Below are 50,058 nucleotides of genomic sequence, written 5' to 3' on the forward strand. Positions count from 1 at the left end.
CCCCGCCGATGGCGAAACCGGCCAATGGGTTAAGGAATAGCAGACCGACCAGGGTGCCGAATAGACTACCTGAAGCTAAGCCTGAGGAGGCCCCCATCGCCTTCAAGTTGATGCTCTGCTTGAGGTTGACCTTGCCATTCTCATCACGTACCACCACTACTGCATCTTCCAGGTCAATCAGGTATTCCTGTTTCAGGCTGACCAGTTTTTGCAGTACTTGATCTGCGGTGTCGGGTTTTTCAAAGCCAACTACTACTAAATCTGCCATAACGATCTCGCTTCTTCATAAGTTGATTTTTCTTAAATGCCCAGGCTGTCAATGCAGCCTGGCTCGGGCTATGTCATCAGGTATCGCCCATCATTAATGCAGGGTTTCCCGTTCATGTTTGCTCAAAATGCCTGGCTGTAGAACAGCGCATAGCTTTCGATGCCGTCGTTTGGCTGTTTTATTCCGGCGTTGGAGTAGTGGATGGCGCGCACGCCGAGGCGGCTGCCACTCGGCAGCACTACGCCAGCGCCCAGGCGATCCTCGAAGTGGAAGGCCGAGCCCATGTCACGCTCGCCCACATCGGTCGAGGAGAACAGGGATACACCGATACCGAACTCGACAAAGGGACGCACACGGTTGCCATTGAACTGGTAAACCAGCACTGGGCTGAACGACAGGGAGTGCGCGCCCGAGGCCTCGCTGCCCTCCCAGTAGGTGTAAGCGGTGTCCCAGTAGCCAGTAAGGTAGCCCCGGTCGCTTTGCCACCATTGCTTATCCCAGTCGTGGGACAGGCCGGCGCGCCAGGTCATTTCACCCTGGCTGGTAACACCGACGGAGGCGGAAATGTGATTGTCGCTGTCATCGGCATGTACCGGAGCCACGACCAGGGCAGTACTCGCCAGTGCTGCCAGGGTCAGGGCGGTCAGTTTATTGTGCTTGCTCATCAGGTCTCCTTGTTGGTTGTCTGTGGTGCCGGGGCCTCCGCGGACTGCCAGCCGCCGCCCAGGGCGCGATACAGGGCCACTTCGTTGGTCAGCTGCTGCAGACGGTAGGCGAGTTGCTGTTGCTGTGAGGCGAACAGCTCCCGCTGGGCATCGAGCACCACGAGGTAGTTGTCGACGCCCTCGTCATAACGTTGCTGGGCCAGCTCGTAATACTCGCTGGTGGTCACCACCAGATCGTTCTGCGCCTGCAGCTGTTCATCAAAGGTGCCTCGTGCGGCCAGTCCGTCACTCACTTCACGGAAGGCGGTCTGAATGCTCTGTTCATACTGGGCAACATTGATATCCCGCTGGATCTCGCTGTACTCCAGATTGGCCCTGAGCCGGCCCGCAGTGAAGATGGGAATATTGATCTGCGGAATAAAGCTCCAGGTGCCGGAGCCGCCGTCGAACAGGCCATCCAGGTCAGCGCTGGCGGTACCGGCGGAGGCGGTCAGGCTGATGCTGGGAAAGAACGCAGCGCGGGCTGCGCCGATATCGGCGTTGGCGGCGCGCAGCTGATGTTCAGCGGCGCGGATGTCCGGCCGTTGCTGCATTACATCCGCCGGCAGGCCTGCGGGCAGGTCGGCCAGCAACGGCGCATCCAGCTCGGTGCCGAGCAGCAACTCCGACGGGATGCGGGTGCCCATCAGCAACTGCAGGGCGTTGTGGTCTTCGGCCAGTTGGCGCGTATACAGCGCCAGTTGTACCCGGGCCTGTTCCACCAGACTGCGGGCCTGACGTACATCCAGTGCCGAGGCAATGCCACCGGCATGGCTGGCTTCGACCATCTCCAGGCTCTCGCGGTAGCTGTCCAGCGTGGCCTGGGTCAGCTCCAGCAGGGCGTGGTCGGTATTCCACGCCAGCCAGGCATTGGCCACGTCGCTGACCAGCGCAATCTGCACGCTGCGTTGGGCCTCTTCGGTAGCCAGATAACGTTCCAGAGCGGCGCCTTGAAGGCTGCGTATCCGCCCGAAGAAGTCCAGTTCCCAGGCACTGGTGCCGAGGCCGACGCCGTACTGGCTGTTGATGCCGGACTCGCCAGTGGGAGACAGGTCACTGGGTAGCCGTTGCCGGTTGCCGCTGCCATCCACGCCGATGCTGGGCAGCAGTTCGGAGCGCTGGATGCGATACAGTGCCCGGTAGGCCTCGACATTCAACGCGGCCTGGCGCAGGTCGCGGTTGTTTTCCAGCGCCAGGTCGATCAGTTGCTGCAACTGCGGGTTCTGGAAGAACGCTCGCCGATCCAGCGGCAGCGCACCAGCTGCGGTGGGCTCCGCTCCGGCATAGGCTGCGCCTTGCGGCCAGGCATCGGCTACCGGCGAGGCCGGTTGCTGGTACTCAGGGATCAGACTGCAGCCGGACAAACCGAGGGCGACAGCCAGAGTCAGATAGCGGATTTTCATGCGTTGTCTCCTGCTGCGCGCTCTTCTTCTGCGTTGGCATCTTCCACAGCAGCTTTGCCTTTCTTGCCTTCAAACAACTTGACCACCAGCACGAAGAACAGCGGTACGAAGAACACCACCAGCACCGTGGCGGTGATCATCCCGCCGACCACGCCAGTGGCGATCGAATGCTGACTGCCCTGGCCGGCACCGGAGGCCAATGCCATGGGCAATACCCCGCAAGTGAAGGCCAGTGAGGTCATCAGGATCGGACGCAGGCGCAGCCGAGAGGCTTCGATCGCGGCCTGAATCAAGCTGCGGCCCTGGTTTTCATACAAGTCCTTGGCGAACTCGACAATCAGGATGGCGTTCTTTGCGGTCAGGCCGATGGTGGTCATCAGGCCGATCTGGAAGTACACATCGGAGGTCAGGTCACGCATCAATGTGGCCGATACCGCGCCAATGATGCCCAGCGGCACGACCAGAATCACCGCGACCGGGACCGACCAGCTTTCATACAGCGCGGCCAGACACAGGAACACGATCAGCACGGTCAGCGCGTAGAGCATAGGTGCCTGGCCGCCGGTCTGGATTTCCTCATAGGACAGGCCGGTATAGGCAAGGCCGATACTCGGTGGCAGTTCCTGCATGATCCGCTCGATGGCCAGCATGGCATCGCCGGTGCTGTAGCCAGGTGCCGGTTGGCCGAGGATTTCCACCGAGGAAATGCCGTTGTAGCGTTCCATCTTCGGCGAGCCGTAGGTCCACTGGCCGGTGGCGAAGGAAGCAAACGGGATCATCTCGCCTTGTTGGTTACGCACGTACCATTTGTCGAAGTCCTCGGGGGCCAGGCGCGAGTCCATATTGCCTTGCAGATAGACCCGTTTTACCCGGCCCTGGTCGTTGAAGTCGTTGACGTACATCGACCCCCAGGCGGCGGACATGGTTTCGTTGATTGCGGCGATGCTCAGTGAGTGAGCGCGGGCCTTCTCGCGGTCGATATTGACGCGGAACTGCGGCTCGTCATCCTTGCCGTTGGGGCGTACTGCCATCAGCACCGGGTCCTGGTTGGCCAGCATCAGGAATTGATCCCGGGCGGCCATCAGTTGGTTGTGCCCCAGGCCACTGTTGTCCTGCAAAAAGAAGTTGAAGCCCATGGCGTTACCCATTTCCAGGATCGCCGGTGGTGGGAAGACCAATACCTGACCGTCCTTGATCTGGGCGAATCGTTCCTGGGTACGTTGGGTGAGGCTGAAGACGTCCTGACCGGGTTCGCTGCGTTCTGACCAATCCTTGAGCATAATGAAGCCGGCCCCGGAGTTCTGACCACGTCCGGCGAAGTTGAAGCCATTGACGGTCATTGCTGAATTGACGATATCAGCCTCTTCCTCCAGCAGATAGTCGCGCACTTCGGTCAACACTGCTTCGGTACGTTCGGCAGAGGTGTTGGCCGGCATGCGTACTTCCACCATCAGCAGGCTCTGGTCCTCGTCAGGCAGGAAGGCACCGGGTATCTGGGTGTATAGCCAGCCGGTGCCGCCGACGATCAGCAGAAACACCAGTAGGTAGCGACCGCGCCGATGCAGCATGCCGCCGACACCGCGCTCGAAGCGCTGGGTGCCCCGATCGAAGATACGGTTGAACCAGCCAAAGAAGCCTTTCTTCTCCTGATGCGCGCCGGGCTTGGGTGCTTTGAGGAAGGTGGCGCACAACGCTGGGGTGAAGATCAGCGCCGTCAGCACCGACAGACTCATGGCGATCACGATGGTGGCGGCAAACTGGCGATAGATGATGCCGGCGGAACCGCCAAAGAACGCCATCGGAATGAACACCGCCGACAGCACCATGCCGATACCGACCAGCGCCCCCTTGATCTGGTGCATGGATTTGCGCGTCGCTTCCAGCGGCGATAGCCCTTCCTCATGCATCAGGCGTTCAACGTTTTCCACCACCACGATGGCGTCATCCACTAGCAAACCGATGGCCAGTACCATGGCGTACATGGTCAGCACGTTGATATTCAGGCCGAACAGCGGCAGCAGGGCGAAGGTGCCGAGCAAGACCACCGGCACGGCCAGGGTCGGAATCAATGTGGCGCGGAAACTCTGCAGGAACAGGTACATCACCAGGAACACCAGCACGATGGCCTCGATGATGGTATGTACCACCGAGCTGATCGATGCCTCCACTACGGGTGTGGTGTCGTAGGGGTAGACGATCTTCACGCCATCGGGCAGAAAGGCTTCCTGCTGGTCCAGCACGGTGCGGACGTTGTCGACCGTTTCCAGCAGGTTGCCGCCGGGCGCCAGGCGTACGGCGAGGCCGGCCGTGGGCAGACCATTGTAGCTGGCAGAGATGGAGTAGTTATCAGAGCCCAGACCGACCTCGGCTACATCCTTGACGCGGACCTGGGAGCCATCCTGGTTGACCTTGATGAGAATCTCGCGGAACTCGTCAGCCGTGCTCAGGCGGGTACTGCCGATCACCGTGGCATTGAGCTGTACGTTGGAATGCGCGGGCAGGCCCCCGAGCTGGCCAGAAGAAACCTGCACGTTCTGTTCACGGATGGCCTGGGCCACATCGCCTGGCGTCAATTGATAACTGTTGAGCTTGGTCGGGTCCAGCCAGATGCGCATGGCATTCTGCGAGCCGAGCAGCATGAAGTCACCGACGCCTTCGATACGCGAGATCGGGTCCTGCAAGTTCGAGGCGATGTAGTTGCCCAGGTCGAAGTTATCCATGCGCCCGCTCTCATCAATCAGACTGATGATCTGCATGAAGTTGACCTGATACTTGACCACCCGGATGCCCTGACGCTGAACCTCCTCGGGTAGTTTAGGAGTGGCCAGTTGCAGCTTGTTCTGCACCTGCACCTGGGCAATGTCCGAGTCGGTGCCCTGTTCGAAGGTCACGATGATCTCGGCGCTGCCGTCGGAGTTGCTGCTGGAGGACATATAGCGGAAGCCATCCAGACCACTGAGCTGCTGCTCAATGACCTGCACCACGGTGTCCTGCACGGTTTCCGCTGAGGCGCCGGGGTAGGTGACGCTGATACTTACCGCCGGAGCGGCGATATTGGGGTACTGGCTGATCGGCAAGGTTTTCAACGACAGGGCACCGGCGATCATCAATACGATGGCCAAGACCCAGGCGAAGATCGGCCGGTCAATGAAAAAATGGGGCATGGGTTCTTCCTCAGTTGGCTTCGGCGATGACCGGCAGGCCAAACTCGGCAACCAGATTGACATTGCCGGCCGCAACCGGAGCGACTTCGACACCATTGCGCACCAACTGCAGGCCCTCGGTGATCACCCGCTCGCCATCACTGATGCCGTCGCCGATCAACCAGGCATTACCGACGGTGCGCAGGGTTTCCAGCTCACGCTGCTCGACAGTATTGTCGGGCTTGACCACCCAGGCGTTGGCCACACCGCGGGTATCGCGGAATACCGCCTGTTGCGGCACCAGAATGGCATTTTCCCGTATCCCTTCTTGTAGCTGGGCGCGCACGAACATGCCTGGCAACAGCTTGCGATCCGGGTTGGGAAACTCGGCACGCAATGTCACTGAACCGGTGCCCGGGTCCACCATGACCTCGGAGAATTTCAGCACACCGGGCAGGGGGTAGACGCTGCCGTCATCCAGTCTCAGGCTGACACTGGCCTGGTTTTCACCGCTGGATTGCAGGCGCCCGGACTCCAGTGCGCGCTGCAGTTCCAACAGGCTGGTGATGGGCTGACTGACGTCGACATGGATGGGGTCCAGCTGGGTCACGGTCGCCAGTTCCTGGGCCTGGCCGTTGGTTACCAGAGCACCTTCAGTGACCGCCGAGCGGCCGACCTGGCCGGAGATCGGTGACAACACCTTGGTGTATTGCACATCAATACGTGCCACTTCCACGGCAGTACGGGCCTGTTGCCAGCCGGCCATGGCGTCATCGTATTGCTGTTGGCTGACCGCATTGGTGCTGAGCAGGCGCTTGTAGCGCTGGGCCAGATTCTTTGCGGTCTTCAGGTCGGCTTCGGCACGTGCCAACTGCGCTTCATAGGTACGTGGATCAATCTGATACAGCTGTTGCCCCTTTTCCACCTCGGTGCCTTCGGTAAACAACCGCTCCTGCAGGATGCCGGTGACCTGTGGGCGGACTTCGGCGACGCGGTAGGCGCTGGTACGTCCGGGCAGGTCGGTGGTCAGTGTCAGTGCCTTGGCCTCAACGGTATATACCCCGACTTCCGGGGCGCGCTGGGCCTGTGACTGTCCGTCTGTCGGCTGGCCGCAGCCAGCCAGAAACAGCGTCAGCGCTGCCAAAGGGGATACCTTTGCAACGCACAATAATCGTGAGTACTTCACCGGCATTTCTCCATTCGATATAGGCGGTATGTGTTATAATTCGGTACAGTGTATCGGTATATGCTTTTTTGTGTAAGGCTTTTTTGCAAATCGATGTGTCTGCAAGCGGATTTGGTCGTAGCCAAAACACCAGAGCTCCGGTATATCAAGGGGAGCAGCGCGGTGTGCCAATCCAGACATGGTGGTTGGGTAAAATCGCCGCATTTATGGAGAAACAAAATTGAGTCAACAACATGAAGCGGACCACACCAGGAAGGGAGGTATCCAGGTTATTGCCCGGGCGGCGCAGATCATGCGTGCCCTGGGCCAGGCCCCGCAGGGCCTGAGCCTGGCAGCTATCGCCCAGCAAGTGGATCTGCCGCGGTCCACGGTGCAGCGCATCATCAATGCGCTGGCGGAGGAAAGGCTGGTGGAACATGCTGGTCCGGGAGGGGGGGTGCGGCTTGGGCCGGCCCTGGGGCAACTGATCCATCAGACCCAGACGGACATCATTTCCCTGACCCGCTCCTATCTGCAGTGCCTGTCCGAGCAGTTACAGGAGTCGGTGTGCCTGAGTTCATTGTCCGGCGACAAGGTCTACATCATCGATCGTATTGTTGCCGAGCGGGAGTTGCGGGTGGTATTCCCCATCGGCATCGATGCGCCGGCCTATGCCACGTCCGCCGGCAAGGTGCTGCTCGCCGAAATGCCCGAAGCCAGTGTCCGCAGTCTGCTATCCGGGCCATTGCCGGCGTTGACCGCAAAAACGCTCAATCTGTCCCAGTTGCTCGAGCAACTGAAGCGTGTTCATATTGATAAGGTGAGCAGTGATATGGACGAGTGTGTCGACGGGGTCGGTTCCTGTGCGGTTGCACTGGATACCTACCTGGGGTTGTTTGCCTTGGCGGTGGTGGCACCGACTGCGCGGATTCAACCCAAGACTGAGGTCATTCGTGAGGCGTTGCTGAATTGTAAGCAGGAAATTGAGCGCGCTATCGGCCTCGTGCTGGTAAATAACTCGAGTAACAATAAGCATGGCTAGGAGAAGCAGTGAAGACGCAGCGCGCACGCGGCTGGAGATCATCAGTGCCGCAGCCAAGGTCTTCTGCCGTGAAGGTATCACTGGTGCCACGCTGGAGGAGATAGCACTGGAAGCCGGAATCACCCGAGGTGCGATTTACTGGCACTTCAAGGGCAAGCAGGGTCTGCTGCAAGCCCTGCTGAATGAGCATCCACTACCTTTAGAACGACCCATGCCGCCGGGAATCAGTTTTGCACCCGGCTGGGAGCGGCTGGGGCAGGCATTGGAAGAAACCATGAGCGACGATATAGCGCGCCGTCTATCCAGGATCATGTTGCATAAAAGTGAGCGGGTAGCCGGTGATGACCCTGTGGAATCGCGTTTGCAACGGATCCGCAGCAGCTTTATTGAGCAGCTACGTACACTGCTGATCAACGCCATGGCCAACGATGAGCTGGCTGACAGTCTCGATATCGATCTCATCGGTGATGTATTCCAGAGCTGCATTTCCGGATTGCTGTTTGACGTTCTGCGAGAGGGCGAATCGAACCAACAGAAGATACCCGCCATGCTCGATACATTGCGCCACTTGCTGTTTAACCCGCCGGCACATTGGCTGCGTCCGGAGGCGAATGGATGCACTTGATTGTAAGCAAACAGATGTTTCTGGTCCGACAATTACTCCCTCCGCTCGGTTTGCTTTTCTTTACCTGACCGCTTCGGGTGACTCATAAGGTGGAAGCTGGAGCGCTGACTCAACGGGCTTGGCCGGTTTCTTCAGTGTAGGTTCTTGGCTTAGGCGCTCGGCCATGAAGTTAATGAATGCGCTGAGCTTCGGAAGTAGATGTCGGGTCGGCGGGTAAAGCACCCAGGCTTCACCGCAGTAGCTGGTGTCGAGGTAGTATCTGCACGACCTGCCCCTGTTGTAATGCATGCCTGGCGGTGAAGTATGGAAGGCTGCCAATGCCAAGGTGATGCAGAACAGCATCCAATCCGGCACCAGTGTGGTTGATCGCATAGCGACTAGGCACGTTGACGCTCACGTTCTTGCTGCCCTGATGAAACTTCCAGCGTGAATCTCCTGGTACTTCGCCCAAATGAATGCAGTTGTGCGCCTTCAAATCGTGCGGGTGCTCTGGCGTGCCATTCTTCGCCAGATACTCGGGAGTCGCGCACACCATGTGATCAATGTTGATTAGCCGCCGCCCCATTAAACCTGGGGACGGACGGTCTGTGATGCGAATCACCAAATCCACCTGATCGTCGATCAAATCCACGTAACGGTCGTTCAGTTGCAGTTGGACATCGACTTTGGGATAGCAGGCCAGGAATTCCGCAATATGTGGGTGGATGACAAATCTGCCGACAGCCTTGGGGACGCTCACGCGCACGCGACCCTGTGGCTCGGGACTGAACCGCGCAGATACCATCATGACAGCCTGCGCGGCGCTCACCATGTCGACGCATCGTTCATAGACCTCATGGCCGCTCTCACTCAATCGTAGCTTTCGGGTTGTTCGTTGCAACAGCCGCGTGCCCAACGCTTTCTCCAACCGTGCCACAGATCGACTGGTGGCCGAGGGGGGGGTGCACCTGGATGCACGATGGTTCTCTCGTTCGACTCTGGCAGTTCCTGCGTTCGTTGTTGTCGGCTCGCTGCTTGGCGCGATGGTTGCTTCATGGATAACGGGCGAAAGCCTTAAAACGTCCTTTGCCCTTTCCAGCGGCTTTGGATGGTTCACGCTTTCCAGCGTGCTTATTGGCGACACCCTGGGACAAACCTACGGCACGATGGCCCTGATGACGGATTTGTTCCGAGAGTTGCTGGCCATCGTGCTCCTCTACGCCATTGGGCGACATGACCCCCAGGTCAGCATAGGCAGTGCAGGTGCGACGGCACTGGATTCCACATTGCCGATCATTAAGCAGGCGTGCTCACCTGATGCGGTTCCGATGGCGTTAGTGAGTGGCTTTCTTCTGACCATTTTGGCACCGGTTTTCATTACCTTCTTTCTTACTTGAATTTGAAGCGGCGAACGCGAACGACTTCAGAGTATGCACGACAACTGGACGCTGGTGCCGTACCGTGGCAAGACTGCGGCCGACACGCCGCGCTACAAGGTGATCGGTAATTCTATGGCGGTGCCGTGCTTGGCTGGGTCATCGCCTGGCACAGTGCATTCACAAGGCAGAGTCACCCGCTTTGGATTGATGCACAGAGCGGAAAACTCCAATCGATTAGCCTCTGAGCCGAATCCATTTCACCATTTCGCCTCCGCCATGCCGGGGGATTTTTTATGCGCGCGATAAATCCGGTTCAACCGGATGCTCATTTCCAACTGACGCCGCCTGGGGCCTGGGCAAAGCTGCCGGTATGTGTTGCTGACGTTGTCAGCGCCATGCCAGCAGCAGGGGTCTTTCGGCTGCGCAGGGACTCATCCCTCTGAGACTCACCAGTCCGCCACGCATCAGTCTGCGGATGAACGCCGACCAGGCGTCGATGCAGCTTTCTTCAACACTGGCGGGATTTGCCATCCCCACAGGGGCTGGCCCGTCTCGCAACCCATCATCAAGGAGCATGTCATGAACAAGGTTCTCTCCTCAGAAACCGTTGATCTGTTAGTGCGCGAAGAGCAGCATTTTGCCTGTGCTTCGGACGCATTCTTCCAGGCCTGGAAGCGTGGTGCCGAGATTGCCGGAGCGCAGTGGTTCGGCGACGGCACTCGCGAAGGCTTGAACCGCGCTGCTGATATCTGGGATCTGCGTCCCGGGATGCACGAACTCAATGACGCGCTCGGCGTTATGAGCAGCGGCCAACGCATGTTTCTTGCCGCAATGGTCAGCTTCTACAACGCAGGTGAAGGTACTGCGATGCTACGTCGCTGTGGCTTTGAAGGGTTGGCCGACCTTGGCTGCCTGGATCTGCAGCGGCGTCAGGTTATTTCCGATCTCGTGCTGAACTACACCGGTTGGTAAGTCCGTACAGGGGCATTGCGCTACATTCATATTTCGCCCCAAAGTGCTCCACCCAGGAGTCTTGCATTCCTTCATTTATATCATTGCCACTTTTTTCATCCGCTGGAGCTAACCTCCAGCAGGGGGTTGGCTTTTGCCCATCCCTTGTAGGAAAAATCTCATGTCTCAACTCAACAACCCTTTTATCCGCAGGTATCAGAATCTGCGTGTCGTTCGTCAGTTGCTCATCACCCACGAAGATGATTGCCCACCCGTCTGGCGGTCAGTGCATCCTACCCAAGCACACCTGTCCGAAGATCAGGTTAATCAGTTTCCTTGTGTGTTTGACGACTACTTCGCCCTCATTACGGAAGGCCAGAAGGTACCGCATACTCTGGAAGACCAATGCAAGTCCGAGGGCATCGTGCGCTCTGTGGTCTACGCCATTAGCGGCCAGGAATTTGATGGCACGCCTGTGCATGTAGGAGACTTTTACTCTGAGGGTGCTGCACGCCGGGTGGTGAACCGACTGAGTTTCGAGACCGGTTTTTTCAGCCGGGCCTGGAAAATCAGCACAGGTCACATTATCGAGGAGTCGATGCGGTACTTGTGCGAATGGGTGGATATTGACACGCCACCCGGACTTCTGTTCGTTGCATTCCGAGTGCCGTACAGCCCGGTCGTCGGCGTCAAGCTGATCGCCACACCCTGGACAGACGAGAACCTGCAGCAGGTAGAAGGCATCACTGCCGATCAACTGCAGCAGGAACATCTGTCCAAAGGTATACCGGGAGATTTGGCACATATTCTTCAATTAGCAGCCAATGCCGATGTGCGTATCCTGATGTTCGATGCGGACGCGCCAGTGCTGGATGGATTGCCGGTTTACGCAACGTAGACTTGCTCATTCGCCCCTATCAAGGGGTTTCTTTTGGTTTGCGGTGACCAGAACGGATAAGTGCCACATCTGTTTCATGGCAGACGACATCGCGTCACGGCGACATCCTCGAAGCATGTTCGCTGGCGTAGCCGGCAGCATCCCAGGCAGTCAAGGCCATCAAGACTGCGGCGTACCCCAGGTTCGCTGGCTGACCTCCTATCCGGACGTTCAACGTCCATTCTACCTCAAGGGATCTTTCATCCCTGTGGGGGGTGAAGGGTTCCGTTTTCTCGGAGTTCATCATGGATCATCAAGCCATTCGTCAACAAATGCCCACCCTGGTTGCCGGTCATGTACCGAGTAACGCACGGTCCTTCCAGTTCAACATCTACGACGGGAGACCGCTAGAGACCACTCTGGGCTTTCACCTCGACCCTCAGCCTTTTGAGGGTAAAGTCATTGCCATCACCGATGACGCCATCGTAATCAAAACCTGCCGTACGAGGTTTGCGGTATTGGATCGTACGCTCGTAAATGAAGTTCCTCTGGAGGGTGCTAGGGTCGAAGTGTCGCCGTATGCACGCCGGCGCTTCGACGGTCTGCGTGCCGATACACCTGAAGATGTCATCGAACACAGGGCCGACGGCACTCAATACACCCTACAGCGCGTGATCCTTGGCGCTGCACCGGCCAAACTGCCGGTTGTTCAACCGCGATGTCTGGAGTTGCAGCAGCTCATCGAGCAATTGGAGGAAATGCCAGCCCCTGATGGGCATCGGCGGATTACTCATATGCTGGTCGATGCACAGGCACGAGACGTCACCCTTGTTGATCCCAAACCCAGTGACATTATTCGGACGCCGCCATCAGTGAGTTTCACGGTTGAAACGGCCAAATTCACTGGCCGTATCAGCGTGATCTATATGCGCGGGGACGACACCTATTCCGTGGAGTGGCAACACAACGGTGAACGGGTAGAGCGCCGAGATGATGTTTATTTCGACATGCTTGGGGAAACCCTGGCTGAGCTGATCGATGACGGCTCATGGCGCTGCATCCAGATCCGCACGGTACACAAGACTGCTCGCGGCCAGAAAGTAGCCTGATCGCATTCCAGACGCTCAAGTAGCGAACATGTTCATACCCCACGACCCCATGGTCGGCGGCTCATCGCCGGCTGCGGGGGCACTTCCTTTCATAATGGAGAAAGCTCATGTCTTTACGTTTCAAAGGCTCTGACCGAGGCTGTTGCCAATCAATGCCGCATCACCCTGGTGAAAGATCATGGTGTGTACTGGTTGGCAGAGCAGGGCGGGTGCCTGCCCAGCGGTCGTCAGGCAGTGATGGCCTATGCCGTCGGCTGCAACCCCGATACCGATGCATTTGATGATTGGTGGGAGCTGGCTCGTGAAGAGCTGGGTGGCGATGATTTTGGTGAATACTTCGACCCTACCGAGAGTGTGTTTGCACACATCATGAATAAGTCTGGATGACCTGGAACTGTCAGCCACGTTGACACATCTGTCGTTGAAAGCGATTTCCCCTACGCCCTGATCAACCGGTTTGTTCTCCCAGCCCTTACCCCCTCCACGCCAGTCCGCCCCCGTCAGGGAGATGGGCTGGTTCACTTTCAAAAAAGGAGCAATGCATGTTCCAGAATCTCATTACTCCCGACCAGGACTTCAAGGATCAACTCGGGGCCTGTGTCAATGCCATGTGCTAGGATGATGCCACCGGCCAGACCCTGGTGTTCGAGCGCGACAGGGGCAAGCTACACATGCGCTACATCGTCACACATGACGCGATGCTTACCCTGATGGACACCGACATCGACCGCTATGAAATGCTGTTTTTCGACGGCGGGAACACCAGCGGCGACAGCTGGAAACACGTTTTCTTTCCAGGACAGCGCACACATTGTTTTGTCTACGAAGCCTGATCCTCAGCCCCTCAACCGAGGGGCTTTTTCATGCCAGCAGGAAAGGGAAAGGGGAGCGCCCGGATGCCGATTACTTGCTGCCTCACGCACAAACCCCGGCCATGATGACCTCATGCCCAGCTGACAGCCGTCAGCAGCATCCCAGGTAGCCACGATCTTCAAGGCTACGGCGCGGTTCCATCACGTTGATCACCCAGCTCGCACCGCATCCATCTGCGAGCGACCACCGGCCTGTTCGGTGGCGGATGCTTTAGCTTTTTCAACCCATCGCGGGGTTACGCACTTTCCCCGCAGCATGGGGCTGGTGTGTCTCCGCTTCTATTCCAAATGGAGATTCACCATGAAAACCTCGTCCAACGAGAAGTCCTATTTCGATATTCACACCTCGGGCATCGGCTACCTGCAACGTGTCCGGGAAGTTCCTGTACGAGGTGGCCGCCGTGCTGAGCCATTCCTTGCATGCACCATCGCTGCGCTCGTAGGCTCTGTCCAGAACCCTCAAAAGCGCTATTTTGACCTGAAGGTCTCCGGTGCCGAAGCCAAAAAAATCGTCGCCGGCTATGTTGGCGTTGATGATCAACACCAACGCCCATTGGTTCGCTTTCGTATTGGCGATCTGTGGGGCGATGCCTATATCCGTCCCAATGGCGAACGCAAAGGTGAAGCGGCAGCCTCACTCAAAGGTCGCCTACTGAAGGTCGAACTGATCGATCACGCTGAGCTTGCGCAGATCGAGCAGCATGAGCTGGTTACCCGGGGCATTGGCTATTTGAACCGGCCCAAAGAAGTAAAGCCCAACACCAGCGATGCGTTCCTGTCTTGCTCCATCGGTGCATTGGCGGGGCCAGTCGATGAACCCGAATATCGCTACTTCGACACTATCGTTGCGGCGACGGATGCTCAAGTTCTGGTGCGTCAATGCGTACAGGCAATCGAGGCTGAAAGCAAAGTATTGATCAGCTTCCGTCTCAACGACATGAAGATTGATCCGTACATCCGCAATAAGGGCGAGCGCGCCGGTGAACCTGCCGCAAGCCTTAAATCCACGCTGATCCACATCGGTCTGATCAAGGTTGATGGTCAGCAGGTCTTTCCTGATATTCCCCAGAACGCTGAGCCAGCAATGGCAGACTCGTTCTGACCCTACCCGCAAGACCTCGCCTCAGGGGCTTGTTCTTTCTCGCACTACAGCCCGCAACTACCGCGTGTGGTTGTGGGCAATTCGCACATTCACTCCTAGCAGTCGGCTTCTCGCGTAGGCGAGATGCACTGCGATTCTGATTCTGGAGAATCACCATGTCCCTCGCATCTCGCTTCTCATCCAGAGCACCGGTATTGCGTTCTGATCACCCTTTATCGAATGATCAAATCCGTGCCGTTGTCCCATCCATCTTTGCGGAATCTCCGCATGCAAGTCGCTCCGAGCGCTACAGCTACATCCCGACCGCCATCGTGCTGTCGGAACTTCGTAAGGAGGGTTTTGAGCCCTTTATGGTGTGCCAAACGCGGGTCCGCAATGAAGACCGTCGCGACCATACCAAACATCTCATACGCCTTCGCCATGCCAGCCAGATCAACGGTTCGGAGGCAAATGAAATTATTCTCCTCAACTCACATGATGGCTCCAGCAGCTATCAAATGCTTGCCGGCATGTTCCGCTTCGTTTGCCATAACGGTCTGGTTTGCGGCGATACCTTTGCCGATGTCCGCGTACCACACAAGGGCGATATCACAGACCAGGTCATCGAAGGTGCCTATGAGGTTCTCAAAGGTTTTGAGCAGGTGCATGCATCGCGCGAGGCCATGCGCGCAATCAAGCTGGAGGAGGGCGAGCAAGAACTCTTTGCCCGTTCTGCCTTGGCACTCAAATATGACAATCCGGGCAAGCCAGCACCTGTCACGGAAAGTCAGCTACTCATGCCCAGGCGCTATGAAGAGCGCAAGGCCGACCTCTGGTCGACCTTTAATCGGGTGCAGGAAAACTTCATCAAAGGTGGACTCTCTGGGCGCGCCGCCAACGGACGCCAGCAGCGTACTCGGGCAGTGCAGGGGATCGATCAGAATCTGAAGTTGAATCGGGCGCTCTGGATGCTTGCCGAAGGCATGCAGCAGTTGAAGGCATGAGCCACACCGAACTGGTTTATTTCTCACTACCTCAGCCGCGTTGAGTAAACGCGGTTGTTCTCATCACAAGGAGCTACTCATGGTCAGTACTGCAGCACATTCAAATAATGCCCGTTCGCTTGATGAACAAGCGTGGCGGGCTATCTGCGAGACAGCAGCCGCACAAGCAATTAAGGGTTGCGGTCTGTCTCATGGCTATTACGTGGATCTCTTCAGTTCAGGAGTTGATGCGCAAACTTGTAAATTGCCGGAATACCAGCGCGCACAAGCACTGCAAATAGCACAGGAGTGGGATTACGCGACGCCTGAAGAAAGGCAGGAAGCCCAGGACTGGAATGCTGAACACGGCTATTGCACGCACAGTATCGAACTGGGCTATTGCCCGGCCGGTTGCGGTTCGGACTACTAGGGTCTGGTATTCCACTTTATTGCCGTTTATACGGCTTTCACCACCCGCCGGGGCCACCCCGATGGGGGAGGTTCCCGGCTATTTCAATCCAGGAGCTTCACCATGAGTCGGCACTTCTTCGACACATTTCACGAGGGATTTCCCATCACCGTCCTGCTTGGCTGGGATCGGCCGGCGAGCTATTTCTTCCTGGTCATCGAGAAGCCAACCGAACTTGGCGAAAACACCATGACGTTCGATTTCTTGTACAGCAACCTTCAAGAGATCTATCCGTTCATCCATGACCTGAATTACTACAGGGAGGTCTTGCGCCATTTTAATATCGACGTGCCGGAGAGCATGTTCATTGAGGTGCAGCACGACTGCGTAAGAAATGTCGGTAACCGCATAGTCACGCATCAGGCAGACGGCTCGTTCACTGAACGGGTGTTCTGAACTCCCATGTTGATCGAACACTCGTGCTGGTTTGGTGATCCCACCATTCATTTCATCAAACTCAGTACGGGTCCATTACACATATTGATTTGCAATGGCCACCAGCCTTGAAAGGGCTGGCGGCTAACCACTTAGCCCAGATGCTTGAATATATTACTGACGGCTGATTCAGTAATGGCGGGGCTACGCTCTGCCAGCGCGGGAATATTTTTATTCTGGTTGCCTTGCAAGTATTCTTGAGTAACCGGCCCCTTCAGGTATCCATCAACACGATCAAGTGCAATGAAGAGAGCGGCTTGCTGCGCGGCTGGATCGTTTGATGCGGGCCAGTCCAGAAGTTTTTTATCTTCAGATGTCAGTACCTGATCAAGATCAACCCTGCGCCATTCTCGTTCGTCTGGGCCCGTAGCATGAGAGATGTCCGCAGAGAGACAAGCTATCGGTTCAGATGGCCTTGAGTGGAAGGAACAGTCGACGTCCCTCCGAGCTGAGCTGTGAAAAGCCGAATTGCTCATAAAAGCCTTGAGCTCTTTCGTCGATGGCATCAACTACCATGGCATAAATGGCGATTTCATCGCTCACTGCCAGGGTTCGTTTGATGGCATCGGCCAATAATATACTGCCCACCCCGTGCCCTTGGGCAATCCGATCTATCGCCAATCTGCCAAGCAATACGGCTGGGATCGGATGCCGAGGAAGTTTGCGGGCGACAGTGCTGGGCAACTGGCTGAGCTCAATCGATAGCGTTGATAGCGTGTAGTAACCCACCAGCACCTCAGGATGCTCTGCTGTAGTCGCCACAAATACCCGGCTGATGCGGCGCTTCACATCCTGGCTGGCCTGCTTTTGAATGTAATCATCCAATGAGGGCACTCCGCAACGGAACCTTGCCCTGTCGTGATGAGTGTCGAGAGGCTTTACAACCAGTTGTGAATAATCAGTCATTGGCTGGTGACGCGCTTGTCATGATCCTTGAAAGCGGCTAGCAGCTTTTTGTTGAAGAGAACCGGCTTGGCCAGCGCCTCGAAAAAAGCCTCTGAATGTTGTTCATTCAAGCTCACGACCTCGTGCTCATGAATAGTTTTTTCAGCATGGGCGAGCGCACTGGCCAGAATAAAATTACTCACGGTTTTGCCTTCGAGGCTTGCAGCATGTTCCAGCGCTTTTTTTGCACTGCATTTTAATCGCAGATTGATACGCTCCTGCTTGGTGTCTGTAGCTGCACTCATGATGGATACCCTTCGTATGATGGGATTAATAATACGAGGTAAATGTACGTCAAAATGGTGCCTTTATCAATTTTTCATATGCGCTCATCTTTCCAAGATCTATCAAACATGGATTGATAGCTGACCCTCGCTCCAGCAACAAATGGGCTCTACCCAGTTCGCATTCCTTGCTGACTCATGCTCGTCACTTCACCAACGTATCGGTTTATCAGAAATGAGAGCCGAGCCATGTCATCCTGCTTCCCCTACCGATATCTGGCTGTTAGCAGCCTGCTGATCACAGCCGTGCTGGCAAGCGGATGTGCGATAACCGCTGTACCGACAGAAACCTCCCACCCTGAAGACGCAGTCTCCGTACCCTGGCCTGCGGAGTCTGAGCTGATTCCCATTGCACGCTATGGCCGCTACACCCTGGTGGAGCTGGCACCAACCGCTGCGCAGCGCGACCTGCTGCTGCAGATCGTCGATATCACTCTGCCTGACGATACCAGTGCGTCGGTGGGCGACGGTTTGCGTCAGGTTCTCAAGGGCAGCGGCTATCGACTGTGTCAGACCACACCTACCAACACAGAGCTCTTTGCGCTGCCATTGCCGGCGGCGCACCGGCGCCTGGGGCCCATGACCTTGCGCGATGCGTTGCTGACGCTGGCCGGCACCGCCTGGGAGTTGCAGGCCTATGAAACAACACGGGTGATCTGTTTCAACCAGCCACGTCCCGGAGACCCGATATGAAGCGTGGGATATTGTGCGCTCTGTTGATACTCATGGCACTGCCTGCATGGGCGCAGCCGCCGACCAGGCAAGTCTCTGCCAACCAGCCATCGAAAACCAGCCAGATCCAGATTGAACAAAGCCGCGACCAGCGCCTGGCACAAGAGTGGGGACTGAATAACGAGGAGTGGGCTCGCTACCGTGAATTGATGGACGGCCCGCTGGGTGTCTATTCGCCCAACATTGATCCGCTTACAGCCCTGGGTATTGAAGCGCCCTCAGAGCAGGAACAACGTCGCTACGCAGAACTGCAAGTGCAAGCCGAAGCCCTGCGAGTCGAAAAATTGCTGGCGTACCAGCGCGCCTACGATGACGCCTGGCAGCGCCTGTACCCCGGGGTGCAGCGGGTAAGTCTGCCCGATGCCACGCCGGGCGGCATGTCGATTATGGGCAGTGGGCGCGCCGCCGTTTTCGTGAAGGGTGATTGCGCCCGTTGCGGTTTGCTCGTGCAGCGTTTGCAGACGGCAGGGACTGAGTTTGACCTGTACATGGTCGGCAGTGATGAGGATGATGCCCGCATCCGTGATCTTGCCAAACGCATGCAGGTCGATCCGGCCAGGGTACGCAGCGGTTCCATTACGCTCAATCATGACGGTGGCCGCTGGCTTTCACTCGGGCTGCCGGGTGACCTGCCTGCTGTCGTGCATAGGGTAAATGGGCAATGGCAGCGTCAACAGTGAACGCGATACTGCGGATGCTATTGCTGCTGGCTTCGGGCTGGGCGATCAACAGCCACGCTCAGGAAGTCCCGCCGCCGGCCTATCAGTTGGCAGCCCAGCAAGCGGGCATCCCATCGACGGTACTGTTTGCTGTGGCTTTGCAAGAAAGCGGTATCCATCGCGATGGCCGCATTATTCCCTGGCCCTGGTCACTGAATATCGCTGGCCAGTCGCGCCAATACGCCACGCAGTCACAGGCCTGCGCCGGGTTACATCAAGCGTTGCGTGATGTGCCGTCTAAACGCATCGATGCAGGACTCGCGCAGATCAATCTGGGTTACCAAAAACACCGCTATCGCCGGCCTTGCGATCTGCTGGACCCCTACACCAACCTGCAAGTCGCCGCCGCCATTTTGCGTGAGCAATATACACCTGGCGAAAACTGGCTGTTGGCGATGGGCCGCTATCACCGCCCGGCAGGCGGGGAGCCCGCAGCGCGATATCGACACAGTGTTTCCCGACATCTGAATCGTGTCCAAGGTTCGTCCGTTGTACCACGCACGACGCATCCGGAGACTTCGCCATGAAAGTGGTCATCCTGATCGTGAGCAGCCTGGTTTGTTGTATCACGGTTATCCCCCGATCAGCGCTGCAAGCAGCAGAACCTACAAATCCGCTGATTGTGGTGGAAGATCTCGGTGGCGCATCGGCCTTGCCGTATTACGAGGCGCTCAACCTGTTGCCGCGCACCGGTAGCATCCAGCACCCACCACTTCCCATCCCTGAAGCGCCGCCGACGATATCCAGCGAAGCCCAGATGCTGCCGGTGCGCAGTTCACAGCTGACCCCGGGCAAGGTCACTCGACGGGTTATTGAAGCACCGGGGCTACAACCGTTCTTTCTGGTTGGAGATGACGAGGCTTCTCATGCCTGGCTACGCCAACATGCAGCCAGCCTGCTTGAACGGCAAGCCAGTGGCCTGGTGGTCAACGTCGAGACGATGGCAGGATTGACGCAGCTGCGGGCGTTGGTGCCCGATCTGCAGCTCTGGCCTGTATCAGGGGACGACCTGGCCGACCGGCTGGGGCTTCGGCACTACCCGGTGCTGATCACCGCTACCGGCATCGAGCAATGATGTCATGGCACAGGCTCAACCGGTTGAGGTGCTGCTGCGTCCTGCGGTGGAGCTGTACACCGTGGCGGTGTGCATTGGCGCCGCGATTTTATGCCTGGTGGCGCCCTGGTCCCTCGCGCTAAACCCCAGTGTGGGTATGGGTGGTGCCGTGGCTTTTGCCGTCTTTGGCGCAATCCGGTTCCGGCAAGCCCAGGCGATCCTGCGCTATCGTCGTAATATTCGCCGCCTGCCGCGGTATGTAATGACCAGCCGCGCCGTACCGGTCAGTCAGCAGCGGCTGTTCATCGGCAAGGGTTTTCTGTGGGAACAGAAGCATACCCATCGGCTGACGCAAACCTACCGTCCTGATTTCCGCCGCTACGTGGAGCCCACAACGGCTTATCGGCTGGCGCGGCGTCTGGAAGAACGTCTTGAGTTCGCGCCGCTTCCCTTGTCTGCTTTGGTGAAGTTCACGGCATGGGATGTACCACTCAATCCAGTGCGCCCCTTACCACCGGTTGGTGGCTTGCCGCGGCTGCATGGCATTGAACCGCACGAGGTCGATGTCAGCCTGCCACTGGGTGAGCGGGTCGGCCATTCACTGGTACTGGGCACCACTCGGGTCGGCAAGACCCGGCTGGCGGAGCTGTTCATCACCCAGGATATCCGTCGCAGGAATGCATCTGGTGAGCATGAGGTGGTGATCGTCTTTGACCCCAAGGGCGATGCGGATCTGCTCAAACGCATGTACGTCGAGGCCAAACGCGCTGGACGAGAAGGCGAGTTTTATATCTTCCATCTGGGCTGGCCGGAAATCAGCGCCCGCTATAACGCCGTGGGCCGGTTTGGGCGTATTTCCGAAGTCGCCACACGCATTGCCGGTCAGCTTTCAGGAGAGGGCAACAGCGCCGCTTTTCGGGAGTTCGCCTGGCGTTTCGTCAACATTGTTGCTCGCGCCCTGATCGAGCTGGGGCAGCGCCCGGACTATATGCTGATCCAGCGTCATGTGGTCAATATCGATGCACTGTTCATCGAATACGCCCAGCACTATTTCGCCAGAACCGACCCAAAAGCCTGGGACGTTATTGTCCAGCTGGAAGGGCGACTCAACGACAGAAACATTCCGCGCAACATGATCGGGCGTGAGAAGCGGGTGGTCGCGCTGGAACAATACCTGAGCCAGGTGCGCAACTACGACCCGGTGCTGGATGGTCTGCGCAGTGCCGTCCGCTACGACAAGACCTATTTCGACAAGATCGTTGCGTCGCTGTTGCCGCTATTGGAAAAGCTCACCAGCGGCAAGATTGCTCAGTTACTTGCGCCCGATTATGCGGATCTGAACGACCCCAGGCCCATCTTCGACTGGATGCAGATCATCCGCAAGCGGGCGGTAGTTTATGTCGGACTGGATGCGCTGTCCGATACGGAAGTAGCCGCTGCGGTGGGCAACTCCATGTTCTCCGACATGGTGTCGGTCGCAGGCCATATCTATAAACACGGGATCGACGATGGCTTACCGGGCGCCTCTGCAGACTCCCGGGTGCCGATCAACGTCCACGCGGATGAGTTCAATGAACTCATGGGCGACGAATTCATACCGATGATCAACAAGGGCGGGGGAGCCGGCATCCAGGTCACCGCCTATACACAGACCCTGTCGGACATCGAAGCGCGCATCGGCAACCGTGCAAAAGCGGGGCAGGTGATCGGCAACTTCAATAACCTGTTTATGCTCAGGGTCAGAGAGACGGCCACCGCGGAGCTACTGACCAAGCAACTGCCCAAGGTCGAGGTCTACACCACCACAGTGGTCAGCGGTGCAACGGACAGTTCGGACATCCATGGCAGTACCGACTTTACCAGCAACACCCAGGATCGGATCAGTCTGTCCAGCGTGCCGATGATTGAACCCTCGCATGTGGTCCAGCTACCCAAAGGCCAATGTTTTGCGCTGATGCAGGGGGGGAATCTATGGAAGATCCGCATGCCGCTGCCAGCTGCTGACCCGGATGAAGTCATGCCGGCTGATCTGCGGCAGTTGGCAGACTATATGCGCCAGAGCTACACCGAATCGGGGCAATGGTGGCAGAACCTCGGTACGCCTTTACAGCAGCAGGACATGCTTCCGGAGGCATTGCTCGACGATGCTCTTATGCAGGATAGAGAGCACGGTGGGGTGCCGCCATGAGCGATGCGCCCGCGGCAGCACAAAAACAGCAAGCCCAAAGGCACAGTCTTGTTGTGCGGATCATCACCTTGCCGCTGCGGTTATTGGGTGTGCTGATCGGAGCCTTGTTGATGTCGATAGTGATCGAATGTGTGGGTATGCACCTGCTCTGGAAGGAGGAGGGCTGGCGGCACTCGCAATCGATGCTGCAGTATGAACTGGGCCATCTTTCGAGCCAGTTCACCCGTAGCGCGATTATCCAGGAGCCGGGGCGTACCGCACACCAGCTGGTCGACACCGGCTATCATTGGATCTTCGTCAAGACCGGCCTGGTTGATCAGATGGGCCGTCATGCGCAACGTGTCCGGGCACCGAGCCAGGGCGAGAAGCGGGACTTTCGATACGTCATCAGCCAGGCCTACGTGTGGATAGAAAACTACCTGATCGCGGCCGCCTTTACGACGCTGACCTTCATGGTACGGCTACTGATTCTGGTGTTGACCTTACCGTTGATCCTGATGGCCGCCTTTGTCGGTCTGGTTGATGGTCTGGTGCGCCGTGATGTCCGTAAATTCGGTGCGGGACGCGAGTCCGGCTTCATCTACCACCGGGCGAAAGCTTCGCTACTACCACTGGCGCTACTGCCTTGGGTAGCCTACCTGGCGATGCCAGTCTCGGTGCATCCACTGATAATTCTGCTGCCTAGCGCAGCGCTGCTTGGCTTGGCGGTAGCTGTGACTGCGAGCAGCTTCAAAAAGTACTTGTGAGTGAGACATATTGACTTATATATAAATTAATAGGACTTGAATGAGTCTTGTAGTAAAACTCATGGCACTGATAATGAACTATGCTATAACAGCGGTTTTATATAACCTACAGGGTTTGCAATGGCAGTAACTTACTACGGGCCGGGTGAGCATTCGGCTGGTTTTATTGGGTTTCATGTGACAACTGGATTCAATGGTGACGTTTATCAGCGTCACTTCAACACCTTGCCAGCACAGGAACAATCGGATGAGGATGTGTATTTCCTGTATCGCCGTCTGGAGGCTGAATTACAGGATTTAGAGTGGCAACGCCAGGGTCTGCAGAACCGGTATGAGCGTTTCGTTACTGAGAACCATGCCAATACCCTACCTGGGCGTGGAGTAGGTGTGCATGGGATTACCGCGGCGTTTACTCGGCAAGGCAGGAGTAGCTGGCGGGCTTGTTTCATGGTGGCCAGGTATCAGGTAACGGGCACTCCTCGTCAGCCAGCAAAAATATATACTTTTTCCATGCCTTACTCCGAGGCTTGGAATGCGGCAGTAACGTTCTGGGCAGAAGAGCATGGGATACGTTCTACTGATATGGAGCGGGTGCTCAAGAGTCCGCCAGACCCTGAGCAATTTAAACGGCTGCGCCGGCAAATGAATGATGAGGAAGGACGTGATGTTCCAGTGGAGGCGTTGTCATCTGTCTTTGCTGAGCAACGCAGCATGCTTGCTAAGCAGCGAGCAGTGCTGAAAGCGAAGAGAATGAAGCTACATGTCGGGGTGCCGTCTCCACTGAAGACAGACATTCAAGCAGAAATGGCGGCGTGGTTTGAAAGTGTCACTCGCACCGATCAGAAATAGCGAGATCCCTGCTTGAAATCCCGTTTGCTGTCCCTTACCAACCGTGAATTCTTGATCTTTGCTGCGCATCGCATGTTCCTGTTCAGGATGAGCTCGCCGTGCTTGCAACGAGCTGTCCGATGAACTGGCTGAAGGGAACTAGATCGCCGTCGACACTTGCCGCCTCCAGTGCCGCCATATAATCACTCCTGCCTTCTACGGGAACCACTGTCCACGGATACCCTCCCGCCGCCAGCATGGCGTTCATCATGAAACGCCCCATACGGCCATTGCCATCGAAATAGGGATGGATGTAGACAAAAACGAAATGCCCCAGCACCACGCGGACAGCCGGGTCACTTTCCTCCTGGAGGAGCCGGAAAAACGCAGGCATAAGTTCGCGAACGGCCTCATGTCGCGGCGGAACATGCTTCGAACGACGGATGTATACCGGGCCGTTGCGATAGCCTGCCAGGTCACCCGGTCGCAAAATGCCTGCCGTGACGCTGGGAGCAAACAGTTCTCGGTACCAGCTACCCTGGTCCTGCTGCACGACTATGCCTGGGTTCTTGCCATCGAGGATAGATCCGAGACTTTGCTTGACGCGCTGGAATGCCAGCCAATAGCCACGCGCGGCAAGCGCATCGCGATGATTCCGGTCTGCAGCATGATTGTCAGGATTCCAGGATCCGGAGCGCACACGCTCAATCAGTTCAGTACTGACCCGGTACCCTTCGATGGACAATGAATGATAGGCATCGGTGACATAGACGTCATCGACTCGTTCCAGATAGGTATCCTTGTCAACCGGGGCCTGAGACGGACGAGGAAAGTGATCAATGACCTGTTCTCGCATACGTTGCCAAGTCATACCGAGTCGGTTCACGTAGGGTGTTGGTTCATGGAGTCGGATGGAAACCTGCTGCGCATCCGTGAACGGGTTGGTCTCGTTGATGACATACCCAGCCGCACGCATAGTGCCGACGATGTCGTTGGCGATCTGTTCACTGCCAATGCTGCGGAAGGCTGCGGCCAGCCGTCCGGCGATGCTGCTGTGGCCGCCGTCGAGCAGACGCCCGAGTACATCCGAGGCATCACGGACCATAGCCAGTGCCGTACGTAGCGTTATCGGATTCGTCTGGAAGGCAGCAGGGCCAACGGTGACCAGGGCGCTCGCCAGGCCATAGAGACGAATGCCGTCCCGTACCTCCAGATCGGAGGCTGAGGGCACATCCATGCGGATATCGAAAATCGAGGTCTGGTGTGGAAGCTGCAAGGGTTTATTTCCTCCCCTGGGCGAGCGAACCATGAGCTGCCGCGGCACCGTCCAGTCTCCGGTGAGCAGATTCAAGGACTGCTCAGGACTCAAACACCATTCAGCCCCGAATCGTTCGGTCAAGTAGCTGCTGCTGAACGCCCAGAAGGAAGCGTACCAAGCCGTGCTTTCACCCTGCGTCTCATCCGGGCGTGCCGGGATGTACCAGCCCTTCATCACTTCGACGAGAAAGCCGCTGTTCAGCAAGCGCTCTCTGTGGGTGCGGCTGAGCTGGCCGCTACGGATGGCCACGAGCCCCTCATCCTGTAGTTGCTTGAGGACTGATAGCGAGGTGGCAAGCTTGTCTGAAGGTGTGGCCATAGCGTTATCCAACTAGGTTATTGTGTTGCGCAATCATTAGGTTATTAAGCTTATCTATTGCTAGACAATCGAGCAACACAATAATTAGGTTATTGTGTCTTGTGGCGTTTTATCAAACGGGTAAGTTTAGCCAAGCATGCAGTCCCCACCAGGTGATCGTGCGCCCATTTTCTCTATTTCCCGCCTCCTCTGTGATATCTGAACGCTCCCTCCATCAATCCGGTCATCTCCAATTCCCGTTGTTTACAGCTTGAACACGCCAACCTTGCCACGATCACGCCATTGCTGATCTGAAAGGGAAGGGTGTGATGGTGCTTATATCTCGGCGAGGCGTTGCGATCCGCAGCGGTACTGCGTTGTTCATGACCACCTTGATCGCTGGCGCGCCGCTGCTGGCTCGTGGCGAGACACCAACACACCGCAGTGAACTGGCCGCAGCGGTTCGCCAACTCAACGCACTGGAACGCTTCGTTGCACAGAGCGCCGCCGCGTCGCAGGCTGCACCCGGCGAGCGCTACCACTTCGATTACCCACGCCTTCTCGCTGACCTGGAACGTGTACGCAGCGGTATCCAGGGCTACCTCACTCCTGCCCGTGCCCAACCACGCGATCCCGTTGAGCTGCTGGGCGAATACCTTGCTGACAACACACCGTCAGTGGAGCCCCAGCCATGACCGCCGCGCAGCTGAGCGCCTTTCAGGCCAACAGCGGCATGCCGCCTGCCGTGATGGCGGCCGTACTGGTCGGCGCCGTATTCACGGTGCTGTTGCTATGGGGCGTCTGGGCTATCCGCACTGCCTATGTGGGCTGGTCGGAAAACCGTGTCAATCAACGTCAGTTCCTCGGTGTCGTCGTGCGCTTTCTGGCGATGTACCTGGTGCTGACTTTTTTCCTCCTGTCATAACCACACGGGGTCAACATAATGAAAACGCGCTTCCCCTCAAAACGCCACATTCATCGTTACGCATCCACCTTGGGCATTGCCTTTTTACCGGTGCTGTCCTTTGCACAAGGCCTGCCACAGATGGAAGATCCCTCTCGCGGAACCGGTGGCGGCATCATGGAAACCATCCGCAATTATGGCTACGACATAGTGCTGTTGGTCGCGCTGCTGGTGGTGGCTTCCATGTTTGTGGGTGTGTGTTATCACGCCTATGGCACCTACGCGGAAATCCACACGGGAAGGAAGACCTGGGGCCAGTTCGGGCTGACGGTCGCTGTGGGCGCGGTGATGCTGGTGATCGGCATCTGGCTGCTCACCGAAGCCACCGGCATCCTGTAAGGGGAGCGTCATGTCCGAGCATCAGCACCTGCTGGCCGATGGCACCGTGCCGTTTCTTCCGCACCGGCTCAACCGCCATCCGGTTGTGGTGCGGGGGTTGACCGCCGATGAGCTGTGGATCTGCTGCGGCCTGTCTGGTGTGCTCGGGCTGTTGATCGGTACACCGGCGTCCTTGCTGTTCTCGACTTTCGCCCTGGCGCCGACCTTCGCAGTCGTCAGTATTGGCCTTGGCATTATCATCGGTGGTGGCTTCCTGCGCCGCCGCAAGCGGGGCAGGCCGGACACCTGGTTGTACCGGCAACTGCAATGGCGCATAGCGACCACTTATCCGGTGTTGAACGCCTGGGTGGGCGGTCATGGCCTGATTACACGTTCCGGCCACTGGACGACCCGGCGGGACGTGCCATGAGCCGGTTCAAGAATGAGGTCGCCCATCTGCAGGCGCATATCAGAACCCTGCGTATCGGCGGCGGTGCGCTGGTATTGGTCGCTCTGGTCATGGGTGGCGGCTGGTGGAGCGCGCCGCGTGACCTGACCATTCACGTACCGCCTGATCTGCGCTCCGGCAGCACCCGGTCATGGTGGGAGGTGCCGCCGGAGTCCGTTTACGCTTTCACCTTCTATGTCTTCCAGCAACTCAACCGCTGGCCGAGCAACGGTGATGAGGACTATGCCCGCAACCTGCACAGCCTCTCGGCTTATTTCACACCGGCTTGTCGAGCGTTCCTGCAAGCGGATTACGACTACCGGCGCAGCACAGGCGAACTGCGCCAAAGAGTGCGTGGCATCTATGAGATTCCGGGGCGTGGCTATGGTGACAACCCCACTGACCGGGTGCGTGTGCTGTCTGCCCGGGACTGGGTGGTCACGCTCGATCTGACTGCCGAGGAATACCACGGCTCGGAACAGGTCAAACGGGCCTTCGTGCGTTATCCGATCAAGGTCGTTCGGGTGGATGTAGACCCGGCGAGCAACCCCTTCGGCCTGATTCTCGACTGCTACGACGGCGCGCCGCAGCGCATCACAGTGCCGGCACCAGATACCCCGGCCCATAGTGGTCTGGGGTTGCAAGGAGATCTCCCATGACATTGAAATACTCGGTTCTGGCCGCGTTGGGCGTGCTGGCCTGCGTGTTGGCCAACGCGGCACAGGCGGTGGACATTCTGCGCTGGGAGCGCCTGCCGCTGGCGGTACCGCTGGTCGTGGATCAGGAGCGCATCATGTTTATCGATCGCAATGTGCGCGTAGGGGTTCCCGCCAGTATCGGCGACCGCCTGCGTGTGCAAAGTGCTGGTGGTGCAGTCTATCTGCGGGCCAGCGAGCCGATTAAGCCTACCCGTTTGCAGCTGCAGGATACCGATACCGGAGCGCTGATCCTGCTCGACATCGCTGCCCGCCCAGTCGTTGAGGGTGAGCCTGAGCTGGAGCCGGTGCGAATTGTTGAGAGGGCTGTAGCGCAGGAGCAAGCGGACGAGTCACTCAAGCAGCCACCATCACCACGCGAAACCCCCATACCCGTGGTGCTGACCCGTCACGCCGCCCAGCAGCTCTATGCGCCACTACGCACCGTTGAAGCCGTGCCGGGCATCGTGCGCGTCAACCTGCGCGGCGACCTGAACCTCGACACGCTGCTCCCCACCCTGGCAGTGCAGGGCGTGGCGTTGGCGGCCTGGCGGTTGGAGGATCTGTGGCTCACGGCGGTTCGGCTGACCAACAACAGCAGCGATTGGCTGGAACTCGACCCGCGTGCCTTGCAGGGCGACTTTGTCAGCGCCACCTTCCAGCACCCGAACCTCGGTCCACGTGGGCTGCCGGAGGACACCACCGTGGTATATCTGGTGACCCGTGGTCATGGGCTGGCGCAATCACTGCTGCCAGCCATTCAGCGTTTCGACCCGGCGGTGCATCTGCCGCTTCCTCTACAATCAGAGTTGCAGGGAGACGGTCATGCGCAGTAACGGCTTGCTGAAATGGCTGATGATTCCGGTTGCGCTGCTGGTGCTGTTTGCCGTTATCCGCCTGTTTTCTGGTGGTAGCACATCCGATTCAGAGACAAGTGGATCCGGCAATCGACTCACGCCTGAAGAAATGCAGGCGCTGGGCATTGAAGGCGACACCCCGCACGACACCGTGGCAACACTGGTAGCTCAGGTCAAACAGATGCGTACCGAACTGCGCAGCGCACAGACCGAGAACCAGTCCCAGCGCAGCGAGAATGAGCGCCTGCGCCAACGCGAAAGCGCCATCGACCAGCGCATCAACACCGCGCTGGAATCGGAGCGCGATAAGCTGCGACGTGACCAGACCCAGCTGGCCAACGAACGCCAGCAGACGGAGGGCTTGTTGCAGGACGTGCAGCGCCGTCTGGAAAGCCTGGGTAATGCTGACCTGCCTGTAGGACTGGGCCTGCGAGAAGGTGATGCCGATGGCCTTGGCACAGACGGTCAGGTCCGATGGATCGATCCCGATGATACCCAGCAGACCGATAGCGGCAGCCGCAACAGTAGCTTGCGTGTTCCAACCGGTTTCGGCCCCGCGCAGCAGCCGCTGGAAACCACCTTGAACAAGGTGGCGGACGCTGGCGCCAGGGCCGCCGGTGTCAGCAACACCAGAGCGGTCTATACGGTACCGAGCAACTCAACGCTCATGGGCTCGGTGGCGATGACCGCACTCATTGGTCGTGTCCCCATCGATGGCACTGTCAACGATCCATACCCGTTCAAGGTCGTGGTCGGCCCGGACAACCTGACCGCCAACGGCATCGACATGCCCGATGTAGCCGGCGCCGTGATCAGCGGAACCGCCTCGGGTGACTGGACGCTGTCGTGCGTACGCGGCGAAGTGCGCTCGATCACCTTTGTTTTTCAGGATGGCACGATCCGCACCATCCCTGAAGACAGCGAGGGCAACAGGCAGCGCAACAACCAGCAGGACGGCCTGGGCTGGATCAGCGATCCCTACGGTATTCCCTGTGTGTCCGGCGTGCGCCGCAGCAATGCCCAGCAGTACCTCGGCACGCAGGCGTTGATCACCGCAGCAGGTGCCGGGGCAGCGTCACTGATTGACTCGGACAATGGTCAGATGTCCTACGTCGGCGCAGATGGCTCCATTGGCACCGTAGGGATCGGCGCCAATGAAGCCATGGGTCGTGTACTGGGTGGTGGTGTGCGCGATATGGCTGATTGGGTCAACAAGCTCTATGGCCAGGCCTTCGCCGCCGTCTATGTGCAGCCGGGCGCACAGGTTGCAGTTCATCTGGAGAAACCGCTAGCCATCGATTACGACCCCGAAGGCCGCCGCGTCGATCACCGCGCAGGAGAAAGTCATGCACTCGAACTGGATTAAACCGCTGTTGCTGGTTGCAGCCTTGGCGGTGCTGGCCGGCTGCGCCACCAGCAAGGAAGAACTGATGCCGCACGGCAGCCGCACCATGCAGGACATCTGGCAGCACGAAGCGGGTGAGGGCGGTAGCGGTCTGCAGAGTCGCCGTTACTTGCTCGACGCACGGCAAAGCCTGCGCCGCCCGCTGACCGACGCCGACATGCAAATTTCCTCAGAACAGCAGGCCCGCTACACCCGCACCGCTGCCAACGAAATCCACCGCCAGTTCCACCGGTTACCCAATCCTGATCTGGTCATGTACGTATTTCCCCACCTGGCAGGTACCGACCCGGTGCCGGTACCCGGTTACAGCACGGTATTCCCGCTGTATCAGCGAGTGCAGTACGCGATGCCGGGTGAGCGCGTGGAGGACTACTGATGGTGTTCGCGCTTCCCTGGCGCAAGTGTACCAAAGCGCCGGCAGAGGGCGCCGCACCGCCAGACGCCTGGCAGCGCCATGTGCAGGCGCTGAACGAGGCGGGTATCCCTGAACCTGGCGCAGCAGTGCAGGGTGGCAAACCAGCCACACAGGCCGATGAACAGGTCTTGTACCGCAGGGCCCCCTCGTTTGTCAGCCTGCTGCCATGGGTGGAATACCTGCCCGACAGCCGCTGCATGCTGCTTGAAGACGGCCAATCGGTGGCGGCCTTCTTCGAGCTGACCCCGCTGGGCACCGAAGGCCGCGAGGCACTCTGGCTGGCCCAAGCGCGCGACTCGCTGGAGAACGCGCTACAGGACAGTTTTGACGAACTGGAGGGCAACCCCTGGGTCGTGCAGTTGTATGCCCAGGACGAAACCAACGTCGACCACTACATGCAGACGCTGAGAGCGTATATCCAGCCGCGAGCGCAAGGCACACAATTCACCGAATTCTACCTGCGTTTCTTTGAGCATCACCTGGACGCCATTGCCAAACCCGGCGGACTCTTCGAGGACACCGTCGTATCGCGACTGCGTTGGCGCGGACAAAGCCGGCGGGTGCGTATGGTGGTGTACCGCCACGTCACTGCAGGCACTTCACGGCGCGGCCAATCGCCCGAGCAGGAACTGAATATCATCTGCGACCGGCTGCTGGGTGGCCTGTCCAATGCCGGCATCACAGCGCAGCGGCTGGATGCATCGCAGATCCATGACTGGTTGTTGCGCTGGTTCAATCCGCGTCCCACCATGCTCGGGCCAACCCAGGCGGATCGCGAGCGCTTTTACCGCCTCGCCGCCTACCAGCAGACCAGCGACCCTGACGAGATCGAGCTGGCTTCGGGTCGCGACTTCAGCCAGCGGCTGTTCTTCGGCCAGCCGCGCTCGGATGTGGGCAAGGGGCTGTGGTACTTCGACGCCATGCCGCACAGGGTCATGGTCACCGACCGCCTGCGCACGCCACCGTTGACCGGTCACCTGACCGGCGAGATCCGCAAGGGTGACGCGATCAATACGGTGTTCGATCAGATGCCGGAAGACAGCGTCATGTGCTTGACGCTGGTGGCGACGCCGCAGGACATCCTTGAGGGGCAGCTCAATCAGCTGGCCAAAAAAGCGGTGGGGGAGACCCTGGATTCCGAACAGACGCTCCAGGCCGTACAACAAGCCCGTTCCCTGATTGGCAGTGCGCACAAACTCTACCGTGCCAGCCTGGTGTTTTATCTGCGTGGTCAGGATGAAGCCGAACTGGATAACAGAGGGCTGCAGCTGGCGAACGTCATGCTCAATGCCGGCCTGCAGCCAGTGCGTGAAGACGATGAAGTCGCGCCTCTCAACAGCTACGTGCGCTGGCTGCCTTGCGCCTATAACTCGAGTCAGGATCGCAAGCAGTGGTATACGCAGCTGATGTTCGCCCAGCACGCAGCCAACCTCGCTCCTGTATGGGGCCGCAGCCAAGGCACTGGCCATCCCGGTATCACCTTTTTCAACCGTGGCGGCGCACCGATCACCTTCGATCCCTTGAACCGCCTCGACCGGCAAATGAACGCGCACCTGTTCCTGTTTGGTCCGTCCGGTTCAGGTAAGTCGGCCACGCTGAACAACCTGCTTATCCAGGTCACTGCGATCTACCGGCCAAGGCTGTTTATTGTGGAGGCGGGTAACTCGTTTGGCCTGTTCAGCGACTTTGCCAAACGCCTCGGGCTGACAGTCAATCGCGTCAAGCTCGCGCCGGGTGCCGGTGTCAGTCTGGCACCGTTCGCCGATGCCAGCCGACTGATCGAAACTCCGAGCGATGTAAGAACACTCGATGCTGACGACCTGGACGATGACCAGGCGGACGAACAACGCGACGTACTGGGTGAGCTGGAGATCATCGCCCGTCTCATGATCACCGGCGGCGAGGACAAGGAAGAGGCCCGCATGACGCGCGCTGACCGCTCACTGATCCGCCAGTGCATTCTCGATGCGGCACGACGCTGCGTTGCTGAGCAGCGCACAGCGCTGACCCACGATGTACGCGACGCCCTGCGCGAACGCGGCCAGGATGCCACGCTGCCAGAGTCTCGGCGCACCCGGCTGATGGAAATGGCCGATGCCATGGACATGTTCTGCCAGGGTGCCGAGGGCGAGATGTTCGACCGACCGGGCACACCCTGGCCGGAGGCCGATATCACCCTGGTCGATATGGCCACCTATGCCCGGGAAGGTTATAGCGCCCAGCTCTCGATCGCCTACATATCGCTGATCAATACCGTTAACAACATCGCAGAGCGTGATCAGTACCTCGGCCGGCCCATCATCAATGTCACCGACGAGGGGCACGTCATTACCAGGAATCCGCTGTTGTCGCCCTATGTGGTGAAGATCACCAAGATGTGGCGAAAACTGGGCGCCTGGTTCTGGCTGGCCACGCAGAATATCGACGACCTGCCCAAGGCAGCCGAGCCCATGCTCAACATGATCGAATGGTGGCTCTGTCTGTCGATGCCCCCAGACGAGGTAGAAAAAATCGCCACATTCCGCGAGCTATCACCAGCGCAGAAGGCACTCATGCTGTCGGCCAGGAAGGAAGCAGGCAAATACACCGAAGGGGTGATCCTATCCAAGAGCATGGAAGTGTTGTTCCGTGCCGTACCCCCTAGCCTGTACCTGGCCCTGGCCCAAACGGAGCCTGAAGAGAAAGCAGAGCGCTTCCAGCTCATGCAACAGCATGGCATCAGCGAGCTGGACGCGGCGATCAAGATGGCAGAAAGGATTGACCAGGCCCGCGGAATTACACCGCTACTGTACGAAGACGTGCTGCCTTAATCGATGGAGAGTGCGCTACACTGGATACTGAAGCTGGCATTGCAAAACGCTTGGACTGTGTTTTTTCATGCGACTGCTCTGATCACAGGGTTTCGCCTTGATGCCCGATCACTTTCCTCTATACAGTAAGCGGTAGGTTTCTTGAGGGTGGACTCATGCTGGATATCCAAGACTTAACGCGCACTGCAACCGTCAACCACGTTGTCGCCACAAACAACCTGGAAGGTGCCCGCACTAGCGCTTTCGTGGCGAAAAAGATGGCCGAGTACCGTGACGGCAAGATCTCATCTGCAGAGCTCCTCGCAGCGACCAAAGCCCGTTACAGCTCCAAATGACCAGCGATATCACCCATGATCATGATGAAGGTGATGATCACTATTACGCCGCAGGCTATTCCGTCGAAGTCGATCCTTACGTTTATCCCAACGGCGTTCTGATCAACCTTTTGAACATTCAGGACACTGCCTCCCTGGGTGAAGCTGAAACTGACTTTGCGTCGGTTCGCATCATCCAGCTCCAGGAAGTGCCCATCGAAGGAGACTTGTCACTCACGCACCTGAAGGCTATTCATCGGTTCATTTTTCAGGATATTTACCCTTGGGCAGGTGAGTGCCGAAAAGTCGATATCGCCAAGAACGACACGATATTTCTAGCGCATCAGGAAATTGAAGCTGCGTTTCATGACATGTGGCTTCGCCTCAAACAAACTGACTTTCTGGCTTTGTTGAAAGGGGATCTGAAAAGTTTTGCTGCCGAGGCGGGGGTTGCGTTTGGTTGCATCAACCATATCCACCCATTTCGTGAAGGGAATGGACGGACACAGCGCGAGTACCTGGACTGTTTAGCACGGCGTGCTGGTTTTGTGCTGGAGTGGGGCGGTGTATCCAAGCTGGCCATGAAGGATGCTTGTGTCAGCGCGGTGACAGATCCAGAGTGCAAGGCTCTGGCGAAATTGATTCAGCTGAGTGCAAAAAAACGCTGACTTCTTGCTGACTGCCACCACAATCTCACTGGTAGGCTGGGAGTACTTGACCCCTCCCAAGCCTGTACCTGGCCCTGGCCCAAAAGCAGAGTGCTACCAGCTCATGCAGCATCATGGCATCAGCGAGCTGGATGCAGCGATCAAAGTGGTGGAAGGGATCAATCAATCGTGGAGTATTCAGCTGCTGGATCTGGGTAGCACCGCAGCAGAGAGTACGGGCGGGCAGGGGAGATACGATGAGATGCGATGGATCCATGTTTCAGTACCGCAGATACGAAAAACCCGGCACGGAGCCGGGCTATCGACGGGTGCTAATCCTTTAGCAGAGGGCATCCTATATCTTGAATATGAAAAAATCATGACAATATTGCTAGTGGCATGTAGGGCAGTCTTCAATAAAACGGGATAGATATTCCTGCGTGCCGCAAAGCGGTGGCCAAGAGTCTACCGGCTCTTCTTCTCTTTCGTAGTGGCTGGGTTTTCCTTCGACGTGCGTGGTTTCACCTTCACCTTCTCCTTCGGCAGCAACTCGGCCAGCTCGCTCAACGCTACCTCGGCCTCTTTTAGCTCTTGCTTTGAGGCCTCTTCCCATTGCAACGCCAATGGCTGCAGATCGCTCTCACGCCGGGCTGCAAGCCCCCATTGAAAGTGGTCATGCCATGCGCCGAGTGCAGCCTGAGCCTTCTTCAGCGATTTGGTTGCGGCAGTTGGTAGAGGGGATAGCTGTGGGAAGGCATCAGTGAGATAACGGGTTCGTTTGACCAGAATACGCAGTTGATGTCGGTCGAACTCGACGTCTTTCAAGGCTGCATGCAGCTTGTCTATTTGTCTGGTTAGCGCCTTACCGATGATGCGCTTGAGCGCTTGCGAATCTTCGCCCAGTTTCGATTTTCTGAACGCAACAGGCCACTGCTGCAGTGCTGCAAAAAGCCGTTGCAGCTCCGGCGCGGCCACGATCAGCTGATAGTCCGTTTGCAAACGCCGGCGGCGGACGTCAGCCAAGGTGTCATGGCCACGTTGCTGTAGTTCGATGATCAGCACCTCCAGATCCCGTGTCGGGGTGGTCAGCCGGCCGACTTCGGCGGCAGCCTCGCGCAGTGTCTGGCTCTCAGGCTGGGAGCGGAGTGGGGCCGTCAGGCTGCGAATGCGTCTGACCGCGATGCGTAAGTCATGCAACGCCTCCACATCCGCCTCCACATCCGCCGCCTCATCCAAACGTCTATATGCCTCAAGCAGAGCCTCTTCAAGGCTGCGAATCTCTGCCACATAGTTATCAGAGAACACTGCGGTATACCCGTCTACGAAGTGGACCTGAATCAGGTTAGCAGAAATTAAGCAAAGCGGTAGGTGGGAGAGGTATGGTAGTGGTCTAATATAACCGCAGATGAATTAGAGCAGAAGGAACCAAGGGATGCTCAATGCAGTACTCTCCGGCAAAAAGCGCGGCACTGGCTTACAGAACATGCAAACCACATTGGAGCAGGCAGAAGGTGCTGAGGATGCCTTGACAGCCAGCGTCTTTGAACGTCTTGCCTACCTGCCGGATAACCTGTTCACAAACGTGTTTACAGAGCTGCTGGGGCAAAGTTTTGGGCCACTGCAGTCGATTGAATACTGGCCGTCCTGGTTTCTTAAAGACGGCAAGCGGGTTGAACCTGACGTACTGTTGCAAGACGCTCAGCATTCTTTGCTGGTCGAGGCCAAGCGACATGATGTTGTGCGTCAGCAGAATGTATTTCAACTGGCCCAGGAGCTGGAGTCTGGCTGGGAGCAGGATGCGCTGTCAGATAACTGCATCCTGCTCACATTGGGTGGCTTGAAGGATTACAGTGAAAAAGGGCAAGACGATTTGCTGAAGGAATTGCTTCCTCTTTTGCCTACTGGCAGTGCAGAACGTTTCACATTGGTTTGCCGCAGCTGGCAACAGCTTTATCAGGCGCTGGAAGCGAACCTGCCGCCCGACTCACCGCCAGGGTGTCTACGCCTGCTAGATGATGTCGCCAGCTGCTATGCTTGGCATCGCCTGCGTGCTCACCCAATGCGCTGGCTCAATAATCTACAGCCCGTTGAACTCAAAACCGCCCCCGGCGCATTTACCCACTGGAGGATAAAATGACGGGAACGTTGTACGACGCTCTGCTTGATGTGCGTAAGGCATATCGACTGCTGGCGGATTACCAGCAGCGCATGTTCGAATTGTTGGCCTACATTCGCGATCAGCTTGGGGCTGACGCATATCATCATCAATATGCGTACCCATTACCGAAGAGCTTGGACGGTCTAGAGGTGCGTGACAACAGTGGTTGGCGCTACCTGCCATTTTATGATCTATCAGCAATCTGGCTCAGGCCAGCAGGCCAACAAAAAGCCCCGTGGGATCATCACCAAGCTGGGGATCTGATGTATGGTGCCTGGGTTCGCAGTGATACCGGCTTCGACATATACAGTGGGCAATTCAACTCCATGCCAGTCGAGCAGGCCCGCAGCGAACTGGTGTTATCAGTCGTGGTGTGTGATGAGCCTGCTGCCGCGCCCTATAACTGGTACGCCAAGGTCTGGCAGGGGATGGACTACCCGGAAGATGGAGAGATTAACTCGACAGACCTACCGGGTTATCGGTGCTTTTCCAAAACGATACCGCTGGAGCGACTGGAGGATGAATCAGCCATCAAGGCAGTACTTGAAGAGTGGCGCTGCCTGGCTGGGCAGAAACTAAGTTTACCCGTCCCAACCTTCCATCCGGCGATCCCTCATTAGTAATAGTTACCCTAGGTATGAAGCTGCATCAGGGCAGGCAGCGGCCCAACTTCACGCTAAGAATGCTGGATAGCAAAACTTGTCACGCGCTTCCTTTATTGTATGGATATCGTAATGGTTGTTGACTCAACTGTACGCCCACCTTGTTTTTTTGAGTTTGGCTCCAGTACTTCCTCTGCAGTATGGACAGTGTTATTGGCGGACAAGGTGGTTCTTTGTGGTGTGAGTTTTTCAAACCCCATCAGATTGGAGACTGTGAATCCGCGCAAAAAATTAAGCTCGTATGATAGGAAATAACGCCCATCACCAATGGGAGCTATTTCAAGCCATGATCTACAGTTAACCTTTAGGGCTTTATAGGTGGGAATTGGCGATGAGTTGTTGCTTGTCGATGTCACTTTCTTAAGATCTTGGTACACACCGGTTTCTTTGCACAAATCAAATTCAGTAGAATACGGTAGTGCACCTATATCTACTGTGACTTCTCGTGTCAAATCGTTTTTTCTAAGCATGCTGAATTTAACAGATTTCTCGGTGGGCTTGCGGTATCGAGCCAGGCAGCGTCCAGATGCAACATCTGGTAGCTCCATGCCGTATCGGGCTCCGGATTGCAGGCGTGAACACGGGATGCCGGAACGAACACGATGGTTCCGACGTGCAATGTGACAGGCCCGCCGATTGCACCGGTAAAGCGGCTGATGCCCTGATCCACCGCGCCTATGGAAAAGGTCGGATGGCTATGCGGCTTATAGCAGGCCCGGCTATGGCAGGCGCGTCGACTCTCGGCATAGGGCATGGCCGGATCGCGCCAGAACTCAGAAATGGTGTCCATAGATCAATTGTATTAGTTCGAGCATGTTAGCGCTCCATCTTGTTTGATGAAAAACGCCTAGCAGTGAAAGGCAGGGGCTACCTACCAAATGCCGCGTGATGCGGTGGTTGCCAGCACGATTGACTTCACCCTTATTCCGCTGTTGCAGGCCGTTCAAGCCGAGTATCAAGCACGTCTCGGAGATGAAGACTGGCGGCAGAGTCATATAACGCTGGCTAGGCTGGCGGCGGATAAGGGCTGACAAGGAGCAATGTAAAGGCGTTTCTGTTGAAACTGTGTGGCCCCACCGTGCTTTCCTTATAAAGGATAAACATGTCCGTAACATGGCAAATGTTCCAGAACATGGGGTGCTGGGTGGCGCATTGTTGGCTTTATCTCGCTGCCAACCGTGTTCAACTGACTTCGTTTGTTAGCCGTCCTTGACGGCAACATACCCAGGTAGCCAGCGATCGTCGAGGCTACGGCGTGGCTATTGCTGCGTTTGATTGCGTACCCCGTCCGCCCGCATCCCGTGCGCGGATGACCACCTGGCTTCAATTGGGTGGTGGATGCATTATTATTCAACTACCTCGGAGAGCCTATCCTCCGGGGTTAGCGTCTCCGTTCATATGATGGAGACTAATCATGTCGACACTCGTTGCGGTTCAAGACAGTGCCAATCAGTTCACTATGCTGGAGGCACAGCATGACGATTGGATCATCGCCCGTGCCATGGAAATCCTGGAGCATCGGGTCTTTTGTGACGGTACGCCTTTGCTGACTGCGTGCGCCGTCAAAAACTTCCTACGCGCAAAATTGGTTGATAAGCCAAATGAGGTTTTTGCGGCTTTGTTTCTGAACAGCCAGCATCGGGTTATTGCATACGAAGAGCTGTTCAGGGGAACCATCGATACAACAGCGGTATACCCCAGGGTCGTCCTCAGCGAGACACTTAAACACAATGCCGCCGCCGTCATATTTGTTCACAACCACCCTTCGGGAGAAAGTGATCCAAGTCATGCTGACAGGCAATTAACAACCAGATTGAAAGCAGCCTTGGAGCTGGTTGATGTCCGCGTTCTCGATCATTTCATCATAGGCAAGGGGGAGCCTTACTCGTTTGCAGAACAAGGGCTGCTCTGATCAGCCTCTTATATCAGGCCTGCACATCATGATGTGAAGGCCTGATTTCTCGGGAGCAGTATGAATTTATGGTTACAAAGGTTCGGTCTCTGCCTCTCCCAAACGTCTATTAAGTATTGATGTGAGATAAATTCCGGATTCGACATGCACTGCTGAACAGGTGTGGCAGCTCCGGTTCATGGGGGCAAAGCTCTGCATGCACTTGTACACGCATCACTCCCCAAAAAAGGACGCTCATGAATGTCCTGGTTTCGCTGCCGCCTGGCAATGGTCCTGATCTGGATCATGCTACTTCATACTTATTAAGGGGAATCGAGACATGAGGGGCAAGGAGCGGCCTATTAGCTGGTATTCAGAGCGGCCCGAGGGACGTGGTCGAATGGGACTACTTGTGATCGCTGCGTGTTGTCTTGGTGCCGTAGGGGCAGCATTGGTATCGCAATACGCCTTCGATATGCAACCTTGCCCTTGGTGCATTCTGCAACGGGTGCAGTTCCTGGCCATCGCTCTGGTCTGCGGGGTGGCGCTCATGACACAGCGTGTAGTGCCGCGCTTGCTGTTCTGCGTTCTGGCTTTACTGCTCTCGCTAGCGGGAATGGCGACAGCTCTGTGGCAGCACTTTGTAGCGAATAATGCATTTTCTTGCAGTCTCAGCTTGGCTGACCGGATCATTTCCGGTTTGGCTCTGGATCAACTCATGCCCGCAGTGCTCGCCCCACGTGCAGGCTGCACTGACGGCCGAGTCGAGCTGTGGGGTGTTTCCTATGAGCTCTGGAGTCTGACGCTGTTTGGCATCATTGCAGGCGTGCTTGGGACGATTGTCTTGACGCTGTGCCGCTCCGTGGGTCGTGGTTTACGATGAATGCTCATGGTCTTTGCTGGACGGCATATCAACGGTTACCCCTGAAGCCCCAAGTCTGAGCGGCGGGCTACCAACTTAAGAGACAACCGCTGCGGATAACAAGATGCTGCGGCCACGTCATTCTATATCCCGTGTTGCATCGCTCATCTGCCGCGCGCCCGAAGGCTAAAGTTCATGCCTTCTTTTTCAGTGTGATCAAAGCGGCTGCACGGATACCGTTTTGTTTATCGCCCGACGAGCTGCTCTGGTGTCGACTACGACATAAGTGACTCCACGGCGTTTCAACATGACCATATTCTCTGCTTCATGCCTGCTGGTTATCAGCCTGCTTACAATGCTCCCCACTTCGCATGTCCATGCAGTGGGTTTGATCGTGGTGACTGATAGCCTGCATCCCATAGAGGCTCCCCTTGATGCGCGGGTCATCATGTTGGATGCGCCTGCACGGATCGAGGCGGGGCTGACTGCTGGTCTTTCGGACGATGCTTCACGCAGCGCCGCTACCGTGCGGCGACGCCTGGAGGAGGGAGGTAATGCACTCCAGCACCGTATCGCAATGGCGTATCAGGATGTCGTGGATGCCTGGAGCCTGGGTATCACCACTATTCCGGCTGTCGTCGTCGACCAACGCTATGTGATGTACGGCGAGGCCAATGTAAGCCGGGCCATTGCACGCATTGAAGCCAATAGACAGGGGCTGGCACAATGAGCGGTCGACCGCCCAAGAAGCCTCTACGCTTGCGCCTGGGGGTTGCTGCTGCACTGCTGTGTGTGAATGCACCGAGTCTGGCCCTGAACACCGTCAGTATCGTGTCCTCCGCCTTGTCTCCTGACTGTCTGGAATACCGGGTCGTGGGGATCTGTTACTGGCTCCGCTGCTCCTTGTCAGGTTGCAGAGTTCGGACGTCTATCAAGGTGCGCCATTATGTTCCGGATGCCGTGGTGTCGAGCTACTCGAACACTGGCGCAAACCCCTGGGGCGAGATTCGCGCGATGAGCCTGCCGAACCCTACCGCCCAGGCTGGAGGGGATGGCACATCGAGTCTGGATCACGAGAACAATCTCGCCAAGTTCAAGAACGCGGATGTGATCGGCCACCCGGGCGGCGAGATGTTCAATCAGTTCGCTTCGTCGTTCGGCTACAGCTGCCCGGGGGCCGGTACGGCATTCATGCCCTATTTGTTGAGCACGCTGGATACCCCTGCCTGGCGCTACAACATGCCCGAAGCGGTGTATCCCGAGGCGCTGCTTCCAGGCCAGCGCGAAGTGGGCTTGCGCAGCGGAATGAATCTGTGGGGAAGCGTTTACCCACGGGGCGGTTTCCTTCACCAGACCGATGACTACAAAGCCGGGGCGGTGGTGGCGCAGCGAGCGGGTGACATCGTGACCCGCCGTGGGCAACCGCATGTCTATCAGCCCGTGCTGGCCAGCGCGCGGGACGGTTACTGGCCGGCGGGTGCATTGATGGAAACCGACCCCTCAACAGGTAAGTGGCAGGAGCTGACGCCACGCACGTCTTCCTCTTGCACTGTGTTTCCCCATGATGAATCTCTGACCCAGGCCCGCCAGGGCGACTATGCATGGGCATTGTGGCGGCCGTATAGCTGCTGCCAGCGCCGGGGTCAGACCTTCCTTGGCAGTGTGGATTTCAACTGAGGTCGCCAACATGAATCGTTCTGACAACCTTGTTTCACTTCGATTTTGGCGTCCCGCTGTGTTGGCGATCTCGTTGTCGCTGGTCAGCGGCCTGGTTCTGGCACAAAGCGGTGGCTTCCAGAATAGCGGCAGTGTGATCGGTGATGAGGTCATGTACTCGATCGGTGGTGGTAATGCCGTTTCAATGAGCGGTGCGGCTGGTATGCGCTCGATTGGTGTGGGTGTCGGTTGGAATAGCAACCTGGTCTGTGGCGACATGTCGATCTCGACAACCATCCAGAACCAGCTGAACGGCGTTACCAATGGATTTCAGCGCATCATGAGCGATGTTATCCAGAGCGCGACGAGCGCGGTTGCGTCGCTGCCGGCGCTGATCATTCAACGTGCTGATCCAGGTCTGTACAACTTGATCACCAATGGTGTCCTGCAAGCGAGGATGGACTTTGATCGCTCCAAACTGACGTGCAGGGCGATGGCGGGGCGGATGGCGGACATGGCAGGTGGTCAGGCGGGTTGGAACCAGCTCGCTGAGGGCATGGCGTTGCGTGAGGCAGTGTCGAGCACCGATGCGATTTCGGCGATTGAGCAGGCCGAAACCCGCCGCGGCAATGATGGTGTTCCATGGGTCGGTGGTAGCAATGCTGGCGGTACGAGCCAAGCCCCGATAAAGGTGGTGAGTGATGTTACTCGAGCCGGCTATAACCTGGTCAATGGGCGTGGCGTCGCCGATAACTCACCCATCAATTCAGCGGGATGCGCCAGTCTTGCCTGCCAGACATGGTCGTCGCCTGATGCCGCGATCCAGTGGGCAACCCGTGTGCTGGGTGAGCAGGAGCAACGTACCTGCGAGTCCTGCATCAAGACCCAGACCGTGCCTGGTGTGGGGCTAACCCCGCTGATCCAGGAGGAGTACGACGCCAGGCTGCAGGTGCTGCAGGACCTGGTCTCGGGTGCTCGCAACACTACCTTCGAGAACTTGCACGAAGCCGGCAGTGCTTCGCTGCCGATCACACGTGGCGTGATAGAAGCGCTACGCGATGAGCCCGATCAGGACATTCTTGCACGCCGGCTTGCCTCTGAGGTCGCGCTGTCTTCTGTGCTGGAGAAAGCGTTGCTGCTGCAGCGCACGCTGCTGACTGGCAAGAAGGAGCCCAATGTCGCTGCTAATGATATCGCCATTGAGGTCGTGAACCGCGAGAGCGACACGCTCGACCGGGAGATTCAGAACCTCAAGACCGAGTTGGAGCTACGCCGGGATCTGGCGAATAACTCGCCGATGGCGATCATCCAGCGTCACGGAACACGTGCGGCGGGTTCGCGCGGGATTTACCAGGGCGATCCTGTGCCGGATCGTCTGCAGCAGATGCAGCGGCCTGCGCCCGGTAATGCACCATGAATGCCGCCTGGCTACGTTGGTTGTGCAACCGGCGCGCCGCCAGGGCGCTGCTGTGGACGGTGCTACTGATGGCCGCTGCTGTGGCAGCCAATGTGGCGGGTATCTATTTCTTGGGCAGCATTTCTGGCTGGGAGCAGTGGCTGGATGAGTTCTCTGGCTTTTTCCTGTTGTGGCGTCTGTGCCTCTATGGCGCAACCGCCTATGGGTGGAGGTGGATGCGCGGGCGGCTACTCGCGAGGCAACCCGATGTGGCAACCCGCCACCGATTGATTCGCACGGAGATTGCAGCCGTACTGGCTCTGGTCACGCTGGAAGGCAGTCTGCTGATGCAGAACATGTAGCGGGGGAGCTGAACCATGACGCTGTTCACAACCGATTACCTGGAATATTACCTGACGCTGGTCGGCTGGATCGTGCATAACGGGATCTGGTCGGTGTTGGTGGCCAGCGGTGTGTTTGCCATCCCGTTCATTGCCATCATCTTGCAGGAATGGCTCAAGGTTCGGGGTGAAGGGGCGGACGAAGGTAACAAGGGTCTGTTATCGGCTGCGCGTATTGAAACCCGCGTGTGGGTGGCGGTTGTCGTGGTGATGTTTGCCGGTATTCCGTTTATCGATGTGGATCTCAACCGCATGCAGTATGACGATGCGCGCTCCTTGCAATGCGGTGTGAGTGTACCGCAACCGTCCGATACGGGCTGGAGCCAGTCTTTCACCACCCTCAATGACCAAAGTGCCAAGGTGCCGGTGTGGTGGGCGTTTGTGCACGCGCTCTCGCGCGGCATAACCAGTGCCTCGGTCGCTGCGATTCCCTGCGGCACTGAGCTGCGTCAGATGCGCATGGAGCTGGATGCCACTCGCATCGATGATCCAGTGCTGGCACAGGAAATATCAGACTTCTCTCACGACTGCTACGGCCCGGCCCGCGCCAAACTGTTCATGAACCGCCCGGAGCTGGATGAGGCGCAGATGCACGACGTCACCTGGATCGGTTCACGGTATTTTATGGACTCGGCGGGCTACTATGGCAACTACCGTTCCCGCACCCCACGCGATGCCTGGCCGTATGACAGCAACCGCGATGCAGGGCTGGCCCAGGTGCCCAGCGGCGGCGGCTATCCAACTTGTCAGCAGTGGTGGAACGACGGCAGTCATGGCCTACGGGGTCGCCTGCTGTCTGAGGTCGATCCCAGCCTGCTTAACCGGTTGGCGGGGTGGGCGGGGTTCCTGAGTCGCAGTGACGTGGATGACTCGGTGATCCGGGCAATAGCGGCTCCCCGCCAGCAAAAGCTGAATCAAGGGGACGTTTATACCGATTACGGCGGGCAGATCGACAAGACGTTGCCCAATGTCGTGACACGCGCCGCCAGCGACCTTGGCCTCACCATGGGTTCACTGGGTTTTTTCCCGGCAATGGATGTGGTGCGCCAGGCGTTACCGATGGTGTTGTCGTTTCTCAAAATGGCGCTGGTGATCTGCATTCCGCTGGTGCTCGTCATTAGTACCTACGAACTCAAGACCGTGGTGACGGTCAGTGTGGTGCAGTTTGCGCTATTCTTCGTGGAGTTCTGGTTTCAGCTGGCCCGCTGGATCGACAGCACCATTCTGGATGCGCTGTATGGAGTAGGGTGGGGATGGAATCGGCCCGTCACCAACTTTGATCCGCTGATGGGATTGAACAATGCCTTTGGCGATATGATTTTAAACTTTGTGATGGCGACGATGTTTCTGGTATTGCCAGCGTTCTGGATCACCGCTTTGGCGTGGACCGGCGTCCGAGTAGGTAATATGGTTCAAGGGTTGGCCAACGGCACACGCGACGCAGGCCAAGCTGGGGGGAAAGGCTCTAGTTTGTTGATGAGCGTAGCGAAGAAGTGATCCGCGCTTCAGTGATCCTCGAAACGCGGATCTGGATCATCATTGTAGTTAATGGGATCGTAGAACAAGCTTTCGCGATGATCCCGTTCTTCGGCTTCAGATCCGAGGAAGTCAGGCTCATCTTGCTCCGATGAACCTCCCGCGACCCAAGCCGTGGCTACTGCAAGCACCAACATTAACGCCAGCCAAAACGCGAAATAGAATAACCCTGCCAATACGGCTAGCTTGACTACCCATACCAGAGCGGTGGATATGAATGTCGGCAAGCCTTGAGTCACCAACCAGCCCGACACTCGCCGCTCACCACGCATATAGCCGCGCCATCCACGACCAAGCCAATGGCCGAAGCGTTCTGCTTTGCTGATGCGGGTTATCGTGTTCATGACCGTCACCTGCATTACATGGGATTAATGTTTAATGTAAAGCGTTGGGTGGGCAAGCACAAACGGCAATGTCGGGGGTGCGCCTGGGCGACCTCAGCAAGTTGGCTGCGTACTTGTTCTGCGAAGGGCTCTTTGCCTTCGATCAAATAGATCAAGGCACATGCTTCGAAGAACGCAATTACCAGTCGCGCTCGTCAGTCAAGGAGGTGTCGATCTCGGCCTTTTCGCGAATGCTGGCGAAAGGCTGCGTCAGGAGCCACTGCATCGCCGTTGTCCCTTGCACAGCTGGAAGCTGCGCTCCAGTGAGGCGCAGGTACTCTTCTTCGGAAAGTACAACAGCAGCCGATTTATTGCGTTTGATGATATGCACGGGCCCCCGGCGCAAACCTTCTTCAATCGCGGCCATGCCACGGCGCCTTATCTCAGCGATTGTGACTGTATTATGCATGCTTTCCTCCAAATCAGTACCGAACTTACCTAAGGGTATCAAAACCAATACTGATCGGCAGCGGGCTCACCACGCATCTGACCACGCCATCCGCGACCAAGCTAATGGCCGAAGCGCTCGGCTTTACTGATGCGGGGTGTCGTGCCCGTTGTCTTCTCCTAGGGCTTCAATCGAATGCTCCAAAGCCCCGCCAATCGGCCTGAATGTGGAAGTGATTGAGGTCCGATTCATCATTGTTGATAGCAGGTCAATTTGATTGGCCTTCCTACTGCGCCGCCATGTCGCGTGGTGCGCGGGGCAGGCGTCAGCTATGGTGAGTGTCTGCTTGGGTCGAATCTGGCAGGGAGGGGCGGCCGGGATGGAGCCCCTTCGTTATGCCTGCAGGCCGAGCCTCTGGTGATTGAGAGCCTCGACGCATGCAGGATTCAGCTAGATGCATTCCTGCCTGCCTGACCAGTCACCCAGCCCTGGTTGGGTGACTGGTCAGGCGCGGATAACCTTCTGCCATAGAAAAAATTACCTGCAGGGCGTAAATTGGAGCATGAAAACCTCAAGCCTTTTATCGCCTACCAAGGCGTCAACACTGATTCTTGCTTCGCTGGGCCTAATGAATGGGTATAGTGAGGCTGCGTCCGTGCTTGAGCGGGCCTCACCATCTCATTCTGACAGCACGGACAATCGACTCCAGGCGCTGGAGAATGAAATTAGGGATTACCGTGCTATTGCAGAATGAATTGATTCATCTGTGATGGCACTGATTCAGGGAGAGCTTGCTCGTCACTCATCACTGGAACCGACTTCAGAGCTTCAAGGAACTTGACTAATAATCCCACATCTTCAGGTGATATCGGGTACATCTCTGCTAGAGTCGATGAGCGGTAACTTAATAGTCGCCCGGCTAATTCAGCTTCTCGCGGTCGCTCCTGCTGTGCCTGATACAACAACGGAATCGGATTGAAGTGATGCATGATGGCATTCTCTATCGAGTCAAAAATTCCATTGTGACCCCAAGGGCCAGTCTGGGTTACATTGCGGAGCGGTGGAGTTCTGAATTGGAAACGGTCGCCTGCCAAGCCTGTTGCCTTGGCGCGCCCATAGTCTAGGTAGCCGCCATGTTTCCCCACCCCCAACTGGGGTAGGGCCAAACCATGGTATTGGAAGTCAGAAAATTGAGTACCAGCATGACATACTGCGCAGCGTCCTTTTCCGTAAAAAATCATTGCTCCCTGTTTTTGTTCGAGCGAGAGGGCTGAGTCGATTCCTTGAATGTAGCGATCCCAAGAGGCGGGCTGAAGCTCAAAGGCTGCTGATATATAAGCGGATAACGCGTTGCCGATATGAGTTATGTTGTAATCGCTGACACCAGGGTAAGCCTCTGTGAACAATTTTCGGTATTCGATTTGAGTTGAATCTGAATTTTCAACGCTACCTATAAGACGGATCACCAGATGGTTATAAACATCAAGAGTACGCTCCTGGAAATTATCAGGATCCACTTGGTCACTGACCAGCTCTGCATGATATGTGCTGCTCTTGTTACCTCCTCTACGAAGGGAACGACCAAGCATTTCGTCAGGCTCCACCGGTGGGAAGGTTGCGGCCACAGCTAAAAGATTGTCAAAGCCTTCTGGAAGAAGACTTCCTAAGGGTGACTCTAGCTCTCCATTTGGTCCCAACTGAACACGGCCATCCCAAAAAAAAGCAGTGAATTCGCGTGCTCCTCTATTGAAAAAGGGCAGGACGTTACGAGGTATGACAAAAGCGTCTTCAGTCTCCAGTCTCTGCTCGCCCACACCGCTAGAGCCAATACCAACTGCCATCGGAAGACCATCGACGCTGCCTTTGTGTCTGAGATGACATGTTGCGCAGGCTGTGTTCTTGGGGCCTCCCATAATCGGATCAAAAAAAAGAGCTTGCCCCAGCTTTTCTTTTGGTTCGAATGAGTTGATTTCTGGTGTAAAAGGCTGAATTTCGTAAGCTTCAATTACCTTGCGAAGCATTCTATCTTCGTAGGAACGCTCAGACGCTTGGGTATTTATAATTGAGAACAACCCGGCTAGCCCCAAGGCGAGCAGAATGATTTTTGGTCTCATTAGAATCTATCCATTCTGTGTGCGTCGACCATTTGCTTGACGGTGATTTGCTCAATCTCAAGCACCTCCAATCCCAGCATGGACAGCCGATCCTCACTGACCCCGTTCGTCAACATTTTCTTGCGTAGCTTATCGTAATCATGGCAGATCATCATGCCGACATCGGCACTCAGATGTAACGCTCGGCTTGCTAAAGTGCCGTCCGCTTTTTGTCTTAAAGCAGCTTCTTCGTGCATGGCCATGTCGCAAGCGAAAGCAAGCCGTTTATACTCTTCTCCATAGCTCCTCTCTGCGACCCACGGGCGCACGTATTCCTGGCCAATAACCACGAAAAGCCCAATCAATACAGAAAGTGAAATAAGAAATTGTATATGACGCATCGCTCCCTGCTTCATTACGGTATTACCACGCCGAGAGCACTCAATGTGTCAGTTCCCATTAAACCATCAGCAGGCAGGCCATAGTCACTTTGGAACTTCCTGAGTGCAACTCGGGTTCGCTCTCCCATGATTCCATCAACTGAACCGGGATCGTACCCCTTTATGTACAGTCCCATCTGCACTCGCTTAATTAGTTCAACCAGCTTCGCATTAGCAGGGTCAATATCCTTGCTTGATGGTGTCACTGTAGCCGGGCGGCCCGGGTCAACAGGTTGGCTGGTTCCCGCTGAAGAGTTGTAGAGGCCTCGGCTGGGGCTGGACTGACTACGGTTTGGGACAGGGGAGCTCCTGCTCGGGCTGGAATAGGAACCGCTACTGGACCGGTGTGAGGAGTGGGAAGAATGTGAACGGTGTGCCGCATACAGGTTATCCGCGTCCATGTTGAGTGGTCGCAAGTTGATAGGGTCATATGTATCCAACAAAGTGGATTCAGAAGGCTGATGGAGTGCTTGAGACTTGGGGCTTACGAGTCCAATGCTGGCCATGAAGACGGACAGCGATTTCGTAAATTTAGACATGAGTAATACCTTTAATCCGATTGATCTTCATTGCTTGTTCACGATGAAAATGCCATGTGAACAGCCCTGCGCAGTCCGCTTGGACTGAACATTCCGCACATTCAGGAGCAAAAACTCTCTTCCAGTCGGAAATGCTTTTATGGGCGTATTTCCATAAATCGGGTGAAAGCGCGCAGAGAGGTGCATTCATCAGGATGACTTTAATTCGAGCTCTTTCCAGAGTCCTTATGCCTGCTGATAGTTCGGCACGCCAGTCGCGCAAATCGATGTCACTTACTTCACGATTGGCGAGTGCAAAACCAATAGGCTCACAGGCCATAAGAGCCACCTCACGAATGAAAGGTAAATTTTTCCCAATGAATTCACAAAGAGCAGGGAGATGCTCCAGAACAGGCCTGATCAGAACTGTTCGAATTTGTATGGACTGTTGATGAGTGTGCAGGTGAATCAGACCCGCCAATGTTTCTTCAAAAGCACCATGGCTTTGCACCACAAAATCATGGAGGAAATCGGCGTGCCCATAGAGTGGGACCATCCACGAGATTTGCTTATTGAGTCCGCTCAACAGCTCCTTAGAAAAATGCTTGTCTGCGAGAAGCCTACCATTGGAGAGGACATCGAGTTCTGTGGATGGGTGTACCTGACTGAAGGTATCAAATACTTCCCTCAGGCGTTCACCAAGCAGTAGCGGTTCGCCGCCAGAGAAGCCCAGCAGAGCTGGTGAAGCTCGCATGTGGACCGCCACTTGGCAGGCTTCGTTGATTAACCAGGAATCATCCTGTGGAGTAGGGGGCTGGGAACACATCAAACATTTGCTGTTGCAGCGGTTGGTAAGGAAAATTGTATGATGTACGTCTGTTTCGCGTATGAGAATATGGGCGTACTTCATATCGTCGCTGATGGCGGCGACGTCTCCCTCTTGCATGCCACCGCGTTCGTCGAGAACGGCAGGGCCTTGCCAATCATCGAATACATCCAGCGACGTGGTAAGTAAAGCAACATTGGGGAGCCCGATTTGCAAAAGTCGACGATGTACGGAGGCTTCGTCACTAGTAGGTGATCGGACAAGGAACTGAAGGTCTGACTGCCATTCCGCAGCCAGATGCTCCAGGAAAGTGACTCTGATTATTGTGCGTGACGGGAATCCTTTGGTTTTTGTAATAACTGTCAATGGCCATTAATTT

The 50,058-nt window shown here is 56.9% G+C and carries 55 protein-coding genes and 3 pseudogenes; 41 read left to right on the plus strand and 17 right to left on the minus strand.

Going from position 1 to position 50,058, the window contains the following annotated elements:
• From K787_RS0120515 to K787_RS0120535, 5 genes are all read right to left on the minus strand, one after another.
• On the minus strand, nt 1-268 hold a 268-nt coding region (locus K787_RS0120515; protein ID WP_022964669.1), incomplete at its 3' end, for a DUF1269 domain-containing protein.
• A gap of 122 nt (nt 269-390) precedes the next feature.
• Entirely contained in the window at nt 391-933 is a 543-nt protein-coding gene (locus K787_RS0120520) for an acyloxyacyl hydrolase (RefSeq protein WP_022964670.1), read from the minus strand.
• Nucleotides 933-2,375 carry an AdeC/AdeK/OprM family multidrug efflux complex outer membrane factor gene (gene adeC, locus K787_RS0120525; RefSeq protein ID WP_022964671.1) on the minus strand — a complete coding sequence of 481 codons (1,443 nt, stop codon included), beginning with the start codon at nt 2,373-2,375 and terminating at the stop codon, nt 933-935. Before adeC ends, K787_RS0120520 begins: the two co-directional genes overlap by 1 nt.
• The gene (locus K787_RS0120530; RefSeq protein WP_022964672.1) at nt 2,372-5,539 is read right to left on the minus strand and encodes an efflux RND transporter permease subunit; all 3,168 of its coding nucleotides are present in this window, start codon (nt 5,537-5,539) and stop codon (nt 2,372-2,374) included. Before K787_RS0120530 ends, adeC begins: the two co-directional genes overlap by 4 nt.
• Before the next feature lie 10 nt (nt 5,540-5,549).
• Nucleotides 5,550-6,710, minus strand: a complete 1,161-nt coding sequence (locus tag K787_RS0120535; RefSeq protein ID WP_052185425.1) for an efflux RND transporter periplasmic adaptor subunit — start codon at nt 6,708-6,710, stop codon at nt 5,550-5,552.
• A gap of 214 nt (nt 6,711-6,924) precedes the next feature.
• On the opposite strand from K787_RS0120535, the gene K787_RS24010 reads away from it, so the two are divergent.
• Entirely contained in the window at nt 6,925-7,725 is an 801-nt protein-coding gene (locus K787_RS24010) for an IclR family transcriptional regulator (protein ID WP_022964674.1), read from the plus strand.
• A complete protein-coding gene (locus tag K787_RS24465; RefSeq protein WP_022964675.1) occupies nt 7,718-8,350 on the plus strand; it encodes a TetR family transcriptional regulator in 633 nt (210 codons plus the stop codon). The genes K787_RS24010 and K787_RS24465 overlap by 8 nt, the downstream gene beginning before the upstream one ends.
• Before the next feature lie 60 nt (nt 8,351-8,410).
• Here the strand turns inward: K787_RS24465 and K787_RS25650 are convergent.
• Nucleotides 8,411-9,287 (minus strand): annotated as a pseudogene (locus K787_RS25650) (LysR family transcriptional regulator); the annotation flags it as partial.
• 4 nt (nt 9,288-9,291) lie between these two features.
• Between K787_RS25650 and K787_RS24025 the strand changes: the two are divergent.
• From K787_RS24025 to K787_RS0120605, 10 genes and pseudogenes are all read left to right on the plus strand, one after another.
• On the plus strand, nt 9,292-9,726 hold the full coding sequence (locus tag K787_RS24025) for a LysO family transporter (protein ID WP_235801967.1): 435 nt from the start codon (nt 9,292-9,294) through the stop codon (nt 9,724-9,726).
• A gap of 561 nt (nt 9,727-10,287) precedes the next feature.
• Nucleotides 10,288-10,680, plus strand: coding sequence for a hypothetical protein (locus K787_RS0120560; protein WP_022964677.1), 393 nt, complete (start codon nt 10,288-10,290; stop codon nt 10,678-10,680).
• 160 nt (nt 10,681-10,840) lie between these two features.
• Entirely contained in the window at nt 10,841-11,557 is a 717-nt protein-coding gene (locus tag K787_RS0120565; protein WP_022964678.1) for a DUF5983 family protein, read from the plus strand.
• Nucleotides 11,558-11,841: 284 nt separating this feature from the next.
• Entirely contained in the window at nt 11,842-12,645 is an 804-nt protein-coding gene (locus K787_RS0120575) for a hypothetical protein (protein WP_022964680.1), read from the plus strand.
• A gap of 129 nt (nt 12,646-12,774) precedes the next feature.
• Nucleotides 12,775-13,093, plus strand: a pseudogene (locus K787_RS24030) (DUF3085 domain-containing protein).
• A 223-nt stretch (nt 13,094-13,316) separates the two neighbouring features.
• The gene (locus K787_RS25995; RefSeq protein ID WP_442345785.1) at nt 13,317-13,478 is read left to right on the plus strand and encodes a uridylate kinase; all 162 of its coding nucleotides are present in this window, start codon (nt 13,317-13,319) and stop codon (nt 13,476-13,478) included.
• A 340-nt stretch (nt 13,479-13,818) separates the two neighbouring features.
• Complete coding sequence (locus K787_RS24040; RefSeq protein WP_022964681.1) at nt 13,819-14,619, plus strand: DUF3577 domain-containing protein; 801 nt, start codon at nt 13,819-13,821, stop codon at nt 14,617-14,619.
• 155 nt (nt 14,620-14,774) lie between these two features.
• Nucleotides 14,775-15,602: a DUF932 domain-containing protein gene (locus tag K787_RS0120595; RefSeq protein ID WP_022964682.1), complete on the plus strand. Its 828-nt coding sequence runs from the start codon at nt 14,775-14,777 to the stop codon at nt 15,600-15,602.
• A 79-nt stretch (nt 15,603-15,681) separates the two neighbouring features.
• Nucleotides 15,682-16,011 carry a hypothetical protein gene (locus tag K787_RS0120600; RefSeq protein WP_022964683.1) on the plus strand — a complete coding sequence of 110 codons (330 nt, stop codon included), beginning with the start codon at nt 15,682-15,684 and terminating at the stop codon, nt 16,009-16,011.
• Nucleotides 16,012-16,113: 102 nt separating this feature from the next.
• Nucleotides 16,114-16,446, plus strand: coding sequence for a hypothetical protein (locus tag K787_RS0120605; protein ID WP_022964684.1), 333 nt, complete (start codon nt 16,114-16,116; stop codon nt 16,444-16,446).
• A 444-nt stretch (nt 16,447-16,890) separates the two neighbouring features.
• On the opposite strand, the gene K787_RS0120610 is transcribed toward K787_RS0120605, so the two are convergent.
• Together K787_RS0120610 and K787_RS0120615 are read right to left on the minus strand one after the other, a co-directional pair.
• On the minus strand, nt 16,891-17,310 hold the full coding sequence (locus K787_RS0120610) for a GNAT family N-acetyltransferase (RefSeq protein WP_201765135.1): 420 nt from the start codon (nt 17,308-17,310) through the stop codon (nt 16,891-16,893).
• A gap of 77 nt (nt 17,311-17,387) precedes the next feature.
• Nucleotides 17,388-17,675: a type II toxin-antitoxin system TacA family antitoxin gene (locus K787_RS0120615; protein ID WP_022964686.1), complete on the minus strand. Its 288-nt coding sequence runs from the start codon at nt 17,673-17,675 to the stop codon at nt 17,388-17,390.
• Between the two features lie 228 nt (nt 17,676-17,903).
• Here K787_RS0120615 and pilL2 point away from each other — a divergent pair, with 228 nt between their 5' ends.
• The 7 genes from pilL2 (at nt 17,904) to K787_RS0120650 (ending at nt 24,002) form a co-directional block, all read left to right on the plus strand.
• A complete protein-coding gene (gene pilL2 / locus K787_RS24045) occupies nt 17,904-18,407 on the plus strand; it encodes a PFGI-1 class ICE element type IV pilus protein PilL2 (RefSeq protein ID WP_022964687.1) in 504 nt (167 codons plus the stop codon).
• Nucleotides 18,404-19,126, plus strand: coding sequence for a TIGR03759 family integrating conjugative element protein (locus tag K787_RS0120625; RefSeq protein ID WP_022964688.1), 723 nt, complete (start codon nt 18,404-18,406; stop codon nt 19,124-19,126). Before pilL2 ends, K787_RS0120625 begins: the two co-directional genes overlap by 4 nt.
• Entirely contained in the window at nt 19,108-19,692 is a 585-nt protein-coding gene (locus K787_RS0120630; RefSeq protein ID WP_022964689.1) for a transglycosylase SLT domain-containing protein, read from the plus strand. Before K787_RS0120625 ends, K787_RS0120630 begins: the two co-directional genes overlap by 19 nt.
• Nucleotides 19,689-20,240 carry an integrating conjugative element protein gene (locus K787_RS0120635; RefSeq protein ID WP_022964690.1) on the plus strand — a complete coding sequence of 184 codons (552 nt, stop codon included), beginning with the start codon at nt 19,689-19,691 and terminating at the stop codon, nt 20,238-20,240. The genes K787_RS0120630 and K787_RS0120635 overlap by 4 nt, the downstream gene beginning before the upstream one ends.
• 4 nt (nt 20,241-20,244) lie before the next feature.
• A complete protein-coding gene (traD, locus tag K787_RS0120640) occupies nt 20,245-22,407 on the plus strand; it encodes a type IV conjugative transfer system coupling protein TraD (protein ID WP_022964691.1) in 2,163 nt (720 codons plus the stop codon).
• Complete coding sequence (locus K787_RS0120645; protein ID WP_022964692.1) at nt 22,404-23,153, plus strand: TIGR03747 family integrating conjugative element membrane protein; 750 nt, start codon at nt 22,404-22,406, stop codon at nt 23,151-23,153. The genes traD and K787_RS0120645 overlap by 4 nt, the downstream gene beginning before the upstream one ends.
• Nucleotides 23,154-23,273: 120 nt before the next feature.
• Nucleotides 23,274-24,002 carry a hypothetical protein gene (locus tag K787_RS0120650; protein WP_022964693.1) on the plus strand — a complete coding sequence of 243 codons (729 nt, stop codon included), beginning with the start codon at nt 23,274-23,276 and terminating at the stop codon, nt 24,000-24,002.
• An 82-nt stretch (nt 24,003-24,084) separates the two neighbouring features.
• On the opposite strand, the gene K787_RS0120655 is transcribed toward K787_RS0120650, so the two are convergent.
• Nucleotides 24,085-25,617, minus strand: coding sequence for a Fic family protein (locus K787_RS0120655; RefSeq protein WP_022964694.1), 1,533 nt, complete (start codon nt 25,615-25,617; stop codon nt 24,085-24,087).
• Nucleotides 25,618-25,925: 308 nt separating this feature from the next.
• Between K787_RS0120655 and K787_RS0120660 the strand changes: the two genes are divergently transcribed.
• The 12 genes from K787_RS0120660 to K787_RS24055 all read left to right on the plus strand — a co-directional run bounded on the left by K787_RS0120660 (nt 25,926) and on the right by K787_RS24055 (nt 34,899).
• A complete protein-coding gene (locus K787_RS0120660) occupies nt 25,926-26,291 on the plus strand; it encodes an integrative conjugative element protein, RAQPRD family (RefSeq protein ID WP_022964695.1) in 366 nt (121 codons plus the stop codon).
• Nucleotides 26,288-26,521 (plus strand): TIGR03758 family integrating conjugative element protein, encoded by a 234-nt coding sequence (locus tag K787_RS0120665; protein ID WP_022964696.1) that lies wholly within the window; start codon nt 26,288-26,290, stop codon nt 26,519-26,521. Before K787_RS0120660 ends, K787_RS0120665 begins: the two co-directional genes overlap by 4 nt.
• A gap of 18 nt (nt 26,522-26,539) precedes the next feature.
• Entirely contained in the window at nt 26,540-26,899 is a 360-nt protein-coding gene (locus K787_RS0120670; protein WP_022964697.1) for a TIGR03745 family integrating conjugative element membrane protein, read from the plus strand.
• A gap of 10 nt (nt 26,900-26,909) precedes the next feature.
• The gene (locus K787_RS0120675) at nt 26,910-27,308 is read left to right on the plus strand and encodes a TIGR03750 family conjugal transfer protein (protein WP_022964698.1); all 399 of its coding nucleotides are present in this window, start codon (nt 26,910-26,912) and stop codon (nt 27,306-27,308) included.
• A complete protein-coding gene (locus tag K787_RS0120680) occupies nt 27,305-27,985 on the plus strand; it encodes a PFL_4703 family integrating conjugative element protein (RefSeq protein ID WP_022964699.1) in 681 nt (226 codons plus the stop codon). Before K787_RS0120675 ends, K787_RS0120680 begins: the two co-directional genes overlap by 4 nt.
• A complete protein-coding gene (locus tag K787_RS0120685; RefSeq protein WP_022964700.1) occupies nt 27,982-28,857 on the plus strand; it encodes a TIGR03749 family integrating conjugative element protein in 876 nt (291 codons plus the stop codon). The genes K787_RS0120680 and K787_RS0120685 overlap by 4 nt, the downstream gene beginning before the upstream one ends.
• Nucleotides 28,847-30,244 (plus strand): TIGR03752 family integrating conjugative element protein, encoded by a 1,398-nt coding sequence (locus K787_RS0120690; RefSeq protein ID WP_022964701.1) that lies wholly within the window; start codon nt 28,847-28,849, stop codon nt 30,242-30,244. Before K787_RS0120685 ends, K787_RS0120690 begins: the two co-directional genes overlap by 11 nt.
• Complete coding sequence (locus K787_RS0120695) at nt 30,225-30,659, plus strand: TIGR03751 family conjugal transfer lipoprotein (RefSeq protein ID WP_022964702.1); 435 nt, start codon at nt 30,225-30,227, stop codon at nt 30,657-30,659. Before K787_RS0120690 ends, K787_RS0120695 begins: the two co-directional genes overlap by 20 nt.
• Nucleotides 30,659-33,508 (plus strand): conjugative transfer ATPase, encoded by a 2,850-nt coding sequence (locus K787_RS0120700; RefSeq protein WP_022964703.1) that lies wholly within the window; start codon nt 30,659-30,661, stop codon nt 33,506-33,508. Before K787_RS0120695 ends, K787_RS0120700 begins: the two co-directional genes overlap by 1 nt.
• A gap of 155 nt (nt 33,509-33,663) precedes the next feature.
• Nucleotides 33,664-33,843: an antitoxin VbhA family protein gene (locus tag K787_RS0120705; protein ID WP_022964704.1), complete on the plus strand. Its 180-nt coding sequence runs from the start codon at nt 33,664-33,666 to the stop codon at nt 33,841-33,843.
• Nucleotides 33,840-34,490, plus strand: coding sequence for a Fic/DOC family protein (locus tag K787_RS24050; protein WP_022964705.1), 651 nt, complete (start codon nt 33,840-33,842; stop codon nt 34,488-34,490). The genes K787_RS0120705 and K787_RS24050 overlap by 4 nt, the downstream gene beginning before the upstream one ends.
• A gap of 103 nt (nt 34,491-34,593) precedes the next feature.
• A complete protein-coding gene (locus K787_RS24055; RefSeq protein WP_022964706.1) occupies nt 34,594-34,899 on the plus strand; it encodes a hypothetical protein in 306 nt (101 codons plus the stop codon).
• Between the two features lie 35 nt (nt 34,900-34,934).
• Here the strand turns inward: K787_RS24055 and K787_RS0120720 are convergent, their stop codons facing one another.
• On the minus strand, nt 34,935-35,774 hold the full coding sequence (locus tag K787_RS0120720) for a CHAD domain-containing protein (RefSeq protein ID WP_022964707.1): 840 nt from the start codon (nt 35,772-35,774) through the stop codon (nt 34,935-34,937).
• 127 nt (nt 35,775-35,901) lie between these two features.
• Between K787_RS0120720 and K787_RS0120725 the strand changes: the two genes are divergently transcribed.
• Together K787_RS0120725 and K787_RS0120730 are read left to right on the plus strand one after the other, a co-directional pair.
• Nucleotides 35,902-36,606: a hypothetical protein gene (locus K787_RS0120725; protein ID WP_022964708.1), complete on the plus strand. Its 705-nt coding sequence runs from the start codon at nt 35,902-35,904 to the stop codon at nt 36,604-36,606.
• Complete coding sequence (locus tag K787_RS0120730) at nt 36,603-37,247, plus strand: PM0109 family protein (protein WP_022964709.1); 645 nt, start codon at nt 36,603-36,605, stop codon at nt 37,245-37,247. The genes K787_RS0120725 and K787_RS0120730 overlap by 4 nt, the downstream gene beginning before the upstream one ends.
• Nucleotides 37,248-37,797: 550 nt before the next feature.
• Here K787_RS0120730 and K787_RS0120735 read toward each other — a convergent pair.
• Nucleotides 37,798-38,079: pseudogene (locus K787_RS0120735) on the minus strand (AraC family ligand binding domain-containing protein); the annotation flags it as partial.
• Between the two features lie 88 nt (nt 38,080-38,167).
• Here K787_RS0120735 and K787_RS25255 point away from each other — a divergent pair.
• From K787_RS25255 to K787_RS0120775, 8 genes are all read left to right on the plus strand, one after another.
• Complete coding sequence (locus tag K787_RS25255; protein ID WP_022964711.1) at nt 38,168-38,320, plus strand: hypothetical protein; 153 nt, start codon at nt 38,168-38,170, stop codon at nt 38,318-38,320.
• Nucleotides 38,321-38,703: 383 nt separating this feature from the next.
• Nucleotides 38,704-39,201 (plus strand): RadC family protein, encoded by a 498-nt coding sequence (gene radC / locus K787_RS0120745; protein WP_022964712.1) that lies wholly within the window; start codon nt 38,704-38,706, stop codon nt 39,199-39,201.
• A 379-nt stretch (nt 39,202-39,580) separates the two neighbouring features.
• Nucleotides 39,581-40,063: a disulfide bond formation protein B gene (locus K787_RS24060; RefSeq protein ID WP_040641238.1), complete on the plus strand. Its 483-nt coding sequence runs from the start codon at nt 39,581-39,583 to the stop codon at nt 40,061-40,063.
• Nucleotides 40,064-40,349: 286 nt separating this feature from the next.
• A complete protein-coding gene (locus K787_RS0120755; RefSeq protein WP_022964714.1) occupies nt 40,350-40,772 on the plus strand; it encodes a TIGR03757 family integrating conjugative element protein in 423 nt (140 codons plus the stop codon).
• A complete protein-coding gene (locus K787_RS0120760; RefSeq protein ID WP_022964715.1) occupies nt 40,769-41,719 on the plus strand; it encodes a TIGR03756 family integrating conjugative element protein in 951 nt (316 codons plus the stop codon). The genes K787_RS0120755 and K787_RS0120760 overlap by 4 nt, the downstream gene beginning before the upstream one ends.
• Before the next feature lie 10 nt (nt 41,720-41,729).
• Complete coding sequence (locus K787_RS0120765) at nt 41,730-43,115, plus strand: integrating conjugative element protein (protein ID WP_022964716.1); 1,386 nt, start codon at nt 41,730-41,732, stop codon at nt 43,113-43,115.
• Nucleotides 43,112-43,456, plus strand: a complete 345-nt coding sequence (locus K787_RS0120770; RefSeq protein ID WP_022964717.1) for a hypothetical protein — start codon at nt 43,112-43,114, stop codon at nt 43,454-43,456. Before K787_RS0120765 ends, K787_RS0120770 begins: the two co-directional genes overlap by 4 nt.
• 15 nt (nt 43,457-43,471) lie before the next feature.
• Nucleotides 43,472-44,992 carry a conjugal transfer protein TraG N-terminal domain-containing protein gene (locus K787_RS0120775; protein ID WP_022964718.1) on the plus strand — a complete coding sequence of 507 codons (1,521 nt, stop codon included), beginning with the start codon at nt 43,472-43,474 and terminating at the stop codon, nt 44,990-44,992.
• A gap of 8 nt (nt 44,993-45,000) precedes the next feature.
• On the opposite strand, the gene K787_RS0120780 is transcribed toward K787_RS0120775, so the two are convergent.
• The 6 genes from K787_RS0120780 to hxsC form a co-directional block, all read right to left on the minus strand.
• Nucleotides 45,001-45,375 (minus strand): DUF3742 family protein, encoded by a 375-nt coding sequence (locus K787_RS0120780; RefSeq protein WP_022964719.1) that lies wholly within the window; start codon nt 45,373-45,375, stop codon nt 45,001-45,003.
• Between the two features lie 178 nt (nt 45,376-45,553).
• Nucleotides 45,554-45,781 (minus strand): hypothetical protein, encoded by a 228-nt coding sequence (locus K787_RS0120785; RefSeq protein ID WP_052185426.1) that lies wholly within the window; start codon nt 45,779-45,781, stop codon nt 45,554-45,556.
• Nucleotides 45,782-46,542: 761 nt separating this feature from the next.
• Complete coding sequence (locus K787_RS0120790; protein WP_022964721.1) at nt 46,543-47,916, minus strand: His-Xaa-Ser system-associated MauG-like protein; 1,374 nt, start codon at nt 47,914-47,916, stop codon at nt 46,543-46,545.
• Nucleotides 47,916-48,311 (minus strand): TIGR03982 family His-Xaa-Ser system protein, encoded by a 396-nt coding sequence (locus tag K787_RS24470; protein ID WP_084672229.1) that lies wholly within the window; start codon nt 48,309-48,311, stop codon nt 47,916-47,918. Before K787_RS24470 ends, K787_RS0120790 begins: the two co-directional genes overlap by 1 nt.
• Nucleotides 48,311-48,874: a His-Xaa-Ser repeat protein HxsA gene (hxsA, locus tag K787_RS25940; protein ID WP_084672231.1), complete on the minus strand. Its 564-nt coding sequence runs from the start codon at nt 48,872-48,874 to the stop codon at nt 48,311-48,313. Before hxsA ends, K787_RS24470 begins: the two co-directional genes overlap by 1 nt.
• Nucleotides 48,867-49,895: a His-Xaa-Ser system radical SAM maturase HxsC gene (hxsC, locus tag K787_RS24945; RefSeq protein WP_235801968.1), complete on the minus strand. Its 1,029-nt coding sequence runs from the start codon at nt 49,893-49,895 to the stop codon at nt 48,867-48,869. Before hxsC ends, hxsA begins: the two co-directional genes overlap by 8 nt.
• Between the last annotated feature and the right edge of the window lie 163 nt (nt 49,896-50,058).

The sequence above is a fragment of the Halopseudomonas pelagia CL-AP6 genome (assembly GCF_000410875.1).
GTDB classification, from domain to species: Bacteria; Pseudomonadota; Gammaproteobacteria; order Pseudomonadales; family Pseudomonadaceae; genus Halopseudomonas; species Halopseudomonas pelagia.

Bases quoted from the DNA above. Each gene is read 5' to 3' on its own strand.
- K787_RS0120655 (WP_022964694.1), bottom strand. From the start codon at position 25,617: ATGGCCACACCTTCAGACAAGCTTGCCACCTCGCTATCAGTCCTCAAG.
- K787_RS24040 (WP_022964681.1), top strand. From the start codon at position 13,819: ATGAAAACCTCGTCCAACGAGAAGTCCTATTTCGATATTCACACCTCG.
- K787_RS0120520 (WP_022964670.1), bottom strand. From the start codon at position 933: ATGAGCAAGCACAATAAACTGACCGCCCTGACCCTGGCAGCACTGGCG.
- K787_RS0120670 (WP_022964697.1), top strand. From the start codon at position 26,540: ATGAAAACGCGCTTCCCCTCAAAACGCCACATTCATCGTTACGCATCC.
- K787_RS0120630 (WP_022964689.1), top strand. From the start codon at position 19,108: ATGGCAGCGTCAACAGTGAACGCGATACTGCGGATGCTATTGCTGCTG.
- K787_RS0120685 (WP_022964700.1), top strand. From the start codon at position 27,982: ATGACATTGAAATACTCGGTTCTGGCCGCGTTGGGCGTGCTGGCCTGC.
- K787_RS0120780 (WP_022964719.1), bottom strand. From the start codon at position 45,375: ATGAACACGATAACCCGCATCAGCAAAGCAGAACGCTTCGGCCATTGG.
- radC (WP_022964712.1), top strand. From the start codon at position 38,704: ATGTCGACACTCGTTGCGGTTCAAGACAGTGCCAATCAGTTCACTATG.
- K787_RS0120665 (WP_022964696.1), top strand. From the start codon at position 26,288: ATGACCGCCGCGCAGCTGAGCGCCTTTCAGGCCAACAGCGGCATGCCG.
- K787_RS0120725 (WP_022964708.1), top strand. From the start codon at position 35,902: ATGCTCAATGCAGTACTCTCCGGCAAAAAGCGCGGCACTGGCTTACAG.
- K787_RS0120690 (WP_022964701.1), top strand. From the start codon at position 28,847: ATGCGCAGTAACGGCTTGCTGAAATGGCTGATGATTCCGGTTGCGCTG.
- K787_RS0120530 (WP_022964672.1), bottom strand. From the start codon at position 5,539: ATGCCCCATTTTTTCATTGACCGGCCGATCTTCGCCTGGGTCTTGGCC.
- K787_RS0120705 (WP_022964704.1), top strand. From the start codon at position 33,664: ATGCTGGATATCCAAGACTTAACGCGCACTGCAACCGTCAACCACGTT.
- K787_RS0120595 (WP_022964682.1), top strand. From the start codon at position 14,775: ATGTCCCTCGCATCTCGCTTCTCATCCAGAGCACCGGTATTGCGTTCT.
- K787_RS24060 (WP_040641238.1), top strand. From the start codon at position 39,581: ATGGGACTACTTGTGATCGCTGCGTGTTGTCTTGGTGCCGTAGGGGCA.
- K787_RS24050 (WP_022964705.1), top strand. From the start codon at position 33,840: ATGACCAGCGATATCACCCATGATCATGATGAAGGTGATGATCACTAT.
- K787_RS0120755 (WP_022964714.1), top strand. From the start codon at position 40,350: ATGACCATATTCTCTGCTTCATGCCTGCTGGTTATCAGCCTGCTTACA.
- K787_RS25995 (WP_442345785.1), top strand. From the start codon at position 13,317: ATGCGCTACATCGTCACACATGACGCGATGCTTACCCTGATGGACACC.
- K787_RS25255 (WP_022964711.1), top strand. From the start codon at position 38,168: ATGCCGCGTGATGCGGTGGTTGCCAGCACGATTGACTTCACCCTTATT.
- K787_RS0120760 (WP_022964715.1), top strand. From the start codon at position 40,769: ATGAGCGGTCGACCGCCCAAGAAGCCTCTACGCTTGCGCCTGGGGGTT.
- K787_RS0120695 (WP_022964702.1), top strand. From the start codon at position 30,225: ATGCACTCGAACTGGATTAAACCGCTGTTGCTGGTTGCAGCCTTGGCG.
- K787_RS0120605 (WP_022964684.1), top strand. From the start codon at position 16,114: ATGAGTCGGCACTTCTTCGACACATTTCACGAGGGATTTCCCATCACC.
- K787_RS0120680 (WP_022964699.1), top strand. From the start codon at position 27,305: ATGAGCCGGTTCAAGAATGAGGTCGCCCATCTGCAGGCGCATATCAGA.
- K787_RS0120700 (WP_022964703.1), top strand. From the start codon at position 30,659: ATGGTGTTCGCGCTTCCCTGGCGCAAGTGTACCAAAGCGCCGGCAGAG.
- K787_RS0120615 (WP_022964686.1), bottom strand. From the start codon at position 17,675: ATGAGTGCAGCTACAGACACCAAGCAGGAGCGTATCAATCTGCGATTA.
- K787_RS0120775 (WP_022964718.1), top strand. From the start codon at position 43,472: ATGACGCTGTTCACAACCGATTACCTGGAATATTACCTGACGCTGGTC.
- K787_RS24055 (WP_022964706.1), top strand. From the start codon at position 34,594: ATGCAGCATCATGGCATCAGCGAGCTGGATGCAGCGATCAAAGTGGTG.
- K787_RS0120790 (WP_022964721.1), bottom strand. From the start codon at position 47,916: ATGAGACCAAAAATCATTCTGCTCGCCTTGGGGCTAGCCGGGTTGTTC.
- hxsA (WP_084672231.1), bottom strand. From the start codon at position 48,874: ATGTCTAAATTTACGAAATCGCTGTCCGTCTTCATGGCCAGCATTGGA.
- K787_RS0120765 (WP_022964716.1), top strand. From the start codon at position 41,730: ATGAATCGTTCTGACAACCTTGTTTCACTTCGATTTTGGCGTCCCGCT.
- K787_RS0120650 (WP_022964693.1), top strand. From the start codon at position 23,274: ATGGCAGTAACTTACTACGGGCCGGGTGAGCATTCGGCTGGTTTTATT.
- K787_RS24470 (WP_084672229.1), bottom strand. From the start codon at position 48,311: ATGAAGCAGGGAGCGATGCGTCATATACAATTTCTTATTTCACTTTCT.
- K787_RS0120600 (WP_022964683.1), top strand. From the start codon at position 15,682: ATGGTCAGTACTGCAGCACATTCAAATAATGCCCGTTCGCTTGATGAA.
- K787_RS0120660 (WP_022964695.1), top strand. From the start codon at position 25,926: ATGGTGCTTATATCTCGGCGAGGCGTTGCGATCCGCAGCGGTACTGCG.
- adeC (WP_022964671.1), bottom strand. From the start codon at position 2,375: ATGAAAATCCGCTATCTGACTCTGGCTGTCGCCCTCGGTTTGTCCGGC.
- K787_RS0120625 (WP_022964688.1), top strand. From the start codon at position 18,404: ATGAAGCGTGGGATATTGTGCGCTCTGTTGATACTCATGGCACTGCCT.
- K787_RS0120770 (WP_022964717.1), top strand. From the start codon at position 43,112: ATGAATGCCGCCTGGCTACGTTGGTTGTGCAACCGGCGCGCCGCCAGG.
- K787_RS0120675 (WP_022964698.1), top strand. From the start codon at position 26,910: ATGTCCGAGCATCAGCACCTGCTGGCCGATGGCACCGTGCCGTTTCTT.
- K787_RS0120645 (WP_022964692.1), top strand. From the start codon at position 22,404: ATGAGCGATGCGCCCGCGGCAGCACAAAAACAGCAAGCCCAAAGGCAC.
- K787_RS24465 (WP_022964675.1), top strand. From the start codon at position 7,718: ATGGCTAGGAGAAGCAGTGAAGACGCAGCGCGCACGCGGCTGGAGATC.
- K787_RS0120635 (WP_022964690.1), top strand. From the start codon at position 19,689: ATGAAAGTGGTCATCCTGATCGTGAGCAGCCTGGTTTGTTGTATCACG.
- K787_RS0120575 (WP_022964680.1), top strand. From the start codon at position 11,842: ATGGATCATCAAGCCATTCGTCAACAAATGCCCACCCTGGTTGCCGGT.
- K787_RS0120730 (WP_022964709.1), top strand. From the start codon at position 36,603: ATGACGGGAACGTTGTACGACGCTCTGCTTGATGTGCGTAAGGCATAT.
- K787_RS0120785 (WP_052185426.1), bottom strand. From the start codon at position 45,781: ATGGCCGCGATTGAAGAAGGTTTGCGCCGGGGGCCCGTGCATATCATC.
- K787_RS0120565 (WP_022964678.1), top strand. From the start codon at position 10,841: ATGTCTCAACTCAACAACCCTTTTATCCGCAGGTATCAGAATCTGCGT.
- traD (WP_022964691.1), top strand. From the start codon at position 20,245: ATGGCACAGGCTCAACCGGTTGAGGTGCTGCTGCGTCCTGCGGTGGAG.
- K787_RS0120560 (WP_022964677.1), top strand. From the start codon at position 10,288: ATGAACAAGGTTCTCTCCTCAGAAACCGTTGATCTGTTAGTGCGCGAA.
- K787_RS0120535 (WP_052185425.1), bottom strand. From the start codon at position 6,710: ATGCCGGTGAAGTACTCACGATTATTGTGCGTTGCAAAGGTATCCCCT.
- pilL2 (WP_022964687.1), top strand. From the start codon at position 17,904: ATGTCATCCTGCTTCCCCTACCGATATCTGGCTGTTAGCAGCCTGCTG.